54 protein-coding genes (1 of these 54 cut by a window edge) are annotated in these 56,071 nt (G+C 71.4%); 34 read left to right on the plus strand and 20 right to left on the minus strand.

Going from position 1 to position 56,071, the window contains the following annotated elements:
• Window positions 1–108, minus strand: a 108-nt coding sequence (locus ADL25_RS48395; protein WP_319114327.1) for a CoA-transferase, incomplete at its 3' end; no start/stop codon positions are given.
• Between the two features lie 211 nt (window positions 109–319).
• Here ADL25_RS48395 and ADL25_RS29785 point away from each other — a divergent pair.
• The 3 genes from ADL25_RS29785 (at window position 320) to ADL25_RS29795 (ending at window position 2,076) form a co-directional block, all read left to right on the plus strand.
• Window positions 320–787, plus strand: a complete 468-nt coding sequence (locus ADL25_RS29785; RefSeq protein WP_059130968.1) for a MarR family winged helix-turn-helix transcriptional regulator — start codon at window positions 320–322, stop codon at window positions 785–787.
• Window positions 788–869: 82 nt separating this feature from the next.
• On the plus strand, window positions 870–1,628 hold the full coding sequence (locus ADL25_RS29790; protein ID WP_059130969.1) for an IclR family transcriptional regulator: 759 nt from the start codon (window positions 870–872) through the stop codon (window positions 1,626–1,628).
• A gap of 85 nt (window positions 1,629–1,713) precedes the next feature.
• Window positions 1,714–2,076 carry a hypothetical protein gene (locus tag ADL25_RS29795; RefSeq protein WP_147318054.1) on the plus strand — a complete coding sequence of 121 codons (363 nt, stop codon included), beginning with the start codon at window positions 1,714–1,716 and terminating at the stop codon, window positions 2,074–2,076.
• A gap of 23 nt (window positions 2,077–2,099) precedes the next feature.
• Here ADL25_RS29795 and ADL25_RS29800 read toward each other — a convergent pair whose 3' ends face one another.
• Entirely contained in the window at window positions 2,100–3,101 is a 1,002-nt protein-coding gene (locus ADL25_RS29800) for a DUF3048 domain-containing protein (protein ID WP_059130971.1), read from the minus strand.
• A gap of 155 nt (window positions 3,102–3,256) precedes the next feature.
• Complete coding sequence (locus tag ADL25_RS29805) at window positions 3,257–4,327, minus strand: ATP-dependent DNA ligase (protein WP_059130972.1); 1,071 nt, start codon at window positions 4,325–4,327, stop codon at window positions 3,257–3,259.
• Between the two features lie 75 nt (window positions 4,328–4,402).
• Here ADL25_RS29805 and ligD point away from each other — a divergent pair, with 75 nt between their 5' ends.
• The 4 genes from ligD (at window position 4,403) to ADL25_RS29825 (ending at window position 8,644) form a co-directional block, all read left to right on the plus strand.
• Window positions 4,403–5,542 carry a non-homologous end-joining DNA ligase gene (gene ligD / locus ADL25_RS29810; RefSeq protein ID WP_079050653.1) on the plus strand — a complete coding sequence of 380 codons (1,140 nt, stop codon included), beginning with the start codon at window positions 4,403–4,405 and terminating at the stop codon, window positions 5,540–5,542.
• Window positions 5,543–5,711: 169 nt separating this feature from the next.
• On the plus strand, window positions 5,712–6,653 hold the full coding sequence (locus tag ADL25_RS29815) for a multicopper oxidase domain-containing protein (RefSeq protein ID WP_059130973.1): 942 nt from the start codon (window positions 5,712–5,714) through the stop codon (window positions 6,651–6,653).
• Window positions 6,654–6,836: 183 nt separating this feature from the next.
• Window positions 6,837–7,451 carry a dihydrofolate reductase family protein gene (locus ADL25_RS29820; RefSeq protein ID WP_059130974.1) on the plus strand — a complete coding sequence of 205 codons (615 nt, stop codon included), beginning with the start codon at window positions 6,837–6,839 and terminating at the stop codon, window positions 7,449–7,451.
• A gap of 149 nt (window positions 7,452–7,600) precedes the next feature.
• A complete protein-coding gene (locus ADL25_RS29825; RefSeq protein ID WP_059130975.1) occupies window positions 7,601–8,644 on the plus strand; it encodes a LacI family DNA-binding transcriptional regulator in 1,044 nt (347 codons plus the stop codon).
• Window positions 8,645–8,660: 16 nt separating this feature from the next.
• Here the strand turns inward: ADL25_RS29825 and ADL25_RS29830 are convergent, their stop codons facing one another.
• Window positions 8,661–9,872, minus strand: a complete 1,212-nt coding sequence (locus tag ADL25_RS29830) for a glycoside hydrolase family 64 protein (protein ID WP_059130976.1) — start codon at window positions 9,870–9,872, stop codon at window positions 8,661–8,663.
• Between the two features lie 254 nt (window positions 9,873–10,126).
• A complete protein-coding gene (locus tag ADL25_RS29835; protein WP_059130977.1) occupies window positions 10,127–10,927 on the minus strand; it encodes a VOC family protein in 801 nt (266 codons plus the stop codon).
• 254 nt (window positions 10,928–11,181) lie between these two features.
• Between ADL25_RS29835 and ADL25_RS29840 the strand changes: the two genes are divergently transcribed.
• Entirely contained in the window at window positions 11,182–11,433 is a 252-nt protein-coding gene (locus ADL25_RS29840; protein WP_059130978.1) for a WhiB family transcriptional regulator, read from the plus strand.
• Window positions 11,434–11,703: 270 nt separating this feature from the next.
• Window positions 11,704–11,835 (plus strand): hypothetical protein, encoded by a 132-nt coding sequence (locus ADL25_RS52280; protein WP_374202911.1) that lies wholly within the window; start codon window positions 11,704–11,706, stop codon window positions 11,833–11,835.
• Window positions 11,836–11,989: 154 nt separating this feature from the next.
• Here ADL25_RS52280 and ADL25_RS29850 read toward each other — a convergent pair whose 3' ends face one another.
• From ADL25_RS29850 to ADL25_RS29865, 4 genes are all read right to left on the minus strand, one after another.
• Window positions 11,990–12,457: a hypothetical protein gene (locus ADL25_RS29850; protein WP_059130980.1), complete on the minus strand. Its 468-nt coding sequence runs from the start codon at window positions 12,455–12,457 to the stop codon at window positions 11,990–11,992.
• A gap of 242 nt (window positions 12,458–12,699) precedes the next feature.
• Window positions 12,700–13,674 carry an acyl-ACP desaturase gene (locus tag ADL25_RS29855; protein ID WP_059130981.1) on the minus strand — a complete coding sequence of 325 codons (975 nt, stop codon included), beginning with the start codon at window positions 13,672–13,674 and terminating at the stop codon, window positions 12,700–12,702.
• A gap of 223 nt (window positions 13,675–13,897) precedes the next feature.
• The gene (gene ddaH, locus ADL25_RS29860; RefSeq protein WP_059131021.1) at window positions 13,898–14,674 is read right to left on the minus strand and encodes a dimethylargininase; all 777 of its coding nucleotides are present in this window, start codon (window positions 14,672–14,674) and stop codon (window positions 13,898–13,900) included.
• Between the two features lie 113 nt (window positions 14,675–14,787).
• Window positions 14,788–16,425: an ABC-F family ATP-binding cassette domain-containing protein gene (locus ADL25_RS29865; RefSeq protein WP_059130982.1), complete on the minus strand. Its 1,638-nt coding sequence runs from the start codon at window positions 16,423–16,425 to the stop codon at window positions 14,788–14,790.
• Between the two features lie 349 nt (window positions 16,426–16,774).
• On the opposite strand from ADL25_RS29865, the gene ADL25_RS29870 reads away from it, so the two are divergent.
• On the plus strand, window positions 16,775–17,428 hold the full coding sequence (locus tag ADL25_RS29870; RefSeq protein ID WP_059130983.1) for a GOLPH3/VPS74 family protein: 654 nt from the start codon (window positions 16,775–16,777) through the stop codon (window positions 17,426–17,428).
• 73 nt (window positions 17,429–17,501) lie between these two features.
• Window positions 17,502–18,335 (plus strand): isocitrate lyase/PEP mutase family protein, encoded by an 834-nt coding sequence (locus ADL25_RS29875; RefSeq protein ID WP_059130984.1) that lies wholly within the window; start codon window positions 17,502–17,504, stop codon window positions 18,333–18,335.
• A gap of 87 nt (window positions 18,336–18,422) precedes the next feature.
• Here the strand turns inward: ADL25_RS29875 and ADL25_RS29880 are convergent, their stop codons facing one another.
• The gene (locus ADL25_RS29880; RefSeq protein WP_059130985.1) at window positions 18,423–18,836 is read right to left on the minus strand and encodes an SsgA family sporulation/cell division regulator; all 414 of its coding nucleotides are present in this window, start codon (window positions 18,834–18,836) and stop codon (window positions 18,423–18,425) included.
• A 301-nt stretch (window positions 18,837–19,137) separates the two neighbouring features.
• Here ADL25_RS29880 and ADL25_RS29885 point away from each other — a divergent pair, with 301 nt between their 5' ends.
• The 3 genes from ADL25_RS29885 (at window position 19,138) to mmpA (ending at window position 21,175) form a co-directional block, all read left to right on the plus strand.
• Window positions 19,138–20,187: a WD40/YVTN/BNR-like repeat-containing protein gene (locus ADL25_RS29885; RefSeq protein ID WP_059131022.1), complete on the plus strand. Its 1,050-nt coding sequence runs from the start codon at window positions 19,138–19,140 to the stop codon at window positions 20,185–20,187.
• Between the two features lie 70 nt (window positions 20,188–20,257).
• Window positions 20,258–20,980: an endonuclease V gene (locus tag ADL25_RS29890; protein ID WP_059131023.1), complete on the plus strand. Its 723-nt coding sequence runs from the start codon at window positions 20,258–20,260 to the stop codon at window positions 20,978–20,980.
• 48 nt (window positions 20,981–21,028) lie between these two features.
• Entirely contained in the window at window positions 21,029–21,175 is a 147-nt protein-coding gene (gene mmpA / locus ADL25_RS29895) for a morphogenic membrane protein MmpA (protein ID WP_181923209.1), read from the plus strand.
• Window positions 21,176–21,246: 71 nt separating this feature from the next.
• Here the strand turns inward: mmpA and ADL25_RS29900 are convergent, their stop codons facing one another.
• Window positions 21,247–22,422, minus strand: a complete 1,176-nt coding sequence (locus tag ADL25_RS29900) for a saccharopine dehydrogenase family protein (RefSeq protein ID WP_059130987.1) — start codon at window positions 22,420–22,422, stop codon at window positions 21,247–21,249.
• Between the two features lie 204 nt (window positions 22,423–22,626).
• Here ADL25_RS29900 and ADL25_RS29905 point away from each other — a divergent pair, with 204 nt between their 5' ends.
• The 4 genes from ADL25_RS29905 to ADL25_RS29920 all read left to right on the plus strand — a co-directional run bounded on the left by ADL25_RS29905 (window position 22,627) and on the right by ADL25_RS29920 (window position 28,619).
• Window positions 22,627–23,763 (plus strand): CaiB/BaiF CoA transferase family protein, encoded by a 1,137-nt coding sequence (locus tag ADL25_RS29905; RefSeq protein ID WP_059130988.1) that lies wholly within the window; start codon window positions 22,627–22,629, stop codon window positions 23,761–23,763.
• 259 nt (window positions 23,764–24,022) lie between these two features.
• A complete protein-coding gene (locus tag ADL25_RS29910; RefSeq protein ID WP_059130989.1) occupies window positions 24,023–25,165 on the plus strand; it encodes an acyl-CoA dehydrogenase family protein in 1,143 nt (380 codons plus the stop codon).
• 21 nt (window positions 25,166–25,186) lie between these two features.
• The gene (locus tag ADL25_RS29915; RefSeq protein WP_059130990.1) at window positions 25,187–26,401 is read left to right on the plus strand and encodes an acetyl-CoA C-acetyltransferase; all 1,215 of its coding nucleotides are present in this window, start codon (window positions 25,187–25,189) and stop codon (window positions 26,399–26,401) included.
• A gap of 31 nt (window positions 26,402–26,432) precedes the next feature.
• Window positions 26,433–28,619, plus strand: coding sequence for a 3-hydroxyacyl-CoA dehydrogenase NAD-binding domain-containing protein (locus ADL25_RS29920; RefSeq protein ID WP_059130991.1), 2,187 nt, complete (start codon window positions 26,433–26,435; stop codon window positions 28,617–28,619).
• Between the two features lie 21 nt (window positions 28,620–28,640).
• On the opposite strand, the gene ADL25_RS29925 is transcribed toward ADL25_RS29920, so the two are convergent.
• Window positions 28,641–29,354 (minus strand): MerR family transcriptional regulator, encoded by a 714-nt coding sequence (locus ADL25_RS29925; protein WP_234381089.1) that lies wholly within the window; start codon window positions 29,352–29,354, stop codon window positions 28,641–28,643.
• Between the two features lie 253 nt (window positions 29,355–29,607).
• Between ADL25_RS29925 and ADL25_RS29930 the strand changes: the two genes are divergently transcribed.
• From ADL25_RS29930 to ADL25_RS29940, 3 genes are read left to right on the plus strand one after another with little or no spacing between them, the layout of a single operon-like run.
• Window positions 29,608–31,074: an amino acid permease gene (locus ADL25_RS29930; protein WP_059130993.1), complete on the plus strand. Its 1,467-nt coding sequence runs from the start codon at window positions 29,608–29,610 to the stop codon at window positions 31,072–31,074.
• 43 nt (window positions 31,075–31,117) lie between these two features.
• On the plus strand, window positions 31,118–31,609 hold the full coding sequence (locus tag ADL25_RS29935; RefSeq protein ID WP_059130994.1) for a macro domain-containing protein: 492 nt from the start codon (window positions 31,118–31,120) through the stop codon (window positions 31,607–31,609).
• Window positions 31,606–32,523 carry an adenosine kinase gene (locus ADL25_RS29940; protein WP_059130995.1) on the plus strand — a complete coding sequence of 306 codons (918 nt, stop codon included), beginning with the start codon at window positions 31,606–31,608 and terminating at the stop codon, window positions 32,521–32,523. The genes ADL25_RS29935 and ADL25_RS29940 overlap by 4 nt, the downstream gene beginning before the upstream one ends.
• A 39-nt stretch (window positions 32,524–32,562) precedes the next feature.
• On the opposite strand, the gene ADL25_RS29945 is transcribed toward ADL25_RS29940, so the two are convergent.
• The gene (locus ADL25_RS29945) at window positions 32,563–34,056 is read right to left on the minus strand and encodes a M1 family metallopeptidase (protein ID WP_059130996.1); all 1,494 of its coding nucleotides are present in this window, start codon (window positions 34,054–34,056) and stop codon (window positions 32,563–32,565) included.
• 218 nt (window positions 34,057–34,274) lie between these two features.
• Between ADL25_RS29945 and ADL25_RS29950 the strand changes: the two genes are divergently transcribed.
• Window positions 34,275–36,230 carry a Xaa-Pro dipeptidyl-peptidase gene (locus ADL25_RS29950; RefSeq protein WP_059130997.1) on the plus strand — a complete coding sequence of 652 codons (1,956 nt, stop codon included), beginning with the start codon at window positions 34,275–34,277 and terminating at the stop codon, window positions 36,228–36,230.
• Window positions 36,231–36,269: 39 nt separating this feature from the next.
• On the opposite strand, the gene ADL25_RS29955 is transcribed toward ADL25_RS29950, so the two are convergent.
• Window positions 36,270–37,232: an FAD-dependent oxidoreductase gene (locus tag ADL25_RS29955; RefSeq protein WP_107116738.1), complete on the minus strand. Its 963-nt coding sequence runs from the start codon at window positions 37,230–37,232 to the stop codon at window positions 36,270–36,272.
• 66 nt (window positions 37,233–37,298) lie between these two features.
• Between ADL25_RS29955 and ADL25_RS29960 the strand changes: the two genes are divergently transcribed.
• The 3 genes from ADL25_RS29960 (at window position 37,299) to ADL25_RS29970 (ending at window position 41,062) form a co-directional block, all read left to right on the plus strand.
• Window positions 37,299–38,318 (plus strand): hypothetical protein, encoded by a 1,020-nt coding sequence (locus ADL25_RS29960; RefSeq protein WP_059130999.1) that lies wholly within the window; start codon window positions 37,299–37,301, stop codon window positions 38,316–38,318.
• Window positions 38,319–38,403: 85 nt separating this feature from the next.
• Window positions 38,404–40,047 (plus strand): ABC-F family ATP-binding cassette domain-containing protein, encoded by a 1,644-nt coding sequence (locus ADL25_RS29965; protein WP_059131000.1) that lies wholly within the window; start codon window positions 38,404–38,406, stop codon window positions 40,045–40,047.
• Between the two features lie 169 nt (window positions 40,048–40,216).
• Entirely contained in the window at window positions 40,217–41,062 is an 846-nt protein-coding gene (locus tag ADL25_RS29970; RefSeq protein ID WP_059131001.1) for an LLM class flavin-dependent oxidoreductase, read from the plus strand.
• 386 nt (window positions 41,063–41,448) lie between these two features.
• On the opposite strand, the gene ADL25_RS29975 is transcribed toward ADL25_RS29970, so the two are convergent.
• From ADL25_RS29975 to ADL25_RS29985, 3 genes are all read right to left on the minus strand, one after another.
• A complete protein-coding gene (locus tag ADL25_RS29975; RefSeq protein ID WP_059131002.1) occupies window positions 41,449–43,824 on the minus strand; it encodes a Tex family protein in 2,376 nt (791 codons plus the stop codon).
• Window positions 43,825–43,967: 143 nt separating this feature from the next.
• Window positions 43,968–44,105 (minus strand): LPFR motif small protein, encoded by a 138-nt coding sequence (locus tag ADL25_RS49925; RefSeq protein ID WP_199839224.1) that lies wholly within the window; start codon window positions 44,103–44,105, stop codon window positions 43,968–43,970.
• Window positions 44,106–44,158: 53 nt separating this feature from the next.
• On the minus strand, window positions 44,159–45,025 hold the full coding sequence (locus ADL25_RS29985; protein ID WP_059131004.1) for an SCO6745 family protein: 867 nt from the start codon (window positions 45,023–45,025) through the stop codon (window positions 44,159–44,161).
• Window positions 45,026–45,138: 113 nt separating this feature from the next.
• Here ADL25_RS29985 and ADL25_RS29990 point away from each other — a divergent pair, with 113 nt between their 5' ends.
• Window positions 45,139–46,092 (plus strand): GlxA family transcriptional regulator, encoded by a 954-nt coding sequence (locus ADL25_RS29990; protein WP_059131005.1) that lies wholly within the window; start codon window positions 45,139–45,141, stop codon window positions 46,090–46,092.
• A gap of 45 nt (window positions 46,093–46,137) precedes the next feature.
• The gene (locus tag ADL25_RS29995) at window positions 46,138–46,773 is read left to right on the plus strand and encodes a DJ-1/PfpI family protein (protein WP_059131006.1); all 636 of its coding nucleotides are present in this window, start codon (window positions 46,138–46,140) and stop codon (window positions 46,771–46,773) included.
• On the opposite strand, the gene ADL25_RS30000 is transcribed toward ADL25_RS29995, so the two are convergent.
• Complete coding sequence (locus ADL25_RS30000; protein WP_059131007.1) at window positions 46,760–47,509, minus strand: enoyl-CoA hydratase/isomerase family protein; 750 nt, start codon at window positions 47,507–47,509, stop codon at window positions 46,760–46,762. The genes ADL25_RS29995 and ADL25_RS30000 overlap by 14 nt on opposite strands.
• A 267-nt stretch (window positions 47,510–47,776) precedes the next feature.
• On the opposite strand from ADL25_RS30000, the gene ADL25_RS30005 reads away from it, so the two are divergent.
• Complete coding sequence (locus ADL25_RS30005; RefSeq protein WP_063805770.1) at window positions 47,777–48,286, plus strand: ATP-binding protein; 510 nt, start codon at window positions 47,777–47,779, stop codon at window positions 48,284–48,286.
• Between the two features lie 69 nt (window positions 48,287–48,355).
• Here the strand turns inward: ADL25_RS30005 and idi are convergent, their stop codons facing one another.
• Both idi and galE read right to left on the minus strand, forming a co-directional pair.
• Window positions 48,356–48,949, minus strand: coding sequence for an isopentenyl-diphosphate Delta-isomerase (idi, locus tag ADL25_RS30010; RefSeq protein WP_059131025.1), 594 nt, complete (start codon window positions 48,947–48,949; stop codon window positions 48,356–48,358).
• A gap of 291 nt (window positions 48,950–49,240) precedes the next feature.
• The gene (gene galE / locus ADL25_RS30015) at window positions 49,241–50,221 is read right to left on the minus strand and encodes a UDP-glucose 4-epimerase GalE (RefSeq protein WP_059131008.1); all 981 of its coding nucleotides are present in this window, start codon (window positions 50,219–50,221) and stop codon (window positions 49,241–49,243) included.
• 386 nt (window positions 50,222–50,607) lie between these two features.
• On the opposite strand from galE, the gene ADL25_RS30020 reads away from it, so the two are divergent.
• From ADL25_RS30020 to ADL25_RS30045, 6 genes are all read left to right on the plus strand, one after another.
• On the plus strand, window positions 50,608–52,458 hold the full coding sequence (locus ADL25_RS30020) for a DUF5941 domain-containing protein (protein WP_059131009.1): 1,851 nt from the start codon (window positions 50,608–50,610) through the stop codon (window positions 52,456–52,458).
• Window positions 52,455–53,207, plus strand: a complete 753-nt coding sequence (locus ADL25_RS30025) for a sugar phosphate nucleotidyltransferase (RefSeq protein WP_059131010.1) — start codon at window positions 52,455–52,457, stop codon at window positions 53,205–53,207. Before ADL25_RS30020 ends, ADL25_RS30025 begins: the two co-directional genes overlap by 4 nt.
• Window positions 53,195–54,256 carry an iron-containing alcohol dehydrogenase family protein gene (locus ADL25_RS30030; protein WP_059131011.1) on the plus strand — a complete coding sequence of 354 codons (1,062 nt, stop codon included), beginning with the start codon at window positions 53,195–53,197 and terminating at the stop codon, window positions 54,254–54,256. Before ADL25_RS30025 ends, ADL25_RS30030 begins: the two co-directional genes overlap by 13 nt.
• Window positions 54,234–55,013 (plus strand): CDP-alcohol phosphatidyltransferase family protein, encoded by a 780-nt coding sequence (locus tag ADL25_RS30035; RefSeq protein ID WP_079050657.1) that lies wholly within the window; start codon window positions 54,234–54,236, stop codon window positions 55,011–55,013. The genes ADL25_RS30030 and ADL25_RS30035 overlap by 23 nt, the downstream gene beginning before the upstream one ends.
• 8 nt (window positions 55,014–55,021) lie before the next feature.
• The gene (locus tag ADL25_RS30040; RefSeq protein ID WP_059131026.1) at window positions 55,022–55,894 is read left to right on the plus strand and encodes a glycosyltransferase family 2 protein; all 873 of its coding nucleotides are present in this window, start codon (window positions 55,022–55,024) and stop codon (window positions 55,892–55,894) included.
• Between the two features lie 99 nt (window positions 55,895–55,993).
• Window positions 55,994–56,071, plus strand: partial view of an ABC transporter permease gene (locus tag ADL25_RS30045; protein ID WP_059131013.1) — the start only. The gene runs 852 nt beyond the window's last position; the window shows 78 of its 930 coding nt (coding positions 1–78); the start codon lies at window positions 55,994–55,996; its stop codon lies off the right edge, out of view.

The following is a 56,071-nucleotide window of genomic DNA, read 5'->3' on the forward strand; positions in this document are numbered from 1 at the left end:
GATCAGCACGTTCGGAACACCGCTCAACCCGAACCCGCCGACCGCCAGCGACGCACCGTCCGGCACATCGGCCACCGCCTCCAAGGCCGTGGCGACCACCTTGTCCATCCGCGAAGCCTCATCTCTTCCTGGCGTTCCGACCCGCAATTAATCAGCACACGGAGCATTTCTGCGAGATGGCTCTCACGCTGCCACCGTCGGCAGAGAGGCGTCAAGGCCCTTGATGAGACACAAGGTACTGCGCCACCCCGAGATGGGACCACCGTCGAATCACCGGCTATCGTTCAGTGCACGAATCAAAACGACCAGGGGAGCGCACATGGCCGCGGTGGATCTCTCCACCCATCCGGGGCACCTGGCCCGGCGGTTGCAGCAGGCGCACTACCTGCTGTGGAACACGATGGTCTCCGAGGAGATCACCTCGCCGCAGTTCGCGGTCCTCAACGCGCTCGTCGCCGAGCCCGGCCTCGATCAGCGCACCGTGGGGGAGCGCGTGGGTCTGGACCGGTCGACCGTCGCCGAGGTGATCAGCCGGCTGAGCCGCCGGGACCTCCTGGACAAGGTCCGCGACCCGCAGGACGGCCGTCGTTTCCTGTTGCGGCTCACGGACGAGGGGGTGCGGACGCACCGCCGGCTGATCGTGCGCACGGCACGGATGAACCAGGTCTTCCTCGCCCCTCTCTCCGCCGACGAGCAGTCCGTGTTCTTCGATCTCATCCGGCGCGTCTCGGAGGCCGCCGAGGGGCTGCGCAACCCTGCGACACCCCTCACGGCGGCGGAAGCCTGACGAAGTCCGCCGGGCAGTACCGTGCAGGTGCAAGGGGGTCCAGCCGGGCCGTGGCGCGGTTCCCGGATCGAGAGGATCAGCGATGGCGGTCGAGTCGGAACGCGTCGGGATGAGAAGCGTGCAGCGGGCGATCGACATCCTCCAGCTCTTCGACGAAGGCCGTCCCGCCCTGTCGATCCGTGAGATCGCCACCGAGTCGGGGCTGCCCAAGACCACCGTGCTCCGCCTGCTGGGGACGCTTCGGCTCAACGGGCTGCTCTGGCTCGACGAACACGGCCGCCATCTGGCGGGCCCCGCTCTGCTGCGCTGGTCGCGGCTGGCCGAGCAGGCCTGGCGGCTCCCGCCCGCGGCCGGGGTGATCCTGCGGGAGCTGGCCGCCGAGCACGGCGAGACGGTGCACCTGCACGTGCGCCGCGACATCCGCCGCATCTGCATCGCCCAGGAGGAGGGGCCGCAGTCGCTGCGCCAGGTCGTCCGGATCGGGGACGAACTTCCGCTGTGGGCGGGCGGCGTCTCCAGGGCGCTGCTGCTGGACGCCCCGGAGGCCCTGCTGTGCCGTGTCGCCGGGACCTCACCGTACGGGGCGGCCCATCTGGAGACGCTGCGCGCCCGGATCGAGGAGGCACGGGCCCTCGGCTACGCCACGAGCCACGGCGAGTACGAAGAGGGCCTCTCAGCGGTGGCCGTGCCGGTGCGCGGCCGCGACGGGGCGCCGGACGCGGCTCTTTCCTTCGGGGGCCCCAGCACCCGTTTCACCGACGAGCGTGTACGGCGCTTCGCGGACGGACTCCGGGTGGCGGCGCGTGAGCTGTCACTGGTGGGGCTGCCGTTCGAGGAGTGAGCCCGCGGAGGTGGTCCGTTCAGCGGACCGGGAGCGCCGCAGTCCGGAACGTCGGATTAGACTGCACCTGTCCGCAGCGCCCTGTATGCGTACCCGTAAGGAAGGCGGCACCACCGTGGACCGCACCGTCGTCACCCCAGCCTCGCGCACCTCCGCCGACTGGTGGGTCACCGCCGACCAGGCGCGGCACGTGGCGCAGAGCGGACTCGCGGGGGCCGCGACGGCACCGGAACTGCTCCGCACGCTCACCGAACTGGACCGGGCCCGCCGGGCGGCGGTGGTCGCCGTCGGTGCCGCCGTGGAGGCGCTGCTCGAAGGAGGCGTCGCCTGGGAGGCGATCGCGGCGGCCCTGGGATTCGAGTCCGTCGAGGAGGGCCGCCGGGCGCTGGCCCCCGCACGCGAGGACGCGGCCGCCGCGATCGAGCGACGGCTCGGCCGCCGGGCGTAGGGCGCCGGCCTCGTGCGGCCGGGTCAGGCCGTCGCGAGCACGACCCACACCTGCCCCTTCGCGAAGTTCAAGGGCGCGCCGTCGGCCGTCGTGAACCGGGTGCCCCCCGTCGCGGACGACCGCTGCCAGCGGGCGTCGAATGCCTTTCCGTCGCGCAGCACTTGGGCCCTGCCGGAACCGACGCTCTCCGAGTAGGGCGAGTTGTTGCCGAGGACGTCGTGGAAGCGTGAGGCGCGCACCCGTACGTACTGCACCACCACGGTGGCCGGGGCCACCCGCGTGCCGTCCGCCGTCACGGTCGCCGTGCCGTCCATCGACACGAGCCAGCGGTGCCGTTGTGCGGACCAGTTGAACGTGAAGCGGGCCGAGGGGAAGCGGACCGTGCGTGTGTTCTCGGGAGTACCGCCGGACGGCGCGGAACCGAACCGGAACCCGGTCGTCAGAGCCGCGGTTCCGGGCGCGGACCGGAGCAGCCGCCGCGGCCGCAGAAAGAGGTTGTGCGGCGCGACCTTGCCGTCGCCGCGGAAGTAGGCGCCCGAGTTCTTCTCGGGCGGCACCGGGGTGAGCGGCGCCTTGTTGATGAGGGGTAGCAGTTTGTGCTGGGCGCCGGAGAACGCGAGCGTCGGATCGTGGAACTGGCGCAGCAGTTCCAGATCCGACTCGCGGGCACTGCGCACCGGTCCCACCACGGGCGGCAGCTTGGTCGCGAACACCGCCATCAGCCGGCTCAGACCGCCCTCGACCTGCTCCGCGTAGACGATGTCGGCCTGGTCCAGGCCCGTCTGGGGGCGGGCCGCCGACACGTTGTCGATCTTCACGGCGAGCAGCGGGCCGGCAGGTGCGGCGGACGTGGCCGAGGCGGCGGGGGCCTTGGTGCTGTTCTGCGGGGGCTGCCCCGACCGCCCGCCCCGGGCGTCGGACCTGTCGGCCTGCGATGTGCAGCCCGCCAGCAGGGAGCCCGTCAGGGCGACGGTCAGAAGCACCGCCGTCGCCGCAGCCCGCCGCATTCGCGCAATCTGTCCCATGCCCACCGTTCCATCACGCCTGTGCCATCGATTGTGCACTTATAAGTTCATCGATGCCCATACCCGTTCTCTTCCGTTCGCGTGCCTTGTGGGGACGATCGTTTTGAGAAGGGGCAAGGATGGGGGGGCGTTGGCAGGCTCGGCGTCGGTGCGGGTCAGTCCGTGGTGCCGAGGATCTCCGCGAGGTCGTAGCGCACCGGTTCCTCCAACTGCGCGTATGTGCAGCTCTCGGGGGTGCGGTCCGGGCGCCAGCGACGAAAGCGCGCGGTGTGCCGGAAGCGCGCTCCGTTCTCCATGTGGTCGTAGGCCACCTCGGCCACCCGTTCGGGGCGCAGCGGCACCCAGGACAGGTCCTTCTTGCCCGACCAGCGGCTCGGCGCGCCGGGCAGCCTCGCCGTCTCGTGCGCCACCTCGTCCGACCACGCGGCCCATGGATGCCCCGCGACCTCGTCCATCCGCAACGGCTCCAGCTCCTGCACCAGCTCGGCGCGCCGCTTCATCGTGAACGCGGCGGCCACCCCCACGTGCTGGAGGGCGCCCCGGTCGTCGTACAGCCCGAGCAGCAGCGAGCCCACGACCGGACCGCTCTTGTGGAAGCGGTACCCGGCCACCACGACGTCCGCGGTGCGCTCGTGCTTGACCTTGAACATCACACGTTCGTCCGGCCGGTAGGGAAGCGTGAGGGGCTTGGCGATCACTCCGTCCAGGCCCGCGCCCTCGTACTGCCGGAACCACTGCTCCGCCACGGCCCGGTCCGTCGTCGCCGGCGCGAGGTGCACGGGCGGCGTCAGCCCGGACATCGCCCTCTCCAGCAGGGCGCGCCGGTCGCTCAGCGGAACCTCGAGCAGGGAGGAGTCGTCCAGCGCCAGCAGATCGAACGCCACGAACGAGGCCGGGGTCTTCTGCGCGAGCATCCGCACCCGGGAGTCGGCCGGATGGATCCGCTCCGTCAGCGCGTCGAAGTCGAGATGCCCCTCCCGGGCGATCACGATCTCGCCGTCCAGTACGCACCGCTCGGGCAGCCGCTCCCGCAGTGCCTCGACCAGTTCGGGAAAGTACCTGGTCAGAGGCTTTCCCGTGCGGCTGCCCAGTTCGACCTCGGCGCCGTCGCGGAAGACGATCGCCCGGAACCCGTCCCACTTGGCCTCGTACTGCATGCCCGGCGGAATCACGGCCACGGCCTTGGCGAGCATCGGCTTCACGGGCGGCATCACCGGCAGATCCATGTCTTCGATTCTCCTGCCATGTGATGCGGTTCGCCCGGTGTGCGGGGGCCGGTCCCCGGGCCTACCGTGGCACGCATGGGCAATGCGGTGGAGTTGGAGGTGGCAGGCAGGACGGTACGGCTGTCCAGCCCGGACAAGGTCTTCTTCCCGGAACGCGGCTTCACCAAGCTCGACCTCGCGCAGTACTACATGGCCGTGGGTCCGGGGATCCTGCGGGCCCTGCGCAACCGGCCCACCACACTCGAGCGCTACCCGGACGGCGTGTCGGGCGAGTCCTTCTTCCAGAAGAGGGCGCCCAAGAACATGCCCGACTGGATCCCCACCGCCCACATCACCTTTCCCAGCGGCCGCTCGGCCGACGAGATGTGCCCCACCGAGGCGGCCGCCGTCGTCTGGGCCGCGCAGTACGGGACGCTGACCTTCCACCCGTGGCCGGTGCGCCGCGACGACGTCGACCACCCCGACGAACTGCGCATCGACCTCGACCCGCAGCCCGGCACCGACTTCACGGACGCGGTGCGGGCCGCCCACGAACTGCGTGCCGTCCTGGACGAGTTCGGCGGGCTGCGAGGCTGGCCCAAGACCTCCGGCGGCCGGGGACTGCATGTGTTCGTACCCATCGAACCGCGCTGGACCTTCACCCAGGTGCGCCGCGCAGCCATCGCCGTCGGGCGCGAGCTCGAACGGCGGATGCCGGAGCGTGTGACCATCGCCTGGTGGAAGGAGGAGCGGGGCGAGAGGATCTTCGTCGACTACAACCAGACCGCCCGCGACCGCACCGTCGCCTCGGCCTACTCGGTGCGACCGAGCCCCGGCGCCCCGGTGTCCGCGCCGCTGCGCTGGGAGGAGGTCGACGACGTGGCGCCCCGCGACTTCGACCTGGAGACCATGCCCCGGCGGTTCGCCGAACTCGGCGACGTCCACGCCGACATGGACGACCACGCCTACTCCCTCGAGGCGCTCCTGGAACTCGCCCGCCGTGACGAGCACGACCACGGCCTGGGCGACCTGCCCTATCCGCCCGAGTATCCGAAGATGCCGGGTGAGCCCAAACGGGTGCAGCCGAGCCGCGCGCGGCGGGAGGGAAAGCCGGTGAGCACCGAGGGTCGGGGCGGACCGGGGAAGAAGCCCGGGAAGTCCGACGCGCCGGCCGGCCCAGGCGGGTCCGACGGACCGGGGGACGCGGCGCCTCCCGAGGGCTCCGCCTCCCCCTGAGCGGCGGACTGCTCCGCAACGGGACTCGCCACGACTCGGCCAGAGGTATGACCGAAATACTACGAATTTGGCCAGTCGTGAGCATAAAATCACGCTGTGCCGCTACTGTCGCTTTTTCTATCCGGCGGCCCGTCTCCGTGAATTCCCGTACAGGATGGGGGAACCCGCCATGGACAGACGCAGCTTCCACCGGAGCATGCTGCTGGGCGGTACAGCCGTCGCGACATCGATGACACTGGGCCCGGAGTCCGTCGGTGTCGACAAGCGCGTGCGAACAGCGCCCGCAGGCGGCCAGGTCAGACGCATCACGATGTACGCCGAGAAGCTGAGAGACGGGCGGATGGGCTACGGCTTCGCCCGGGGCAAGGCGACCGTCCCCGGCCCGTTGATCGAGATCAACGAAGGCGACACGCTGCACATCGAGTTCGTGAACACCATGGACGTCGCGGCCAGTCTCCATGTGCACGGACTCGACTACGCGATCAACGACGACGGCACGAAGACGTCCCGGAGCAGTGTGGCGCCTGGTGGCAGACGCGTCTACACCTGGCGCACGCACACCCCCGGACGCCGCGAGGACGGGACCTGGCGTGAGGGCAGCGCGGGCTACTGGCACTACCACGACCATGTCGTGGGCACGGAACACGGCACGGGCGGCATCCACAAGGGCTTGTACGGGCCGGTGATCGTGCGCCGCGCGGGCGATCTGCTCCCCGACAGGACCTTCACGATCGTCTTCAACGAGACGATGATCAACCAGCAGAAGCACGAAGGCCCCGAACTGCCGGCGATCGTCGGGGAGCGGGTCGAGTTCGTGATGATCACGCACGGCGACCTGTACCACACGTTCCATCTGCACGGTCATCGCTGGGCCCACAACCGTACGGGGCTGCTCACCGGGCCCGACGACCCGAGCCAGATCATCGACAACAGGATCGTGGGTCCCGGGGACTCCTTCGGCTTCCAGGTGCTCGCGGGCGAGCACGTCGGACCCGGAGCCTGGATGTACCACTGCCATGTGCAACACCACGCCGACCACGGGATGGTGGGCCTCTTCATCGTGAAGAGGGCGGACGGGACGATTCCCACGTACGTGGCGCACGAGCACTAGCGTCTGTCGTTCGCGCTCGAGAAGGCCCGTTGTGTCGGCGAATCCTCACCGGTCCCGAGTCCGGGCATCCTCAGGTCCGTCCAGCCCGATCGTGTGACGCCGCCGAGCCGTGCCGGACGCGATGAGTTTCGAGGAGAAGCCGGGTCTACGAGGCGAGGGAGAAGCCCGACGAGAGGATCGACCATGGACGCCTCGAGGACCCCGCGGCGCACCGGCCCTGCGGTGCGCCGCTCGCCTGCGGACACGGAACGGCAGACCGCCGGAGCGAAGGTGCTGTGGCATTTCACCATGTCGCTGGACGGGTTCGTGGCGGGGCCGAATCACTCGATGGACTGGATGACGGGCTTCTCGGTCCGGCCCGGTCTCGTCGAGGAGTACACCGGGACGACCGGTGCCGTCCTCGGCGGCCGGAACGGTTGGGACGCCCGCCCCGACGCCGCCGCCGTCTACGGTGGCGCGTGGAAGGGGCCGCTCTTCGTCCTGACGCACCATCCCGAGGACGCGCGGCCCGTCGACGGTGTGACGTTCCTGAACTGCGATGTGGCGGAGGCGGTCCGGATCGGGCTGGAGGCCGCCGGCGGGAAGAACCTCGAGGTCTTCTCGCCCACGATCGGCCGTCAGCTTCTCGAGCGCGGACTGATCGACGAGGTCGACCTGCACATCGTGCCGGTACTGCTCGGCGAGGGGATCCGGCTGTTCGACAACCCCGGCGGCGTCCCGGTCCGGCTCGAACTGCTCAACGGCGAGGACCGCTCCGCGGCCGTGAACCTGCGCTACCACCCGGTGGCGATCGGCTGAAGTCGCCTGCTCCGCGGGCGCTGCCGCACCCGTCACCCATCGGCGTGCGACGGCGGAGGCGTGATCGGGCGCCCGCGCCGGAAAGCGCTCTCAGCGCCATGGGCCTTGCGGGCTATCCTGATCGGCAGCCGCCGAGGAGGAGTCCCGCAGTGACCGAGACCGCGCCCCGCCCCACGCTCGAGGCCGTGGCCGCGCGTGCCGGTGTCTCGCGGGCCACCGTGTCCCGGGTCGTGAACGGTGGTGAGGGGGTGCGCGAGCCGCTCGTCGAGCGGGTCCGCCGCGCCGTCGAGGAACTCGGTTATGTGCCGAACCAGGCGGCCCGCAGCCTGGTGACCAAACGGCACGACGCGGTCGCCGTGGTGATCGCCGAACCGGAGACCCGGGTCTTCGCCGACCCGTTCTTCGCCCTGCAACTGCGCGGGATCAGCAAGGAACTGACCGCGCACGACTCCCAGTTGGTGCTGCTGCTCACGGAGGGCCGCGCCGACCACGCAAGGGTCGGCCGCTATCTCGCGGGCGGTCATGTCGACGGCGCCCTCGTCTTCTCACTGCACCTGGACGACCCCCTGCCGGAGCTGGTGCAGCGCGCCGGGGTGCCGACGGTGTTCGGCGGGCGGCCCGACTGGGGCGAGGGCAACCGCAGTGTGTACGTGGACAGCGACAACCGGGGCGGGGCCCGCGAGGCCGTGCGGCATCTCGTGGGACTCGGCCGCCGCCGCGTCGCGCACATCACGGGCGCTCTGGACCAGACCTCCGCGGTGGACCGGCTCGACGGCTTCCGGGACGTCGTGGTCGACGCCGATCCGCGTCTGATCGCCGAAGGGGACTTCACCCCGGCCGGCGGCGAACGCGCCATGCGGCTGCTGCTGGAGCGCTGCCCGGATCTCGACGCCGTCTTCGCCGCCAACGACCTGGCCGCCTCCGGCGCCCTGCGCGTACTGCGTGCGCAGGGACGCCGGGTGCCCGAGGACGTCGCCGTCGTCGGCTTCGACGACATGCTTCCGGTCGCCGAGCAGACAGACCCGCCCCTGACGACGATCCGTCAGGACATCGAGGAAATGGGCCGGTTGATGGCCGGACTGCTGTTGCGCGCCCTCGACCGACGCGGTACGCCCCTGGACGACGGGCCGGGTGCGGACGGTGGGTCCGGCGTCGTGCTGCCGACGACGCTGGTGCGGCGGGCGTCCGCCTGAACCACCGGTCGGTGCGTCATGAGCCGACGGTCACCGTGAAGCGCCGCGGGTTCCCGTCGTTCGCGGTGCCCGACACGTCCGGCTGACCGTCAGGGCGGACGTCGTCGTAGGGGAACGCATAACCGATCGGTGAGTTGGCGTGCACCACCCGCGCCCACTGGTTGGTCACCGAGCCCTGGTAGTAGTCGGCGCTGCCGGCACCGTTCGGCTGGTCGGGGTGGGTGAGCATCAGTGAGCGGTTGAAACCGGCGGCGAGTCGGGCGAGGAGGCCCTTCTTGTCGTCGGGGTCACCCGGGTTGTTGGCGAACGGGCCGTGGTTGCAGGTGAAGACGTCCTTCGAGGTGGGCTTGGCGAAGGAGTGCCCCCCGGTGAAGGTGAGCGTGTCACCGCTGACCCGGCCGGTGAACACACCGCGTCCGCCCTGCAGATCGATCCTGAGGTCGGCCGCACGGTACTTCTGCCAGACCTCGTCGATGTAGGAGCTCCACAGGTCGCGGAACGGCATCCTGTCGGGCTGGTCGAAGTAGGGCGCCATGAGGTTCTGCGGAGAGATGACGCGCAGGACCTCTCCGCCCGTGCCGCGGACCACGAGCCGGTCCCACGGCTGCCCGTCCCGCGCGGCCTGCGCCGTGAGGTCGGCGGCGATCCTGCCCACCGCGCCGTCGGGCAGGGGAGCGACGGTGTGCGTGGCGTCGCCTTCCAGGGTGAGCCCGATCGGGAGCGCGGTCACCAGGTCGACATAGCTGATGTTCGCGTACAGCTGGGCGGAGTTGAAGGTGAACTCACAGAACGACCAGGTCTTGCCGTAGTTGGCGTCGGCGGGTGTCGCGAAGGCCGGCTCGACCAGGGCGGGGCCCGGGTTGAGGAAGAAGGCGAGGGTGTCGTCGCGCACGAAGTAGATCCGGGCGCCGTACATCTGAGGAAGAGTCAGCACCGTGGCCGGGGAACCCGCCGGTCCGAGCGGGATGGAGCAGTCGACGGGCAGCGGGGTCTGCGGGGCGGGCGGGGAGGTCGGCCGGTAGACGCTGCCGTCGGCCCGCAGCAGCATCCAGGCGCCGGTCGACTGCTCGTGCCCGGTGACGTACGCCCGGACCGTGCCCGGTAACGAGGCGTTGTGCAGGGCGAGTTGGCAGGTCGCGGGAGCCGCTTGGGCGATGCCGGAGGCGAGTGCGCCGATCCCCGTCGAGGCGGCGGCGGCTCCGGTCAGAAACACACGACGCGATATCACGAGGCGTCTCCTGGGGGTGTGGGGGGAGCGCAGGGGCGGCCGTGGGGGGCGTGTCCCTGCGGAGCTCCACTGTTCCCAGGGGCGGTTGAGGCGTCAAGAGTTATGACTGAGAGCGCTCTCGAAAATTGTCCGCCTTCAAGAACCGACGGTGCTCGCCGATGGGCGCGGGCGGCAGGACGGCGTCGAATGCCGAACGGGCAGAGATGCGCGAGGCGGGGGTTCCCGGCCTGCGCACCTGGACGACCGGGACTTCGTCAGCCCTGGCCGGGCTCCTGCGGTGCGCTCGTGATGACCGCGAACCGAGCTCCGTACGGATCGGAGAGTCGCGCGATGCGGCCCACTCCCTGCACATCCGTCGGGGGCATCAGGACGGTGCCGCCGCGCTCCTGAGTCGCGCGTGCGACGGCGTCGGTGTCGGTGGCCTCGAAGTACGGCAGCAGGTATGCGCCCGACTCCGGATCCACGGGATCGTCGGCCTGCGGTACGAGTCCGCCGAACCCGGTCTCCGGGCTGCCGCCGTCCGGGTTGATGCAGGTGTACGTACCGCCGGGGAAGGGCACGCCCTCGGTCTCCCAGCCCAGCACCTTCCGGTAGAACGCGGCGGCGCGGGCGATGTCCGGTGTGAACAGCTCGATCCAGCACAGTGAGCCCGGCTCCCCGGCCACGTCGACCCCCTGGGTCCGCCCCGGCTGCCAGATGCCGAAGGGCACACCGGCGGTGTCGGCGAGGATGGCCATGCGGCCCTCGCCCAACACGTCCATGGGCCGGAGCAGCACGCTGCCGCCCGCCTGCTCGGCGGCCTTGGCGGTGGCCTCGGCGTCGGTGCTCCGGAAGTAGACGGTCCAGGACGGCGCGCCCTGTTCGGAGGTGGTCTGCATACCGCCGGCGACGGTCCTTCCGTCGAGCTGGAAGAAGCCGTAGCCCCCGGAGCCGGGTCCCGCCGACCGGAACTGCCAGCCGAAGAGATCACGGTAGAAGGAGATGGCCCCGTCGATGTCGGAGGTGCCGACATCCAGCCAGTTCGGGGCGCCGTTGACAAAACGGGTCGTGAGCATGACTGCATCCTTCGAGGTTCCCGTTGCCTGCACTGCCGAGTCTTGCACTGCGCACCGGCGTGCGCTGCCGGGACGGCGCGAAAGTCCACGTACGCGGGGGCCGACGCACGCCGCCGGTGTCCGGCGAAGTTTCTCCGCGCGCCGCCGTGCGCGGGCCGGCCGGCACGGGACATCATCGGGTGCTGCGGGAACCCCGGACGGGCCGTTGATCACGCGTTGATCGAACGTTTGTCGCCGAGCGACACGATTTCGCCATGCACATCGAAGCGATCACCGCGTCCGACATCGCCTGGCAGGAGCAGGCGCTGTGCGCGCAGACGGGGGCAGACTTCTTCTTCCCCGAGCCCGGCAGCTCGGTGCGGGAGGCGAAGCGCATCTGCGCGCTGTGCGACAGCCGCTCCGCGTGCCTGGAGTACGCGCTCGCCAACGACGAACGGTTCGGGGTCTGGGGCGGGCTGTCCGAGAAGGAGCGGCTGCGTCTGCGGCGGTCGGAGGAGAACGGATGAGATCCACCGGTCCGGCGATGGGTACGGGGGTGCCGTCGAGGGTCGGTGAGCGCGGCGGCGAGGCCCGCGCGGGCCTCGCCGCCGGACCCGGCGGGCGTCCCTGAAGACCGCCGGGTACGAAGCCGGGTCGTGGCCCGCGCCGTCCGTCCGGATGCGCAGCGGGGCGCCCGGGACGATCCTGGAGGTATGTCCGGAAGGGCCCCTGTCATCGTTCATCCGCCGTCCGGCACCGGTGGCCGTCGGGTGACCACGCGCGGGGAGAGCCTGGGGATGGCCTTCTCCGACGAGGACCTGATCGAGTTCCTCGGCCGCGCCGGGCTGCCCGATGCCGAGGACGTGCTCGACGATCCGTCGTGGGTCAAGTGGCGCGGCGCGGACGCACACCACTACGAGGCGGCGTAGCGGCCGACCGCAATGAGGCGGCCGCAGGAGACGCGCATCGTCGGGGCGCGCCGTGGTGACGGCGTGCGCCGGCCGACCCGCGTGCGCAGGAGCGTGCCCGGGGGTGCGCCGCCCCCGCGTCGGCGCGGATCGGGCCGACCGGGGACCTTTGCGCTCAGTCCGTGCTGACGGGGGCCAGTACGGCGAGCGTCTCATTGGCCTGGCGCAGCGCGAGCTCCAGGGTGAGAGGCGGATGCAGGGTGCCGCTTCCGTCGGGCGGCACGATCCACTCCACCGAGCCCGCCGACCGGTACGGCGGGGGCGTCGCGACCCATGAACCCTTGCTCGCGTGGCGGACGTCGGCCCCGGTCCAGTGGCCGGCGGGGTCCGGCGGCACGAAGAAGCCCACCCGGTGCGCCGCCGAGTCCACCAGGGTCGGTCCGGGGGTCTGCAACGGGGCGTACCACAGGATGTCCAGCGCGAGCAGACCCAGTTGCCGGGGGACGCTCACCACGTCCCAGTGGCGCCCGGCCTCCAGGAGCACGGTGCCCTCACCGCGTTCCCACTCCCGCTTGCACGCCTGCGGGTCCGGCGCGGCGGCGGCCAGCCACTCCACGCCCTGCATCCACATCGCATTCCTCATGACCCGCTCCAGGGGCGCCACCCGGCGACCAGGCGTCCGACAGGGACAGCGCCGGTCGCGGGTCCGGGAGGGGACGCGCAACCGGCATATTCATGCTGATAGATAATTCCACCCCGAGGAAAGGGTGGCGCGGCCTGGCGATTAGTGCTGAAACGTTCTGCCTCTGCATTGACGTTCCTGCCGTCGGCCACCAACCGTGCCGGGGCCGACGGCACTTGCGCGGCGCTGCGCCGCGCACGGGGTCACGCCCGGCCCCGCCCCGCCATCCGTGCCTTGCGGGCCGCGAGCTTCTCGTCGAACTTCGCCGCCTCGGCGTCCAGTCCGCCCATGAACATGCCCAGTTCCTCCTGGGCGCGGCACCCCTCGGGGCCGAGGCCGTCGATCTCCATGACCTTCAGGAAGCGCAGTACGGGCTGGAGCACGTCGTCGTGGTGGATGCGCAGGTTGTAGACCTCGCCGATCGCCATCTGCGCCGCGGCGCGCTCGAAGCCGGGAATGCCGTGGCCCGGCATCCGGAAGTTCACGACGACGTCCCGGACCGCCTCCATGGTCATGTCGGGGGCGATCTCGAACGCGGCCTTGAGGAGATTCCGGTAGAAGACCATGTGGAGGTTCTCGTCGGTCGCGATACGGGCCAGCATCCGGTCGCAGACCGGGTCGCCGGACTGGTGGCCGGTGTTGCGGTGCGAGATGCGGGTCGCCAGCTCCTGGAACGCGACATACGCGACGGAGTGCAGCATCGAGTGACGGTTGTCCGACTCGAAGCCCTCGCTCATGTGCGACATGCGGAACTGTTCCAGCTTGTCGGGGTCGACCGCGCGGGACGCGAGCAGGTAGTCGCGCATGACGATGCCGTGCCGCCCTTCCTCGGCGGTCCAGCGGTGCACCCAGGTGCCCCAGGCGCCGTCGCGGCCGAAGAGCGTGGCGATCTCGTGGTGGTAGCTGGGGAGGTTGTCCTCCGTCAGAAGGTTCACCACCAGGGCGATCCGGCCGATTTCGGTCACCTTGGACTGGTCCTTCTCCCAGGCCGCGCCGTCCTCGAAGAAGCCGGGGAAGTTGCGGCCGTCGGTCCAGGGCACGTACTCGTGCGGCATCCAGTCCTTGGCCGCCTTCAGATGGCGGTTCAGTTCCCTTTCGACCACTTCCTCCAGTGCGTACAGCAGCCGGGCGTCGGTCCAGACGGAGGCGCTGTCGAGGCGGGAAGAAGTGATCGTCATAGGAACTCCAGGGGGACACTGAGGTAAACCGGCGTACCGGAACCTACGGGATCGTAGGCTACGAAGCCGTAGGTTACGAACCCGTAGGTTAAGCGCGCTGTAAGGCCAGTTGCTCCACCGGTGCCCGTGCGGGTCTCCGCCACCGGTTCCGGCCCCGTTTTCGGGCATGGCGAACTCCCGTGCGGCGTAGGCCCCACGGGTGTGACGGACGCGGAGACAGCGGTCAGACGTACAGCTCCCGCATGCGCACCGAGAGGCATGTCACGCAGCCCTCGAGCTTCTCGAACTCGCTGATGTCCACGACCACCGGCTCGTGGCCGAGGTCGGCGAGCAGTTCCGCCGTCTTGGGGGCGCTGGCCGCCATCAGCAGTCTGCCCCCGCCGAGGACCACGACGTGCGAACCGGACTCCTCCGGGACCGGCAGGAAACGCGGGAAGAGCGCGGGTTTGTCCACCAGCGGCACATGACCGATGACGGTGCCGTCGGGCAGCGCGGTGACCGCCGACTTCAGATGCAGCACCCGGGTGACCGGTACCGAGACGACCCGGGCGCCCAGTGGTTCGAACACGGCGCGCACCTGCTGGACGGCGGCCGCGTTGGTGCGTTCGCTGCGGCCGACGTAGAGGGTGTCGTCGACCTTCAGCACGTCACCGCCGTCGAGAGTGCCCGGCTCCCAGATCCAGTTCACCGAGCAGCCGAGGCGGGCCACCGCCTCCTCGACCCCGTCGGTCTCGTCGCGTCGTGACTCAGCCCCGGGCCGGGCGATCAGGGCGACGTTCCTGTACATCACGACCGTGTCCTCGACGAACACCGAGTCGGGGCAGTCGTCGGCGGGATCCACCTCGATCGTCTCCCAGCCGTGCGTACGCAGCGCCTCGCCGTACGCCTCCCACTGCTCGAGCGCGAGATCGGGATCGACCTTCTCCCGCTCGATGTGGGTCACCAGTCCATCGGCGAGGCGTGGGCTGGGTCGGCGGATGAGGGCCTTCTTGCTGGGCACGTGGGACTCCGTCTCGGCTGAAAGTTTGCCCGCCATCATGCAGGCCGGGAACCCGGGGACAAAGCCCCGGGTTCCGGCTGTCGCCTGCCCGATACACGGGCCGCCAATCGTGTTCACGGGCGACGGTCGGGATCTCCGAGTGCCTCGGGAGAGGTCTCCTTGAGCTCTCCGTCGAGCAGCACCATACGGGTGATCCCGATCGACTCCAGGAACGGGATGTCGTGGCCGGCCACGATCAGCGCTCCCTCGTAGGACTCCAGGGCCGTGGTGAGCTGCCGCACGCTCGCCATGTCGAGGTTGTTCGTCGGTTCGTCGAGGATCAGCAGTTGCGGCGCGGGCTCGGCGAGCATCAGTGCGGCCAGGGCGGCGCGGAAGCGCTCGCCGCCCGAGAGCGTCCCGGCCGGCTGGTCGGCCCGCGCGCCACGGAACAGGAAGCGGGCCAGCCGGGCCCGGATCCGGTTGTTGGTGGCCCCCGGGGCGAACCGCGCCACGTTCTGCGCCACCGTCAGCGTGTCGTCGAGGACGTCCAGCCGTTGCGGCAGCAGACGCATCGGGACGTGCGCGGTGGCCTCGCCCGCAAGCGGTGCCAGCTCGCCCGCGATCGTGCGCAGCAGGGTGGTCTTGCCCGCCCCGTTGCGCCCCACCAGACCGATCCGCTCGGGACCTCGCAGCTCGAAGGTGCCCTCCACGCGCGCTCCGTAGGTCAGCTCCAGATCCCTGAGCGTCAGCACGGACCGCCCCAAGGGCACCGCCGTGTACGGCAGATCGATCCGGATCTCGTCGTCGTCCCGTACCGCCTCGACGGCTTCGTCGAGGCGTTCCCTGGCGTCGGCGAGCCTCTCCTCGTGCATGATGCGGTGCTTGCCGGCGGATTCCTGCGCCGCCCGCTTGCGCGCCCCCATGACGATCTTCGGTTCACGCTTCTGGTCCCACATCTTCTGGCCGTACTTCTTGCGGCGGGCCAGCTTGACCTGGGCGTCGACCAGTTCGCGCTTCTGCTTGCGGAAGTCGGCCTCGGCCGCGCGCACCGTGCGCTCCGCCGCCTCCTGCTCCACGGCCAGCGCCTGTTCGTACGCCGAGAAGTTGCCGCCGAACCAGGTGACCTCCCCGGAGCGCAGATCCGCGATCTGGTCGACCCGGTCCAGAAGCTCCCGGTCGTGACTGACCACGACCATGACCCCCGACCACGCCTCGACCGCCGCGTACAGACGCCGGCGCGCGTACAGATCGAGGTTGTTGGTGGGCTCGTCCAGCAGCAGCACGTCGGGCCGTCGCAGCAGCAGAGCGGCCAGCCGCAACAGGACGGACTCGCCCCCGGAGACCTCGCCGATGGTGCGGTCGAGACCGATGTGGCCGAGGCCGAGTTCGCCGAGCGTCGCCTCGGCGCGCTCCTCCACGTCCCAGTCGTCGCCGATGGCGGTGAAGTGCTCCTCGGACACGTCGCCCGCCTCGACGGCGTGCAGTGCCCGGCGTGTCGCGGCGATGCCGAGCGCCTCGTCGACCCTCAGGGAGGTGTCGAGGGTGACGTTCTGCGGGAGAAGGCCGACGTCGCCGGTGACGCGCACCGCTCCGGCGGACGGCACGAGTTCGCCGGCGATCAGTTTCAGCAGGGTGGACTTGCCCGATCCGTTGACGCCGACGAGTCCCGTCCTGCCGCCGTTGAACGCGATCTGGAGGTCGTCGAAGACGGACGTCCCGTCGGGCCAGGAGAAGGACAGGGACGTGCAGGTGAGTGAGGGGGTCTGTGACATACGGGCCTCGCGGTTGCTGGGAGTGGACAAAGGCAACGCGTGTGAGACACCGCAAAGGGGCGACGGTCCGGGAACGGGAAACGGCCCCGAACCGGAGGACGGACGGCTCGAACGCCGAGGTCGCACACGACGCACACAGGCGCGGACAGCGCTGTGTGACGCGGTGTCTCATGACCTCAGACGAGCAACGTCCTTCTCCTATCGACGGCAACAGGACCGCTGAACACCGTAGGAACGGGTACGAGGAGTGTCAACGGATTAAAACCCGCATCACGACCCCTGTCCGGCCCCGCGGCCACTGTGTGCGCGGACCGGACGGCTCCCCCCGAACCGTGCGCCAGGAGGCCTCGTGTCCCACGGCTCCACCTCGCTGCCCGCCCAGCTGTATCTGCTGGCCTGGGACATCTCCGGGCCCTGCCTCACCGGTGCGGCCGGTATCGGAAACCTCGTCCGGGCAGGTGCCCTCACCGAACTGGCGCAGCGGGGTCTGCTGGTCGACGTGGAGGGCGTCGCCACCCCCGCCGACCTCGACGCCGAGACGGGCGACCCCGTCCTCGACGGGCTCCTCGAACTCGTCGAGGAGTCGATGCCCCGTCTCTGGAGCACCTGGGTGACCCTGCACACCGGGATCACCCTGGACGCCGTGCGCGCGGGGCTCGTCACGCAAGGCCTGCTGCGCGCCGGGAAGAAGAGGGCGCTCGGGCTGCTGCCGCCCGCGGACCACGAACTGCGGGACGTGCGGGCCGTGGAAGCACTGCAGCAGGAGGCGCGCCGGGTGCTCGCGGGCGGGGCACCCGTCACGGAGGTCTCCGACCGTGACGCCGCCCTCGTGCCGCTGGCCGCCGCGGCCGGACTGCGCACGGTGGCGACCGAGGCGGAGCGGGAACGCCACCGGGAGCGCATCGAGGCGCTGGCGGACCGCGCCGGTGCCGCCTCGCCCGCGTTGCACAGGGTCGTCCACGAGGTGCGTTCGGCCCTGGTCGCGGCGGGTGCGGCGGGCTGATCCCCCTCGCGGCGGCACGTACCTGTCGGAAACCTGCCGGACTCCGACCGGTGGTCCTGGTTGGCTCGTCCCCATGACCTCCGAGACTCTTCCCGGCGGGCAGGCTCTCGCCTTCCGTGCCCTCCATGTGCCCGGCCGTCCGCTCGTCCTGCCCAACGCCTGGGACACGGCCAGCGCGCGGCTCGTCGAGGAGGCCGGCGCGGCGGCCGTCGCCACCACCAGTGCCGGTGTCGCCTGGGAGCTCGGCGCCGCCGACGGCGACCGGCTGACCCGGGCCGACGCCCTCGCCGCGGTCGCCCGCATCGCGGACACGGTGGCCGTGCCCGTCACCGCGGACATCGAGACCGGGTACGCGAACGACCCCGCGGGCGTCGGGGACACGATCAGGGAGGTGCTCGCGGCGGGCGCCGTCGGTGTGAACATCGAGGACGGCCTGTACGGCCCGGGCGCGCCGCTGCGCCCGGTGGACGAGCAGGTCGAACGCATCGCCGCGGCGCGTGCGGCCGCCGACGCGGCGGGGGTACCGCTGTTCGTCAACGCCCGCGTCGACACGTATCTGCGCGGTGCCGGGGGACTGGGCGACACCCTCGAGCGAGCGGCCGCCTTCCTCGCGGCCGGGGCGGACGGCGTCTTCGTGCCGGGGACCGTCGACCCGGTGACCGTGAAGGCGCTCGCCGAGGGCATCGAGGGTCCGCTGAACGTGCTGGTCGGCGCCAGCACGCCCCCCGTCGCCGAACTGGCGGCCCTCGGCGTCGCCCGGATCAGCGCCGGATCGGCCCTCGCCGAGGCGGTCCACGGTCTGGTCCTGCGCGCCGCACGGGAGCTGCTCGGCGCGGGGACGTACGGGGCCCTCGCGGGCGGAGCCGACTACACGAGCCTCAACGGGCTGCTGGGCGGCGGTCGTTAGCCCTCCAGGACGCTGTCCGGCCGTGCGCGCCCTGCCCCAAGGGGGGTGCGGCCGCCCGACGGCCGGACCCTCCGGAGGCGGCCCCGATCAGGCGTCCCGCATCAGCTCCGCCAGGTCGTGGTCCAGGTCCATCTGCAGATGCTCCAGGCCCGTCGGCACCAGTTCCGCGGTCCGCTGCAGGAATTGCCGGACGTCGGCCGAGTGGATGTGCACCACGGCGGTGCCCTCCGGGGCGTGGAACTCCACCACGGTGCGGTCGTAGCCGTACGGCCGCACCCGGACGTCTCCGTGGCCCTCGGATCCCTCCAGACCCGCGCGCAGTAGTTCACGTGCGAAGGTCCAGCAGACCTCCACACCCTCAAGGGTGGCCGGGGCGGGGAAGGTCATGCGGACGGCGAAGGGGTCGCGCCGGTCGTAGTGGAGCGTGGCAGGAATGCTCTGCATGCGCGGCGCAGCGGCGACGAGCCGGGCCTCCACTGGCTGCTCGATCAGGGTGGACAACGCCTTGCTCCCTTGTGACGGCTGAACGGACTTCGGGCGGATGTGACACGGCACTTGAAGAGACGATGGAAGCGGCGATTCCGTGCACATGAACGGCGAGTGACCTCTGTCACCGAGTCCATGCCAGTGAGGTGATCCACAGGAGCTCGACGGCTTCGGCCCGTGGTTCGCGGGTCACTCAGGAGGACTCCGTGCGCATCGGTGCGGTTCCCGGGTACGGCCATCTGGACGGGGCCGTGGCGGTGGGCTAGCTTCGCGCGCCATGACGGGCATGGGGAACACGAAGCGTTCGGGCCGGATGATGGCCGTGGGAGTGTGTGCCGCCGCGCTGGCCGCGCTGTCGGTCGCACCGGCGCAGGCGCACGGGGCGTCGCGGCCGGCGCCGCACTGGGAGCTCAAGGACAGCGGCACCGCGGCGCGTTTTCGCGGGCTGGCCGCGGTCGATCGGGACACCGCGTGGCTGGCCGGGTCCGGAGGCACCGTGCTGCGCACCGCCGACGGCGGCGCGCACTGGCGGAACGTCTCCCCGCCGGGCGCCGGGGACCTGGAGTTCCGCGACGTCCAGGCGTTCGACGCGCGGCGCGCGGTGGTCCTCGCCATCGGCGAGGGCGAGGCCTCCCGGGTCCTGCGCACCGAGGACGGGGGCGCGACCTGGACCGAGACCTTCCGCAACACCGACACCAAGGCCTTCTACGACTGCCTCGCCTTCTTCGACCGGCGTCACGGCCTGGCCATGAGCGATCCCGTCGACGGAAGGTTCCGCATCCTGTCCACCAGCGACGGCGGCCGTTCCTGGAAGGTCCTGCCGAGCGCCGGGATGCCCGATGCCCAGGAGGGGGAGGCCGGGTTCGCGGCCGGCGGCCAGTGCCTGGTCACCTCGGGGCCGCGCGACGTGTGGATCGCCACGGGCGGCGGTGCACATGCGCGCGTACTGCACTCCGCCGACCGCGGGCTGACCTGGAAGGCCGCCGGCACACCCGTCCCTGCGGGCGATCCCGCCCGCGGCGTGTTCGCACTCGCCTTCCGCGACCGCACCCACGGCATCGCGGTCGGCGGAGACTACCGCGCGGACCAGGCCTCGCCGATGGCGGCGGCGGTGAGCGGGGACGGCGGCCGCACCTGGACGCCGGCGGCCCAGCCGCCGCCCGCCTACCGTTCCGGCGTCACCTGGCTCCCGCACAGCCGCACCACGGCGCTCGCCGTGGGCCCGACCGGTACCGATCTCACCACGGACGGCGGGCGCACCTGGCGAACCGTCGACCCGGGCTCCTTCGACACCGTCGACTGCGCCGCCGATCTGGGCTGCTGGGCCTCCGGCGAGCAGGGTCGGGTGGCCCGGCTGGAGCCCTGACGCCGGCCTCGGCGGAACTCTGGGCGACGCGTGACGGCGGAGCGGGGGGATGCGTACGCTCGACACCATCATGACGACCGTACGCATCCCCGAGGACTGGCCCACTACAGAAGCGCAAGCACGCGCCGTACAGGACGAGTTGCGCGACCGGGTCGTCCTCGACGAGCCGGGGCCGCCGCCCGGGACCGGCCGGGTGACGGGGGTCGACGTGGCCTACGACGACGAGCGGGGCGCGGTCGCGGCGGCGGCCGTGGTCCTGGACGCGGCCACGCTCGCCGTGGTCGCGCAGGCCACCGCCGTCGGCAGGGTCTCCTTCCCGTACGTCCCCGGACTGCTGGCGTTCCGTGAGATCCCCACGGTCCTGGCGGCGCTTGAGGCTCTGCACCAGGACCCCGGGTTGGTCGTCTGCGACGGCTACGGCCTCGCTCATCCGCGCCGCTTCGGCCTGGCCAGCCACCTCGGTGTGCTCACCGGGCTGCCCACTGTCGGCGTGGCCAAGAACCCGTTCACCTTCGCCTACGTGGAGCCGGCCGCCCCGCGCGGCAGCACGGCCCCTCTGCTCGCGGGTGCCGACGAGGTCGGCCGGGCGGTGCGCACCCAGGCGGGCGTCAAGCCGGTGTTCGTCTCCGTGGGACACCGGGTGAGCCTCGACACCGCCTGCGCCCACACCCTCGCGCTCGCGCCGAAGTACCGCGTACCCGAATCGACCCGACGTGCCGACGCCCTGTGCCGGGAGGCGCTCAAGGAGGCGGTCGCCCGGCCCGGCGGCCGGTCGCCCGAGTACGGGAACTGAGTATCCGTACGGATGCGGCCGGGTCGTCCCGGCCCGGAGGCTGGGCGCATGACGACACATCGCGCCCCCGAGAGCACGAACGAACCCGCCGCGCCCGTCGAGCGCGGCGTGCGGGTCGCGTTGCTCCTCGCCGTCTTCACCGGGCTCGCCTGGACGGGCGGGATGATCTACACCGTCCTCACCTGGCCTCTGTAGGGCACCGGGGCCTGTCGTTCGGATCACGCCGGCGTCGCGGGGCGTGGCACACGCGTCCGCCACGACGGGTCCTAGCGGCGGTCCGCCGTTCGGAAGGTGATGCCCGCCGCGCAGAGCCGGTCGATCAGCGCTTCACCCATCGCCTGGGCGGTCGTGACCTGGCCGGACGTGGACGGCAGGTCGTCCAGGGCCAGAGACAGAGCCGACTCGGCGAACATCTTGGCCGTCTCGTCGTACCCCGGGTCGCCGCCCGCGACCTCCGTGAACACGCGCCGCCCGCCGCCCTCACCCACGAACCGCACCGAGAACCAGCTCCTGGCCCGCCGCTCGGTACTCGGGCCGTCTCCGGGGCGCAGCCGCCCGGACAGCCAACGCCGGGCGGGCGGCAGCTGGGCGGCCGCGAACAGGGCGCCCGCGGTCCCGACGCCGCCCAGCGCATAGGGCAGGGTCTCGACGGCCGCGTAGTGCCGGTAGCGGAAGTCGGGCCCGTACTGCTCGAGCGCCCGTGCCGACCGGCGCACCACCTGGGCGTCGATGGTGGGCAGCGGCAGCGCCCACGCCCCGACCTCCTTGGCGAAGCGCGGTGCGCCGAGCGGCGCCTGCGCCCGGCGGCCCAGCAGGCGCGGCTCGTGGCGTCCGCGATCCCGGGCCGCGGCCAGCATCTGCGGTCCCCGCGCGAGCTGGCCGAGCGCGGAGGCGAAGGTGCCGCCCGAGAACATGGCCTGCGCCCGGACGTACCCGTCGACCGTCAGCGGCACCCCTTCGGGGAGCTGCCGCACGGTGAAGTACGCCCCGAGGTCGTGCGGGACGGAGTCGAACCCGCAGGAGTGCACGATCCGAGCCCCGGTCTCCCGCGCGCGTGCGTCGTGCCGCACGTACATGAGGTCGACGAATTCCGCCTCACCGGACAGGTCCAGATAGTCGGTGCCCGCGTCGGCGCAGGCGGCCACGAGTTCCTCGCCGTACTCCAGATAGGGGCCGACGGTGGTGGCCAGCACCCGCGCGCGGCGGGCGAGAGCGCGCAGCGATTCCGGATCGGAGACATCCGCCTGGAGTACACCCGGGTCACTGCCGCCGGGCAGCCGTTCCCGCAGCCGCTCGAGCTTCTCGGCGCTGCGGCCCGCGATCGCCCAGCGCACTCCCTCGGGGGTGTGCGCGGCAAGATACTCCGCGGTCAGCGCGCCGACGAAGCCCGTGGCTCCGAACAGCACGATGTCGTACGCGCGATCCGTTTTCAGCCTGCTCATGACACCTCTCCGCCCGCGCCGTTGTCGGTGGCCGAGGCTAGCGTGAGCGGTGAGCGGTCGGACGAGGAGGTGGGTGCGCGGGCGAGCCGGCGGTCTCTGTGACGCACTTGACTAAGCGCTTGCTCGTGAGGGTATTGCCCCTCCCGCCGCCCGTTCATAACATCATCGATGTCACATCAGTTGTGTCACGTACCTGGGGGCCAGATGGCAGTGACAGGGACGCCGGGGCACGGCCCCCTCGCCGGCGTGCGCGTCGTGGAGCTCGCGGGCATCGGGCCCGGCCCGTTCGCGGCCATGCTCCTGGCCGACCTCGGCGCCGACGTCGTCCGTGTGGACCGTCCGAACGGAACAGGGCTCGCGATCGATCCCGCGTACGACGTCACCAACCGGAACAAGCGGTCCGTGATCGTCGACCTGAAGACCGCGGACGGCGCGGCCACGGTGCTCGAGCTGGTGGAACGCGCCGACATCGTCATCGAGGGCTACCGGCCCGGCGTGGCCGAACGCCTCGGTGTCGGCCCCGGGACCTGCCACGCCCGCAACCCACGCCTCGTCTACGGCCGTATGACCGGCTGGGGTCAGGAAGGGCCGCTCGCCCCGCGCGCCGGACACGACATCGCCTACATCGCCCTCACCGGCACCCTCGGCATGATCGGGGACCCCGACGCGCCACCCGCAGTCCCCGCGAACCTCGTCGGCGACTACGCGGGCGGTTCCCTCTATCTGGTCGTCGGCCTGCTCGCCGCGCTCCACCACGCGCGTGCGACGGGCACCGGCCAGGTCGTGGACGCGGCCATCGTCGACGGCACGGCACATCTGTCCTCGATGATCCACGGAATGCTCGCCGCCGGCGGCTGGCAGGACCGTCGCCGCGCCAACCTGCTGGACGGCGGCTGCCCGTTCTACGGCACCTACGAGACGGCCGACGGGCAGTACATGGCGGTCGGTGCCCTGGAGCGGCAGTTCTACGAGGAGTTCGTCGCCCTGCTCGGCATCGGGGACAGGGCTCCGGACCGCGAGGACGTCACCCGCTGGGACGAGTTGCGGGAGCAGGTCGCGGCATGTTTCAAGACCCGCACCCGCGACGAGTGGACGGCGGTCTTCGAAGGCTCCGACGCATGCGTGGCCCCCGTCCTTTCGCTGCGCGAAGCCCCCGGGCATCCCCATCTCGCCGCCCGCGGCACCTTCACCGAGCACGGCGGAATCACCCAGCCGGCCCCCGCACCGCGCTTCTCCGCCACCCCCGCGTCGGTGCGCAGCGGACCCGCGCGGCCCGGAGCCGGCACCGCGGACGTGGCGCGCGAGTGGGACGTGCCCAGACTGCTCCGGGACGGCGGCTGATGGCGTCCACGACCCTTCTCGGCCGCACGGCGGCCCCTCGGCAGTCCGTCGACAAGGTCCGCCGGCTCGAAGAGACCGTGCGAACCGGCCTCGCCGTCCCTGCCGACCTCCTCCGCGAGCCGGGAAGCTGTGTCCAGGCGCGTGTCGAGGGCCCTGCGCGCCACCGGGATCGAGATGCTGAACATCGCGCCGCCGGGCCGGGATCCGGCCCGGCCGGCCGAAACCGCCGGGAACCGGCTGCGAGGAGGACGTGCACCCCATGAAGCGGCAGATCTACACCGCGGAGCACGAGGCGTTCCGCGAGACCGTGCGCGTGTTCCTCGCCAAGGAGGTGCTGCCGCACTACGAGCGGTGGGAGAGGGACGGCGTCGTCTCCCGCGCCGTCTGGCGGGCGGCCGGGAAGCAGGGGCTGCTCGGACTCGCCGTACCGGAGGAGTACGGAGGCGGCGGCACCCCGGACTTCCGCTACAGCGCCGTCCTGGTGGAGGAGTTCACGCGCGCCGGCGCCTCGGGGCTCGCGATCGGGCTGCACAACGACATCATCGGCCCGTATCTGACGGGCCTGGCCACCGAGGAGCAGAAGCGCCGCTGGCTGCCCGGCTTCTGCGACGGCTCGATCATCACGGCAATCGCCATGACCGAGCCAGGGGCCGGTTCCGACCTCCAGGGCATAAGGACCCGGGCCGAGGACAAGGGCGACCACTGGCTGCTCAACGGCTCCAAGACCTTCATCTCCAACGGGATCCTCGCCGACCTGGTGATCGTCGTGGCGAAGACGACTCCCGAGGGCGGGGCGCACGGGCTGTCGCTGCTCGTCGTCGAGCGTGGGGCGGAGGGCTTCGAACGCGGCCGCAACCTCGACAAGATCGGCCAGAAGGCGCAGGACACGGCCGAGTTGTTCTTCCACGACGTGCGGGTGCCCAAGGACAACCTGCTCGGCGACCTGCACGGCGCCTTCAGGCACCTGATGACGAACCTGGCGCAGGAGCGGCTGAACATCGCCGTCGCCGGTATCGCCGCTGCCGAGCACCTGCTGGAGATCACCACCGAGTACGTGAAGGAACGCGAGGCCTTCGGGCGGCCGCTCGCCAGACTTCAGCACATCCGCTTCGAGGTGGCGGAGATGGCGACCGAGTGCGCCGTCACCCGCGCCTTCCTCGATCGCTGCATCGCCGACCACGCGGACGGCGGACTCGACGCCGTGCACGCCTCCATGGCCAAGTGGTGGGCGACCGAACTGCAGAAGCGGGTCGCGGACCGCTGTCTCCAGCTGCACGGCGGCTACGGCTACATGACGGAGCACCGCGTGGCCAGGGCCTTCACCGACGGCCGCATCCAGACCATCTACGGCGGGACCACCGAGATCATGAAGGAGATCATCGGACGTTCCCTGCTCGGCTGACCCTCCCCGAAAGGCTTACCAGTGAGCACCGAAGCGTATGTGTACGACGCGATCCGCACCCCGCGCGGTCGCGGCAAGGCCAACGGCGCCCTGCACGGCACCAAGCCCATCGACCTGGTGACCGGACTCATCCACGAGGTCCGGCGGCGGTTCCCCGACCTCGATCCGGCCGCCGTCGACGACATCGTGCTCGGTGTCGTGGGCCCGGTCGGCGACCAGGGCTCCGACATCGCCCGTATCGCAGCCATCGCCGCCGGACTGCCCGACTCCGTGGCGGGCGTCCAGGAGAACCGCTTCTGTGCGTCCGGTCTCGAGGCCGTCAACATGGCCGCCGCCAAGATCCGCTCGGGCTGGGAGGACCTCGTCCTGGCGGGCGGCGTGGAGTCGATGTCACGGGTGCCCATGGCCTCCGACGGCGGCGCCTGGTTCGCCGACCCGATGACCAACATGGCCACCAACTTCGTGCCGCAGGGCATCGGCGCCGACCTCATCGCCACCATCGAGGGCTTCTCCCGGCGGGACGTCGACGAGTACGCGGCCCTGTCACAGGAGCGTGCCGCGGCCGCCTGGAAGGACGGCCGCTTCGAGAAGTCCGTGGTACCGGTCACGGACCGCAGCGGCCTTGTCGTCCTCGACCACGACGAGCACATGCGGCCGGGTACGACGGCCGACTCCCTGGCCAAGCTGAAGCCGTCCTTCGCGGACATCGGCGAACTCGGCGGATTCGACGCCGTGGCGCTCCAGAAGTACCACTGGGTCGAGCAGATCGACCACGTCCACCACGCGGGCAACTCCTCGGGCATCGTGGACGGCGCGGCACTGGTCGCCATCGGTTCCAAGGAGGTCGGCGAGCGGTACGGGCTGCGGCCGCGGGCACGGATCGTCTCCGCCGCGGTGTCCGGCTCCGAGCCGACGATCATGCTGACCGGCCCCGCGCCCGCCACCCGTAAGGCGCTCGCCAAGGCGGGGCTGACGATCGACGACATCGACCTCGTCGAGATCAACGAGGCGTTCGCCGCGGTCGTGCTGCGCTTCGTCAAGGACATGGGGATCTCGCTGGACAAGGTCAACGTCAACGGCGGTGCCATCGCCCTCGGCCACCCGCTCGGTGCGACCGGCGCCATGATCCTCGGCACGCTGGTGGACGAACTGGAGCGGCAGGACAAGCGGTACGGCCTCGCCACGCTGTGCGTGGGTGGCGGGATGGGCATCGCCACCGTCGTCGAACGCGTCTGACTTTCCCCAACGGATCCTACGGAGCACCCTGATGAGCACTGAGTCCACCACCATCCGCTGGGAGCAGGACGACAGCGGGATCGTCACCCTCGTCCTGGACGACCCCAACCAGTCCGCGAACACCATGAACCAGGCGTTCAAGGACTCGATCGCGGCGATCGCCGAGCGTGCCGAGGCCGAGAAGGACTCCATCCGCGGCATCATCTACACCTCCGCCAAGAAGACCTTCTTCGCGGGCGGCGACCTGAAGGACATGATGAAGGTCGGGCCGGCCGAGGCCCGGCAGGCGTTCGACACCGGCACCGCGATCAAGAGTTCCCTGCGACGCATCGAGACCCTCGGCAAGCCGGTCGTCGCGGCCATCAACGGCGCGGCCCTCGGCGGCGGTTACGAGATCGCCCTCGCCTCCCACCACCGCATCGCCCTGGACGCTCCCGGCTCCAAGATCGGCCTGCCCGAGGTCACCCTCGGTCTGCTGCCGGCCGGCGGCGGTGTCACCCGCACCGTACGCCTCATGGGCATCGCCGACGCCCTGTTGAAGGTGCTCCTCCAGGGCACCCAGTACGCGCCGCGGCGCGCCCTGGAGAACGGCCTGGTGCACGAGGTGGCCACCACCGTCGAGGAGATGCTCGAGAGGGCCCGCGCCTTCATCGACGCCCACCCCGAGTCCCGGCAGCCCTGGGATCAGCCGGGCTACAAGATCCCGGGCGGTACGCCGTCCAACCCGAAGTTCGCGGCCAACCTGCCCGCGTTCCCGGCCAATCTGAAGAAGCAGCTGAACGGCGCTCCCTACCCCGCCCCGCGCAACATCCTCGCGGCCGCGGTGGAGGGCTCCCAGGTCGACTTCGAGACCGCCCTGACCATCGAGGCGCGCTACTTCACCGAGCTGGTCACCGGGCAGACCGCGAAGAACATGATCCAGGCGTTCTTCTTCGACCTCCAGGCAGTCAACTCCGGCGCCAACCGGCCGAAGGGCGTCGAGCCCCGGCAGGTCCGCAAGGTCGCCGTGCTGGGCGCCGGGATGATGGGCGCGGGCATCGCCTACTCGTGCGCCCGCGCGGGCATCGAGGTCGTCCTGAAGGACGTGTCGCTGGAAGCGGCCGTCAAGGGCAAGGAGTACTCCGAGAAGCTGTGCGCCAAGGCGGTCGGCAGGGGGCGTACGACCCAGGAGAAGGCGAACGCCCTGCTCGCCCGCATCACGCCCACCGCCGAGGCGGCCGACCTCGCGGGCTGTGACGCCGTCATCGAGGCGGTGTTCGAGGACTCTACGCTCAAGCACAAGGTGTTCCAGGAGATCGAGAACGTCGTCGAGCCGGACGCGCTGCTGTGCTCCAACACTTCGACGCTGCCGATCACCGCGCTGGCCGAGGGTGTGCAGCGGCAGTCCGACTTCATCGGGCTGCACTTCTTCTCGCCCGTCGACAAGATGCCGCTCGTCGAGATCATCAAGGGGAAGCGGACCGGCGAGGAGGCACTGGCCCGTGCCTTCGACCTGGTCCGCCAGATCAACAAGACGCCGATCGTCGTCAACGACTCGCGCGGCTTCTTCACCTCCCGGGTGATCGGGCACTTCATCAACGAGGGCGTCGCCATGGTCGGAGAGGGCATCGAGCCCGCGTCCGTCGAGCAGGCGGCGGCCCAGGCCGGCTACCCGGCCAAGGTCCTCTCCCTGATGGACGAGCTGACGCTGACCCTGCCGCGGAAGATCCGCAACGAGTCCAGGCGGGCCGTCGAGGAGTCGGGCGGCACCTGGACCCCGCACCCGGCCGAGGCCGTCATCGACCGCATGGTCGACGAGTTCGGCCGGCCCGGCCGCAGCGGGGGCGCCGGCTTCTACGAGTACGGCGAGGACGGCAAGCGCGGGCGGCTGTGGCCGGGCCTGCGGGAGCACTTCACCGAGCCGGGCCGCACGATCCCGTTCGAGGACATGCAGGAGCGCATGCTGTTCTCCGAGGCGCTGGACACCGTCCGGCTCCTGGAGGAGGGCGTGCTGACGTCCGTCGCCGACGCCAACATCGGCTCGATCTTCGGCATCGGCTTCCCCGGCTGGACCGGTGGTGTCCTGCAGTACATCAACGGCTACGCCGACGGCGCCGGTCTCCCCGCCTTCGTGGCCCGTGCCCGGGAGCTCGCCGAGCGGTACGGCGAGCGGTTCACCCCGCCCGCGCTGCTGGTGGAGAAGGCGGACAAGGGCGAGCGGTTCACCGACGCGGGCTGACACGGGCCGGGGCGCACGGGGTCACAGGTCCCCGTGCGGTCCCGTCTCCGGGAGCCATTTGCGCAGCTCCTCCCTCAGGGAGCGCTGGAAGGTGGTGAGCAGGGCCTGCACCACCAGCGGATGCATATGGGCGGACAGTGACTTCACGGCCGTGGAGTCACTGTCCGCGACCGCGTCGCGGAACAGGCACGACAGCTCGTGCGCCGCCGCCCGCGAATGTTCGATGAGCACGCCGCGGGCCGCGAGGATCGTCTCGAGGCCGAAGGGCACGTCGAGGAGCTGGACGCCGAGCCGGAGGAGCCCCGGGTCCACGAGGTACGCGCCGTCGCGCGGCACGGCCACGTTCATCGCCGTGAGCCGCTCCAGTTCCTCCTCGCCGAGCGGCCGTCCCGCCCGGCGTTCGAGCTCCTCGCGGGTCATCGTCTCCGTCGCGTCCGGCGCCCAGGACGCGACGACGGCGCGGTGGATGGCCAGGTCCCTGGGGGACAGGTCTCCCGGAAGCTGCTGCATATAGCGCTCGATGGCCGCCAGCGTCATGCCCTGGCGCTGCAACTCCTCGATGAGCGCAAGCCGGGCCAGGTGCCCGGAACCGTAGTGCCCCACCCGCCGCGGGCCGATCACGGGCGGCGGCAGCAGGCCCTTGGCGCTGTAGAAGCGAACGGTGCGGACCGTGACCCCGGCCCGTGCGGCCAGCTCGTCGACGGTGAGTGCCGGCTCCTCGGTCTCGGTCGTCATGTGCAGCAGTATCGCTGTCCCACCACTGCTGTGACACCTGAGCGGGTGCTGCATGGCAACGTGACCGCCAGGTGACGCCAAGATGGACTTCGTGTGAGAAGTGCCCCCATGTGACGTGCACCATCGCATGCCCGGCGATCTTCGGGGGAAGGTGGCGCCTTGGTCTGCGCCACGTCAGGGGTGGCCCGGGCCGAGCCCCATCCGGACACCCGCAGCAGCTGAGCGACGGGCGCACCAGAGAGTAGATCCACTCGTGAGCAAGGACGCCGTGAACACGGCCGCGGTCCCATCCCAGCGCGATGCGGCCCGGACGCCCGCGGACGCCGGCGACGCCGGTTACAGCAAGGACCTCAAGGCCCGCCACGTCAACATGATCGCGATCGGCGGCGCCATCGGGACCGGACTCTTCCTTGGCGCCGGCGGACGACTGCACAGCGCGGGTCCGGCCCTCGCCCTGGCCTATCTGGTCTGCGGTGTCTTCGCCTTCTTCGTGGTCCGCGCCCTCGGTGAGCTGGTCCTGTACCGGCCGTCGTCCGGGTCCTTCGTGTCGTACGCCCGCGAGTTCCTCGGCGAGAAGGGCGCGTACGTCGCCGGCTGGATGTACTTCCTCAACTGGTCGACGACCGGCATCGCGGACATCACCGCCATCGCGCTCTACACGCACTACTGGAGCTTCTTCACCTCCGTCCCGCAGTGGGTGCTCGCCCTCATCGCGCTCGCGGTGGTGCTGGCGGTGAACCTGATCTCGGTGAAGATCTTCGGTGAGATGGAGTTCTGGTTCGCGATCATCAAGGTCGCCACGCTGGTGTGCTTCATGTTCGTCGGCATCTTCCTGCTGTCCACGCAGCACGACGTGGACGGCACCAAGCCGGGTCTGAGCGTGATCACCGGCCACGGCGGGATCCTTCCGCACGGGGTCATGCCCGTCGTCATCGTCATGCAGGGCGTGATCTTCGCCTACGCGGCCCTGGAACTGGTCGGCGTCGCCGCCGGCGAGACCGACCGGCCGGAGAAGGTCGTACCGCGCGCCGTGAACTCGATCATGTGGCGCGTGGGCCTCTTCTACGTCGGCTCGGTGGTGCTGCTCGCGCTGCTGCTGCCCGGCTCGGTGTACTCGGCGGACCAGAGCCCGTTCGTCACCGTGCTGTCGAAGATCGGCGTCCAGGGCGCGGGAGACGTGATGAACCTGGTCGTGCTGACCGCCGCGATGTCCTCGCTGAACTCGGGCCTGTACTCCACCGGCCGCATCCTGCGCTCCATGGCCGTGGCGGGCTCGGCGCCGAGGTTCACGGCACGGATGAACCGCAGCCAGGTGCCCTACGGCGGCATCCTGCTCACCTGCGCGGTGTGCGTCCTCGGCGTCGCCCTGAACTACTTCGTGCCGAGCCGGGCCTTCGAGATCGTGCTGAACGTGGCCTCGCTCGGTGTCATCAGCACCTGGGTGATCATCATGGTCTGCCACCTGGCCTTCGTGCGCCGCGCCCGGGAGGGCCGGCTCACCCGGCCGTCCTTCCGGCTGCCCGGCAGCCCGGTCACCGAGATCGTCACCATCGCCTTCCTGCTGGCCGTGCTCGGCCTGATGTGGAACGACCCCGACGTCGGCCGCAAGACGCTGATGCTCGTCCCCGTGATCGCCGTCATGCTCGTCGGCGGCTGGTTCGCACTGCGCCGGCGCATCGCGAAGGCGGCGGACAGGGAGCTGACCGGGTTCACGCAGTAGCAGCTCACCGGCCGCTGTCAGTGGTGGTCCCTACGGTGGCGTCATGTCGGAGATCCTGTATGTCCGGGGTGACGCCACCATGCCGTCGGGCGAGGGCGCGAAGGTGGTCGCCCATGTGTGCAACGACGTCGGGCGCTGGGGGCGCGGCTTCGTGACGGCGGTCTCGGAGCGCTGGCCGGAGCCGGAAGCGGCGTACCGCGCCTGGTACCGGGCCCGGGAGACGAACGACTTCGGTCTGGGCGCCGTCCAGGTCGTCCGGGTCGAGACCGACGTGTGGGTGGCCAATCTGATCGGGCAGCGGGGGATACGCAGGCGCGGCCGCGGGACCGTACCCGTGCGGTACGAGGCGATCGACACGGCACTGGCGGCGCTGGCCCCTCGGGCGCTGGACCTCGGCGCCCGCGTCCATATGCCGCGCATAGGGTGTGGGCTCGCCGGGGGCACATGGTCCCGCGTGGAGCCGTTGATCAGCCAGCGGCTCCTGAAGCGTGGCGTGCACGTGACCGTGTACGACCCGGGGGAGGAGCCGGAGTGAGCCGGGACACCGATGTGCTCGTCGTGGGCGGGGCCGGGGTGGACACCATCGTGTACGTGCCGGAACTGCCGCTCCCGTATGCGGACAGTTACATGATCCGGTCCGGGATCGAGACCAGGGCCGGGCAGACCGGGGACTTCGTGGCGCTGGGGCTGAGCGCCCTCGGGCTTCGCACCCATCACCTCGACATGCTCGGCGACGACCCCGAGGGCGAACTGGTCCGTGCCCTGCACCGCGACCGGGGCGTCGGGCTCACCGTGATACCCCAGCCCGCCGGCACGAAGCGCGCCGTCAACCTCGTCGGCCCGGACGGGCGGCGGCTGTCCCTGTACGACGCGAGCCGTTCGCACGGAGAGGACCGGTTCCCCGAGCCGGTGCTCCGGGCGCTGGCGGACGGCAGCCGGCACGTCCATGTCGCGATCACCCATCCGGCCGCCCACGCATTGCCCGTGCTCCGGGAGGCGGGGGTGACCCTGTCCACCGATCTGCACGACTGGGACGGCGAGGATGCGTATCACGAGCCATTCGCCCGCGCCGCGGACGTCGTCTTCGTGTCCACCGCCCGTCTCACCGATCCGGAGCGGACCATGCGGCACCTCGTGGAGCGCGGCCGGGCGCGGATCGTCGTCGCCACGGCCGGAGCCGAGGGGGCGTACCTCCTGGCCGACGACGAGGTGACCCATGTCCCTGCCGTGGCCCCGCCCGCCCCGGTGGTGGACTCCAACGGCGCGGGCGACTCCTTCGCGGCCGGCTTCCTCTTCGGCCTTCTCAGCGGGGAGCCGCCCCGGCGGTGCGCGCTCTACGGCGCGGTGGCCGGGGCTCACGCCTGTACGGTGCCGGCGACGCGGACGGCGGCGGCGGGCCGGGAAGAACTGCTGACCCGGGCGGCGGAGGCGGAGTCGGCCCTGCGGTGAGGCGGCGCGGGCGCCCGGCCCACGCCGCCCGGGTCGGCATCAGCCTCCGTGCACGTCGTTCGTCGCCTCGATCCTCTTCCACGACTTCGGCGGTATGGGGGCGGTGGCGCGCTGCGCGACTGCCGCGCCCTGTGCCGCGGGTGCGGCGGGCTTCGTCGGCTGGAACAGCCAGGTGTCGAAGAGTTCGCCCAACGGCTTCCCCGACACCTTCTGCGCGTACGCCCGGAAGTCCGCGACCGAGGCGTTGCCGTACGCGTGCTTCTTCGGCCAGCCCTTCAGGACGGCGAAGAACGCGTCGTCCCCGATCTCGTTCCGCAGTGCCTGCACGGCGAGCGCGCCCCGGTCGTACACCGCGATGTCGAACTGGTTGTCCGGCCCCGGGTCACCCGGCGCGACGGTCCAGAAGGCGTCGTCGGCCGGATGCGAGGCGTACACGTAGTCCGCCAGCTCCTGCGCGGTGCCCTCGCCCTCGTGCTCGGACCACAGCCACTGGGCGTAGCGTGCGAACCCCTCGTTGATCCAGATGTCCTTCCAGCCCTTCAGCGACACGTCGTCGCCGAACCACTGGTGCGCCAGTTCGTGCACGACCACGGACGTGTTCGAGCCGCCTGCGAACTGCCGGGGGCTGTAGTACACACGGGTCTGTGTCTCCAGCGCGTATCCGGTGGTCGTGTCGGGGACGTACCCGCCGACCGAGTTGAAGGGATACGGCCCGAAGTAGCCGGTCAGCCAGTCGACGATCTCGCCGGTCCGCTCCACGCTCGCCCGGGCGGCGCCGTCGTCGGCACCGAGGTCCTTGCTGTAGGCGTTGACGACCGGGACGCCGTTGGACGTCTTCCCCGTCGTGATGTCGAACCTGCCGATCGCCAGCGTGGTGAGATAGGTCGCCTGCGGCTTGTCGGAGCGCCAGTTGTACCGGGTCGTACCGGGCCCGGAGACGGTCGACTGCAGCGTGCCGTTCGAGATCGCCTGTGTGCCCTGCGGCACCGCCACCGACACGTCGTAGGTCGCCTTGTCGAGCGGATGATCGTTGCTGGGGAACCACCACCACGCGGACTCGGGCTCGTCGGCCGCGACCGCGCCGTCCGGGGTGCGGTGCCAGGTGGAGAAGCCGTACGCGCTCTTCGTGGACGGCACCCCGCTGTACCGCACCACGACGGTGATCGCGGTGCCCTTCGGCAGTGCACGGGCCGGGGTGATCTCCAGTTCGTGCTGTCCGGACGTGGTGAACGCCGCCTTCGCGCCGTTCACCCGGACCTCGCTCACATCGAGCAGGAAGTCCAGGTCGAACCGGGACAGGTTCTGCGTGGTGGTGGCGAGGAGGGTCGTCGTGCCCTCCAGTTCGTCCGTCTGCGGCCGATAGGTGAGCCGGATGTCGTAGTGGGAGACGTCGTAGCCGCCGTTGCCGTAGTACGGGTAGTAGGAGTCGCCGATACCCGGTGCGCCGGGCCGGTCGTCGGCGGCCGATGCCGGGATCGCCAGCAACAAGGAAGCCGCCGCGAGCGCGCCCGGGGCGATGAGTCTGCGGTGCACGAGAGCTCCAAGTCATAGGGGCACGAGATCGGTTCGGACCCTATTCAGTCCCCGCCCGCCTGAGCATGTCCATGGCGCCCCCTGTCACACGATCGCCATTCGGCCGTCATGGGCCACGGCGTCCCTCGGGACTCTCCCGGCCGTTGCAGCCGCTGCCGTCCGGCAGGTCGTCAGTTGCCCTCTTCTGCACGGGAGTTGACCCATGTACCGTCCCGCGCATGCCGAAACGTACGCGCTTCACGATCTGGAGACCACTCGCGACGGCGGCCACGGCCGCCCTGCTGGCCGCCTTCCTCACGCCGTCGGCCGCCCACGGCGCGCCACGGGAGAGCCGGCCCGTGTACTCGTACGAGAACGCCATCCGTGAGTCCGTCTGGGTGGACACCGGCCTGGACGGCGACGGCGACGGCCGGACCGACCGGGTCGCCGTCGACATCGTCCGGCCGCGCGAACCCGCAGCCCAGGGGCGCCGAATCCCCGTGATCATGGATGCCAGCCCGTACTACTCCTGCTGCGGGCGCGGCAACGAGAGCCAGACGAAGACCTACGACGCCGCGGGCCATGTCGTCCAGATGCCGCTCTTCTACGACAACTACTTCGTGCCGCGCGGCTACGCCTTCGTCGGGGTCGACCTGGCCGGAACCAACCGCTCCGACGGCTGTGTCGACGTCGGCGGCCGCTCCGACATCCAGTCCGCCAAGGCGGTCGTCGACTGGCTGAACGGCCGCGCCAAGGGTTACACCACCCGCACCGGTGCGACCACGGCGAAGGCGACCTGGACCGACGGCAGCACCGGCATGATCGGCAAGAGCTGGGACGGCACCATCGCCAACGGCGTCGCGGCCACCGGCGTCAAGGGCCTGAAGACCATCGTGCCGATCAGCGCCATCTCCTCCTGGTACGACTACTACTTCGCCAAGGGCGCACCCCTGTACGACTCAGGCCCCGACTGGCTCGCCGACTACGTCGACAGCCCCGACGCCCGCGCCCGGTGCGCCGCCGTGCAGCAGAAGCTCGTCGAGGGAGCACCGCGCACCGGTGACTGGACGCCGCAGTGGACCGAGCGCGACTACGTGAAGGACGCCGCCAAGGTCCGGGCCAGCGTCTTCCTCGTGCACGGCATGCAGGACCTCAACGTCCGCACCAAGCACCTCGGTCAGTGGTGGAACGCGCTGGCGAAGAACGGCGTCGAGCGCAAGATCTGGCTCTCCCAGACCGGGCACGTCGACCCCTTCGACTACCGGCGCACGGAGTGGGTGGACACCCTGCACCGCTGGTTCGACCACGAGCTCCTCGGCTACGACAACGGCATCGACCGCGAGCCCATGGCCGACATCGAACGCCACCCCGACCAGTGGTCCACCTCGGCCGTCTGGCCGCCGCGGGACACGGCGACCACCACCCTGCGGCCGGGCCGGGGCACCACGGCGGGCGTCGGCACCCTCGGGCTGCGGACCGGCAAGGGCACCGAGACGTTCACCGACGATCCGAAGCTGAGCGAGACCGACTGGGCCGCACACATCGACGAGTCCACCCCGGGCAAGGCCGGCTTCCTCACCGCGCCCCTGTCGAGGGACCTGCGGGTCTCCGGCTCCTCCACGGTCACCGTCACCGTGACACCGACCACCCCCACCGCCCATCTCTCCGCGGTGCTGGTCGATCTCGGGCCCGACACCATCCGGGACTACGCCGACTCCGGCGAGGGCATCACAACGCTCACCGACCGCACCTGCTGGGGTGCGAGCACGACGGGCGACAGCGCCTGTTTCAGGGCCACCCAGGCCAAGAGGACCGACGTGGGCTCCACGGTGTTCAGCCGCGGCTGGGCCGACCTCGGCAACTACGCCTCGGACCGCAAGGGCGTCCCGCTCACCCCGGGCAGGGCGTACACGATCACACTCGACCTGGCCGCAACCGACCACGTCGTCCCGAAGGGCCACCGGCTCGCGCTGATCGTCGCGGGCACCGACCGGGATCTCATCGACCCACCGGCCGACACCCCCACCCTGACCGTGGACCTGTCCCGTACGAGCGCCCGTGTTCCGCTGGTCGGTGGGGCGGCGGCCTTCGACCGCGCCGCCTCGGGCTCCCCCGCGTCCGCGCCCGGGTCCGCCGCCCGGGACGGTGTACGGACCCCGCACACCGCCCACCGGGTTCCGGGGGACGTCCGGTGACCATGCCGCGCACGCCGGCGATGCACCGCTGACGGTACGTCAGGCGGCCGGGCCCGCCAGCCCGGCCGCCCGACGCGCACACCCCCACGCCACCGTGACGCCCGCACCCCCGTGCCCGTAGTTGTGCACCACCGTCCCGCCGCCGGGCAGCACCTCGCGTTCCAGCCGGACGGTGTCGCGGGCCGGTCGCAGCCCCACCCGGTGCTGGAGGACGCGGGCTCCCGCGATCTCGGGCCGTACCGCCGAGCACCGCGCCACGATCTCCGCTGCCGTACGCGGATCGGGTGTCAGCGACCAGTCGTCCTCCTCGGCGGTGCCGCCCAGGATCAGCCCGCCCGGCTGGGGGAGGATGTACGTGCTGGCCTTAGCCGAGTGGTCCACCGAGGTGAGCCAGGTCGTGATCCCGGGGTTCTCCACCACGACGAGCTGCCCGCGTACCGGATGCACCAGGGGATCCCCGGCCAGCTCGCGAGCCCCCAGGCCGGTGCAGTTGACCACGACCGGTGCCTCGGCGGCCGGCTCCGCCAGATCCGTGACGGCCCGTTCCTCGGCCCTACCGCCGGCCCGCAGCAACTGCTCACGCAACCAGGGAAGATGAGTCGACATGTCGATCAGGGGGAGCTGTCCCCACAGCCCGGTTCCCGGGTACTCGGCGTCCGTGGCGGCCCGCAGACCGTCGATGCCCGCGGCCCACGCCCCGAGCCCGTCCAGGCGTGTCTCACCGTGTACGCCCTCGACCAGGCGTACGCCCGTCTCCTCGGGCCGCTCCGCCAGTTCCCGGTACACGGCGAGTGATTCCAGAGCCCAGTCGCCGACGAGGGACTCGGGCCGGATCCGGTAGGGCCACCACAGTGCTCCGGCGACCGCCGAGGTGGCCCGCTCGGCGGGTTCCCTCGCCCACACCCGTACCCGCCGGCCGCTCCTGGCCAGGACGATCGCCGTCGTCAAACCGATGACGCCGCCGCCGACCACGATCACATCACCGCTCTGGTCTCTCGTCACGCGGGGACGCTAGCCGAATGTGCGCTGCCGCGCTCACTGCACCGCGAGTGCGGGGATACTCACCACATGTCTGCCGAGTACGCGACCTTCGGCCTGGCGCCGGCGATGCGCGCCGGTGGCGTCCTCGCCAACGGTGACCGTCAAGTGCACCGGGACTTCATGGACTTCGTCGTGGACGGACGTCCGCTGCTGTTCCGGCTCCCCGACCTGGACGCCGTCTCCCCGCTCGCCTCCGACCTACCGCCCGCCGTCCTCACCGCCCAGGTGCGCGCCCTGCTGCTGGAGACCGGCGCACCTCTCGCCGGCGGTCGCCACATCATCTACGGCTGCCCGGAGTGCGCGGAGCTGGCCTGCGGCGCCGTCACCGCGGTGATCGAGAACGACGGTGACGACGTCGTCTGGCGGGACTTCGTCCGGCAGAGCGACGAGCGGGTGGACCTGGAGCTGAACGGCTACCCGGGAACAGGGCCGTTCCGCTTCCACGGCGAGGAGTACCGCCGTGCCCTGCGTGCCCTGCTCGACGGCGGTGCGGCCGAACGGAGCCGGGTGCTGCTGATCGGCCCGCGCGTCGCCGGCCCGGCCCGGCTCGCCGCCGCGCTGCGGACCATCGGCATCGGTGCGGACATCACGCAGGACGCCACGGACGTGCCCGCCGAGGAACTCCGCGGGTACGACGCGGTCGTCTTCGGGGACGCGGTCGGCGAACGGGAACGCGCCGGCGTCCGGGACTCGTTCGAGCGCGCAGGGGTCGAGGTGGCGTACGTCGACGGACCGGCCCCCGTCGTTCCGCTCCTCGTCGCCCAGGTCGAGCAGGCGCTGGACCGCAACCCGCCGCAGCGGCGCCGGCTCGTCCGCCTGACGGCCGCCGACGGCACGGCGGACCTCGAGGTCGGTGCCACCTGCCGGGTCGGCCTCACCACGTACCGCCAGGACCGACTGCACCGCGTCCACATCCGTGAGGTCTTCGACGGAATGCTGGCGACGGGCCGCCATCGCATCGCCCTCGGCCCGAGGGCCACCAAGGGGGAGGCCTACGTGGTGGCCAGGACGTCCGCCGGAGTGCTGGTGGCGGCGGTGGCGAGCTGAGCGGCCCGGAGCGGCGCCCTGCGGTCCGGCCCGAGGCTCCTGCCGTTGGGACCGCCGTCCCGCGCTCGTTAGGATCGGCGGTCTGATGACTGCCACTCTTGTCGCCAAGGACCTCACCGCCGGGCACGGTGATCGTTCGCTCTTCTCCGGGCTCGACCTCGTCGTCGCGCCCGGGGACGTGATCGGGCTCGTCGGTGCCAACGGGGCCGGCAAGTCCACCCTGCTGCGGATGCTCGCCGGAGTGCTCGCCCCGGAGCGGGGGGAACTGCGCCTGTCCCCGCCGACCGCGACGGTCGGCCACCTCCCGCAGGAGCCGGACCGCAGGCCGGGCGAGACGGTACGCGCGTTTCTGGCGCGCCGCACCGGTGTGGCCGAGGCGCAGCGTCTGATGGACGAGGCGACACAGGGGCTCGTCGACGGGACGCCCGGGGCCGACGACGCGTACGCCGAGAACCTGGAGCGCTGGCTCGGCCTCGGCGGTGCGGACCTGGACGAACGTGCCGAGGAGGTCGCAGACTCCCTCGGCCTGGGCGTCGGTCTCGACCAGCGGATGACCGCCCTGTCCGGCGGCCAGGCGGCCCGTGCCGGCCTCGCCTCGCTGCTGCTGTCCCGCTACGACGTGTTCCTGCTGGACGAGCCCACGAACGACCTCGATCTCGACGGTCTGGAGCGCCTGGAGCACTTCGTCGCGGGGCTGCGGGCCGGCACGGTGGTCGTCAGCCACGACCGCGAGTTCCTCACCCGCACGGCCACCAAGGTCCTCGAGCTGGACCTCGCGCAGCGGCAGATCAATCTGTACGGCGGTGGCTACGAGGCCTACCTGGAGGAGCGGGAGACGGCGCGCAGGCACGCGCGCGAGGACTACGAGGAGTACGCCGACAAGAAGTCCGCCCTCCAGGACCGGGCCCAGATGCAGCGGTCCTGGATGGACAAGGGGGTCAGGAACGCGCGGCGCAAGTCGGGCAACGACAACGACAAGATCGGCCGCAAGTTCCGCAGCGAGGCCAGCGAGAAGCAGGCCGCGAAAGCCCGGCAGACGCAGCGCATGATCGAGCGCCTCGAAGTCGTCGAGGAACCCCGCAAGGAGTGGGAGCTGCGCATGGAGATCGCGGCGGCTCCCCGTTCGGGTTCCGTCGTGGCCACGCTGCGGGACGCGCAGGTGCGGCACGGCGACTTCACGTTCGGTCCGGTGTCGCTGCAGCTCGACTGGGCGGACCGGGTGGCGGTGACCGGTGCCAACGGCTCGGGCAAGTCGACGCTGCTCGGCGCGCTGCTCGGCCGTGTCCCGCTGGACTCGGGCCATGCCGCCCTCGGTTCGGGGGTCCTGGTCGGCGAGGTCGACCAGGCGCGCGGGCTCTTCCACGGCCCCGAGACCCTGCTGGACGCGTTCAGTGCCGCCGTCCCCGACACGGAGCCGGTCGAGGTGCGTACGCTGCTCGCCAAGTTCGGCCTGAAGACGGAACACGTCCTGCGCCCGGCCTCGACCCTTTCCCCGGGCGAGCGCACGCGGGCCGCACTGGCCCTTCTCCAGGGCAGGGGCGTGAACCTCCTCGTCCTCGACGAGCCGACGAACCACCTCGATCTCCCGGCCATCGAGCAGCTGGAATCGGCCCTGGACTCCTACGGGGGCACTCTGCTCCTGGTCACCCACGACCGCCGGATGCTGGATGCCGTCCAGGTGAACCGCCGCCTGGAGGTGGCGGACGGCAAGGTGACGGAACACCGGTGACCGCGCGGCCGTAATCGGCTTGTTCCGCCGGAGGCGTGCGCCCTACGGTGAGTCCACTTCGACGAGACGCTCCCCCGGAGTACGCCGCAGAGCGGGAACGTCCCACCTCGGTGAGGTGCCGGAGGGGCGGCAGCAGTCTTTGCCGACCCTTCCTCCCGGAGGTCTCCTCATGCACATCGGTATCGGCCTGCCCATCGGCGACCCGACCGCATTGATCGACTGGGCGCGGCGCGCCGACGCAGGGCCCTTCAGCACCCTCGGCCTGCTCGACCGGCTCGTCTACGACAACCCCGAACCGCTGGTGGCGCTCGCCGTACTCGCCGGAGCCACCTCGCGCATCCGGGTGCAGACCGAGGTACTGCTCGCTCCGCTGCGCGACACCGCCCTGCTCGCCAAGCAGGCCGCCACCGTGGACCGGATGACCGATGGCCGTCTGGTTCTCGGTCTCGGCATCGGCGGCCGGCACGACGACCACAGGGCCACGGGCGTCGACATCCGGACCCGGGGCCGGCGCCTCGACGAACAGATGAGGGTGCTGCGCCGGCTGTGGGCCGGCGAGCCGCACGGCCAGGGCGTCGGCCCCATCGGTCCCCTGCCGGCCCGTCCCGGTGGACCGGAGGTGCTCTTCGGCGGCTTCAAGCCCGTCGCGCTCGAACGCGTCGCGCGGTGGGGCGACGGGTTCCTCGCCGCCGCTCCGCCCTCCTGGGCGGGCGGCCTGTTCGACACGGTCCGCCGCTTCTGGCACGAGTACGGCCGTGAGGGGGAGCCCCGCATCGTCGCGCAGATCAACGTCGCCCTCGGACCGGAAGAGCTGATCGACGAGGCCCGGGCGGCGATGCGGGCCTATTACGCCTTCACCGGCATGGCCGACCGGATGGCCGCCGGCATGCTCACCACACGGGTGGAGATCCGCGACGCGATCACCGGATTCGCCGACCTCGGCGCCGACGAGGTCATGCTCTACTGCTACGGCCTCGACCCGGCCCAGGTGGACCGGCTCGCCGACGTCCTGTGAGGCCCCCTGACACACCGACGGACGCCGCGCGCGGACAGCTCCGGGCCCGCCCTGTCACCGGGGGCGCGGACCTCGGTGCCGCCGCGTTCGTCGAGCCGCTCCGCCCGGCTTCCGCCGCCGCGCGCCCGGGCCGGTTTCGACCGTCCTCCCACCGCGTCGCGCCGCCCGGGAACAGGCAGTCGCCGGCGACCCGCAGTCCGGTGGTCCGGCCGACGAGTACCCGGGCGGTGACGACGTGTCCAGTGTGCAGGCGGCGTCCGTGTGATCCGGCCCGGTCATGGGTCGGGCCGTGACGAACGCGCCGACGGCACGCACGTCTTCGACCGTGCGAAGGCGCAACGAGGGCCCCGCCCCCCGCGGTTCGCGGGAGGTCGGGGCCCAGTGCCTCAGCGGCGGCCGTTCTTCGGGTCGAGGAGACCCGCGCGACGCAAGGCGTCGGCCATCGCACTGTTGGCCGGCGGGGGCGCCTGCCGGGAACCGCCGCCCTGGCGGGAACCACCGCCCTGGCGGGGCTGCCGCTGCTGCGGCGCCCGCCCGCCGCGCTGCTGGCGACCGCCGCCACCGCCGTTCTGCTGCGGGACGGCCTCGTCGTCCAGACGCAGCGTCAGCGAGATCCGCTTCCGCGGGATGTCGACGTCCAGGACCTTCACCTTGACGATGTCGCCCGGCTTCACCACGTCCCGCGGGTCCTTGACGAACGTCTTCGACATCGCCGAGACGTGCACGAGGCCGTCCTGGTGAACGCCGATGTCCACGAAGGCGCCGAAGGCCGCGACATTCGTGACGACACCCTCCAGGACCATCCCGGAGGACAGGTCGGAGATCTTCTCGACGCCGTCCTTGAAGGTGGCCGTCTTGAAGGCGGGCCGCGGGTCGCGTCCCGGCTTCTCCAACTCCTTGAGGATGTCGGTGACGGTGGGCAGACCGAACGTCTCGTCCACGAACTCGGACGGCTTCAGCGAGCGCAGCACACCCGTGTTGCCGATCAGCGAGGCCACTTCCCGGCCCGCCGTCTTCACCATGCGGCGGACGACCGGATAGGCCTCCGGGTGCACGCTGGAGGCGTCCAGCGGATCGTCACCGCCGCGGATCCGCAGGAAGCCCGCGCACTGCTCGTACGCCTTGGGGCCGAGCCGCGCCACGCCCTTCAGCTGCGAGCGCGAGCTGAACGGCCCGTTGGAGTCGCGGTGGGCCACGATGTTCTCCGCGAGTCCGGAGGAGATGCCGGACACCCGGGCGAGCAGGGGAGCCGAGGCCGTGTTGACGTCCACGCCCACGCCGTTCACACAGTCCTCGACCACCGCGTCCAGCGAACGCGACAGCTTCACCTCGGACAGGTCGTGCTGGTACTGGCCGACGCCGATGGACTTCGGGTCGATCTTCACCAGTTCGGCCAGCGGGTCCTGGAGGCGGCGGGCGATGGAGACCGCACCGCGCAGCGACACGTCCATGTCCGGCAGTTCCTGGGAGGCGAAGGCGGAGGCCGAGTACACCGACGCGCCCGCCTCGGACACCATGACCTTGGTGAGCTTCAGCTCCGTGTGCTTGGCGATGAGTTCGCCGGCGAGCTTGTCCGTCTCACGGGACGCGGTGCCGTTGCCGATCGCGACCAGTTCGACCGCGTGCTCCTTGGCCAGGCGTGCCAGCTTGGCGATCGCCTCGTCCCACTTGTTGGCCGGTACGTGCGGGTAGATGACGTCCGTCGCGACGACCTTGCCCGTCGCGTCCACCACGGCCACCTTCACACCCGTACGGAATCCGGGGTCCAGGCCCAGCGTCGCGCGCGTGCCGGCCGGGGCGGCGAGCAGCAGATCGCGCAGGTTCGCTGCGAAGACCGCCACCGCCTCGTCCTCGGCGGCCGTGCGCAGCCTGAGGCGCAGGTCGATGCCCAGGTGCACGAGGACACGGGTGCGCCAGGCCCAGCGGACGGTGTCCGTCAGCCACTTGTCGGCGGGCCGGCCGCGGTCGGCGATCCCGAACCGGTTCGCCATGATCCCCTCGTACGAGGACGGCCCCTCCGTCGCCTCCTCCGGCTCCAGGACGAGGTCGAGGACTTCCTCCTTCTCGCCGCGGAGCATCGCGAGGATGCGGTGCGAGGGCAGCTCGGTGAACGGCTCCGCGAAGTCGAAGTAGTCGGCGAACTTGGCGCCCGCCTCCTCCTTGCCCTCCCGTACCTTGGCGGCCAGGCGCCCGCGTACCCACATCCGCTCGCGCAGTTCGCCGATCAGGTCGGCGTCCTCGGAGAACCGCTCGGTGAGGATCGCCCGCGCGCCGTCGAGCGCGGCCTGGGCATCGGCCACTCCCTTGTCGGCGTCGACGAAGGCGGCGGCCGCGGCGAACGGCTCGACCGCCGGGTCGCCCAGCAGCCCCTCGGCCAGCGGTTCCAGGCCCGCCTCACGCGCGATCTGCGCCTTGGTGCGCCGCTTCGGCTTGAACGGCAGGTAGATGTCCTCCAAGCGCGCCTTCGTCTCGGCGCCCCGGATCTGGGCCTCCAGCTCTTCGGTGAGCTTGCCCTGCTCGCGCACCGACTCCAGGATCGCCGTGCGCCGCTCCTCCAGCTCCCGCAGATAGCGCAGCCGCTCCTCGAGCGTGCGCAGCTGCGCGTCGTCGAGCATCTCGGTCGCTTCCTTGCGGTAGCGGGCGATGAAGGGCACCGTCGAGCCGCCGTCGAGCAGCTCGACCGCGGCCTTCACCTGCCGCTCCCGTACGCCGAGCTCCTCGGCGATCCTGCCTTCGATGGACCCTACGAGGGGTGTCGTCACGATCCCGTACCGCCTTCTCCACTGAGGTTGCGCGGCAATTGTGGCAGGTCGCACGGGCAACAGGGGATCAGGGCGGGGGCCCTGGCGGTTCCGGGTCGCGCAAGGCGGCCGCCGTGGCCCCGCCGCCGCGTGCGACCGGCCGCTCAGGCCCGGCGGGCGCCGCCTCCCCCCGAGCCCGACGCCGCGCCGAAGAGCCTGGCCAGAGCCCTGAAGGGCAGGGCCACCAGAGTGCCGACCGCGCCGCCGATCCGGCGCAGTGCTTCCGCGATCGCATGGAACACGTCGTTCCCCTTTCCTCGTCCCGGCGTGTCCGCCGGGACGAGGTCCGGGTACCTCATCCCTTGCCGATCATGTCCGGGGGAAAGGCTCCGGCCGCGAACGCCCTGGCGAGGAAATCCCCGGCCAGCCCCGTGAGGCGTTCGACGCCCGCGGCGCCGAGGTGCTCGTAGGGACCGCGGTCCAGACGGTCGGTCTCCACCTCGATCTCCTTGCGCAGCGCGGTGCCCTTCGCGGTCAACCCGCCGTCCGCGTCGAGCAGCCCGCGCTCGCGCAGCCGGCCGGCTGCGGCAGCCCAGTCCTCCCTGCTCCAGCCCCGAGTGGCCAGCGCCCACTTCGGCGCCATGCCCTTGCCCGTGGCGGTGTGCGTCACCAACGCCTCAAGCGGGCCGAGTCCGGCGTCCAGCAGTACCGCGAGATGACCGTCGCCACGGTGTTCGCGCAGCAGTGTGGCCGCGTGCCAGAAAGCCAGATGGGGTGCGTCGGGCACGGGAAGTGCGGCGTGCGCGGCGTACAGCGGGCGTGCCTGCGGGGTGCACGCCTGTGCCGCGCGCAGCGCGAGCTCCGCGGCCTCGGCCATCTCCTCGGAGGCGACGGCCTCCTCGCCGAGCAGCCGCCGCAGCGTCGTGTCGACGGCACGCGTGCGTGCCGCGAGGACCACAGGGGCGGGCGCGGTCTCCCAGACGGCGGGCACATGCCGTGCCACCGTCTCGGGCCGGAAGTTGTAGAACGTCGCCGTCACCACGCCCGCGCCGACCGGTCCCATCGCGGCGGCCCGCACCGCGAAGTAGGCGGCCCTGCGGTCCTCGATCCCCACTGCGGTCAGTTCGCGTTCCAGATCCGGTGAGAAGTAGTGCGTCGAGTGCAGCGGATTGATCAGGTTGTGGCAGCGCCGCCCAGCGCGCTCGGGCAGGGGAATCGTCATGGCCCGTACGTTACCGACTGGTCGGTACGCAAGGAACGGCCGCGCAGACGATGGCAGGAAAGGTGGGTTGCTCGTCGTTGCGGCCATCCCGCCGTCCGCCAAGAATCGATGCCATGCGCACCCTGCTTGTCGTCCTCTTCGACGAGGTGCAGAGCCTCGACGTCACCGGGCCGGTGGAGGTCTTCGCGGGAGCAGAGGCCTGCTGCCCCGGGACCTACCGCCTGGTCACCGCCTCCCTGGACGGTGCCCCCGTCCGTTCCTCCAGCGGCCTGACGCTCGTTCCCGACCTCGCACTCGCCGACGCGCCCGCTCTGGACATCCTGCTCGTCCCCGGCGGCCGGGGCACCCGGAGCCCCGACTCGCGCCTGGTGGACTGGCTGGGCCGGCACGGCCGGGTCGTCGGCCGCCTGGTCTCCGTCTGCACCGGGGCGATCCTCCTCGCCCGCGCGGGCCTTCTGGACGGCCGCCGTGCGACCACCCACTGGGCGTACTGCGACACCCTGGCGCGCCATCACCCGGAGATCGACATCGACCCCGACCCCATCTATGTGCGCGACGGGCATGTGGCAACCTCGGCCGGCGTCACGTCGGGCATCGACCTCGCTCTCGCGCTCGTCGAGGAGGACCTGGGGCGCGAGACCGCACTGAACATCGCCCGCCACCTCGTCGTCTTCCTGCGCCGCCCCGGAAACCAGTCGCAGTTCAGCGCCCAGCTCGCCGCCCAGACCGCCCGGCGCGAACCGCTGCGCGAGGTCCAGCAGTGGATCACCGAGCACCCGGGGGACGACCTCTGCGTCGAGTCGCTCGCCGCCCGCGCCCGGCTCTCGCCCCGCCACTTCGCTCGTGCCTTCCGGGCCGAGACCGGTACGACACCGGGCCGCTTCGTCGACCGGGTCCGCCTGGAGCACGCCCGACGGCTCCTGGAGGACACCGCGGACGGCGTCGAGGAGATCTCCCGGGCCAGCGGCTACGGCACCCCCGAGGCCATGCGCCGTGCCTTTGTGAAGGCTCTCGGCTCCGCCCCGGCGGAGTACCGGCGCCGCTTCCGTCCGGCGCCGGCCCTCTGACCGCCGCCGACCGCACGACCACCCATCGAGACCGAATGGATGCACATGCAGATCGCCATCGTCCTTTACGACCGGTTCACCGCCCTCGACGCCGTGGGCCCGTACGAGACCCTCGGCAGGCTCCCCGACGCGGAGACCGTCTTCGTCGCCGAGCGGACCGGGCCCGTGCGCAGCGACACCGGAGCGCTCGCTCTCACCGCCGACAGGACCCTGGAGGAGGTGCCCGCCCCGGACGTCGTGGTCGTCCCGGGCGGACCCGGCCAGACCGCGCAGATGGAGAACGAGGCACTGCTCGACTGGTTGCGCTCCGCCGATGCCACCAGCACCTGGACGACGTCCGTGTGCACCGGCTCGCTGCTGCTCGCCGCCGCCGGGCTCCTCCAAGGGCGCCGCGCCACCTCTCACTGGCTGGCCCTGGACGCCCTCGGGGGGCTCGGTGCACAGCCCACGGGGGAGCGTGTCGTGTTCGACGGCAAGTACGTCACTGCCGCCGGCGTCTCCTCCGGCATCGACATGGGGCTCACCCTGCTCGGCCGTATCGCGGGTGACGAGCACGCCCAGGCCGTGCAGCTGCTGACCGAGTACGACCCGCAGCCGCCCTACGACGCGGGGTCCCCGCACAAGGCGCCCGCGCACCTCGTCGAGAAGTTCCGCGCGGAGAGCCGCTTCATCCTGACGTAGTCCAGGTGAACCGCGGCACTCTGCGCTCCAGGAACGCGGCGACGCCCTCCGCGGTGTCGCCGCTGCCGCGTGCCTGGTCGGCCCAGTGGGCGTCCCGGTCCGTGCGGCCGTTCGCGAACTCCTTGGCCGCGGCCTGCGTCAACTGCGAGCGGGACGCCAGCACCCGGGCGAACTCGGCGACGCGCTTGCCGAGTTCGCCCTCGGCCTGCACCTCGTCCAGCAGGCCCGTGCGCAACGCCCGCGCCGCGTCGATCAACTCGCCGGAGAACAGGAGGTACTTGGCCGTGCCGGGTCCGACCAGCGACACCAGCCGGCGGGTGGAGGAGGCCGGATAGACGATCCCCAGCTTCGCCGGCGTCACACCGAACAGCGCGCCCTCCTCGGCGAACCGCAGATCGCAGGCCGCCGCGAGCTGCGACCCGCCGCCCACGCAGTGCCCGCGGATCGCCGCGAGGGTCGGCTTCGGGAACGCGGCCAGCGACTCCTCGGCCAGCACGGCCAGCGTCTGCGCCTGCTGCGGCGAGCCCCGCAGCGTCGAGATGTCGGCGCCGGCGCAAAACGTCCCGCCCTCGCCGGTGAGCACCAGCACCCGGACGGCCGGATCGGCGGCCATCGCGTCGAGGAGCGGTGGCAGCGCCTCCCACATACCGGCCGTCATGGCGTTCCGCTTGGCCGGGTGATGGATGACGACGGTCGCGACCCCGTCGCTGACGCGGTGCAGCAGCTGCGGCTCCATACGCCGGATGCTATCCGCAGCTGCCCGACGCGCGATCAGGAAGGCCTCGCACACCGACGGGAGGGCGGCGTGGAACCCGTACAACCCGAAGAGTTCGGAAGTCGGCGGCAACCAGGACAGGATCGGTCACTCGGTCGACCGTGTCATACGGCAACGGTCATATGTCGTCGATAACCGCTGACTTCTGTTCAGTCATTCGGGACGGACCAGCGCATTCCCAACACTCGACGTGTGGTGACAATCGAGCGCAAGGGTGGCGACCGGACGATGGAGAACCGAGGGCGAGGGTCTGGCCCGCGCCCTGAAGGCGGGGGAATTGCGCCGGACGGTCGCGCAGCACCGGGACCGCTGCCGTACGAGGGGGTGTGGCGGTTCACCGCAGCCGCGGTGGACGCCTCGGTGCCGCAGGCGCGGCACGCCGTTCGAGATCTGCTCGCCCGTCAGGGAGTGCCCGCGTCGGACGACACGGTGCAGGCGTTGTTGTTGATCGTGTCCGAACTGGTCACCAACGCGGTACGGCATGCGGCGCTGCTGTCGCCGACGCTCGCCGTGGAGGTCGCCGTCGGCCCCGAGTGGGTGCGGGTGTCGGTGGAGGACGAGCATCCCTACCGGCCGAGTGCCCTGGAGGCCGATCACGGCCGTACGGGCGGCCGGGGGTTGCTCCTGGTCCGGGAGATCACCAGGGAGTCGGGCGGGGTGTGCGACGTCGAGCACACGGCGAGCGGCGGCAAGGTGATCTGGGCCGCCCTGCCGCTCAAGCACCCGGGATTCGTGTGAGGACGCGCCGCAGGGCGCGGACCGGATGAGTCCGTCCGGCGACCGGCGCTGCCGGACGGACCGGTGCGGTCACCAGCCGGCGGACGGCTGCGTCAGCTCCCTGATCGCCGGACGCGCCGCATCCAGGACCGTCATGAACCACGACGAGAACGTGTCTTTGGCGTGCCGCTCCGCCAGTTCCCCGGCGGTGACGAACGCCGTCGCCCCCACCTCTTCCGGGTCCGGGTCCAGGGGGGACTGCACCAGACCGACGAACAGGTGGTTGTATTCCTGCTCCACCAGGCCCGAGTCCGGGTCCGGGTGGTTGTAGCGGACCGTGCCCGCCTGCGCCATCAGGGACGGGGAGACGCCGAGCTCCTCGAAGGTCCGCCGGGCGGCTGCCGCGAAAGGCGCCTCGCCGGGGTAGGGGTGACCGCAGCAGGTGTTCGACCAGACACCGGGGGAGTGGTACTTGCCCAGCGCCCGCTGCTGGAGCAGCAGCCGCCCCTGCTCGTCGAAGAGGAACACCGAGAAGGCCCGGTGGAGCCGACCCGGCGGTTGGTGGGCGGCGAGCTTCTCCGCCGTGCCGATCGTGGTGCCGTTCTCGTCGACGAGCTCCAGCAAGATGGCCTCGGCGGTGCCGTTCGAGGAACGGTGCGTCGCGCTGGCAGGTGTGATCGGCATACCCATCCTTCGCATTCGTTGTCCAGCCCCAAGTCTGCCGTACGAATCCGGCACTCCCGGCACTTTGTGACCCCCCGCATGTCCCGCCGCAGCCGTCCGCACGGGGCCGTATGACGCCCCTCGGAACGGACGCCGTGAGCGGCAGGACACCTGATCGTGTCCGCTCCCCGGACGGACACCGTCCGGATGCGGGCGTGCTCGGGCCCGCCCCCCGCATCACCCGCACGGGTCGTGCCGCGCCCCCGCGGACGGGAGCGCACCGGCACGGCGCGCACTGTGCGTGTGCCCCGCTCAGTCGCGGCGCGCCTCCGGGTGGTGCAGCCGCCAGCCGCGCCACGCCGACTCCACCATCTCGCGCACCCCGCGCCGGGCGGTCCAGCCCAGCTCCCGCTCGGCCAGCGCGGCCGAGGCGACCGCACGGGGGGCGTCACCGGGACGGCGCTGCTCGACGACCGCGGGCGTCAGGTCCCCGGTCACCTCGCCGATGACGTCCACGAGTTCACGCACCGACACGCCCTCGCCGCGCCCGATGTTCACGGTCAGATCACCGGTCGCACCGGCGGCGAGCCGCTTGGCCGCGGTGAGGTGCGCGTCGGCGAGGTCCGCGACGTGGATGTAGTCGCGTACACACGTGCCGTCAGGCGTCGGGTAGTCGTCGCCGAAGATCCGCGGGGCCTCGCCCCGGGTGAGCCGGTCGAAGACCATCGGCACCACGTTGAAGACACCGGTGTCGGCCAGTTCGGGGTCGGCGGCGCCCGCCACGTTGAAGTACCGCAGGCACACGGTCGCGATGCCGTGCGCCCGGCCCGCGGCCCGCACCAGCCACTCGCCGGCGAGCTTCGTCTCGCCGTACGGGCTCATCGGGGCACAGGGGGTGTCCTCCGAGATGAGGTTCACATCGGGGTTGCCGTAGACGGCGGCGGACGAGGAGAACAGGAACCGCTCGATCCCCGCCCCGGCCACCGCGCCCAGCAGCGTCGCCAGACCGCCCACGTTCTCCTGGTAGTAGCGGACCGGGTCGGCCACGGACTCGCCGACCTGCTTGTGCGCGGCGAGATGGACCACACCGGTCACCGCGTGCTCGGCGAGGACGCGCTTCAGCAGCTCACCGTCCAGCGCGGAGCCCTGGACCAGGGGAATGTCCTCCGGGAGACGCGCCGGCACGCCAGCCGAGAGGTCGTCCAGGACGAGCACACGCTCACCGTCCGCGGCCATCGCCCGTGCCACATGCGCCCCGATGTATCCGGCCCCGCCGGTGATCAGCCATGTCATGGCCCCTCACCCTATGCCCGTCGGACGAACGGGCTCCCGGTAGGGACCGCGGTGGAGGGCTTCTCTCCAGTGGAGGGCTTCTCTCCAGAGGAGTGGAAGCTCCCGTTTCGTGTGCAATGGGGCGAATATCGCAGGGCCCGGCGAGCGGGATGCCGGGATTGCGTGGTTCTGGGGTCATGGTTTGTGACGCGTGCGCCCGATCCCTGATGATGATCGCGGTGGTGGCGATGCAGACCGGGTTGATCGGCCCATGAACGGCCGGTGAACACCGGCTTCCAGGCATCCGATAGCCTCTGCCGACATGCCGCCCGGCCTCTGCCCCGGGTGTCCCACACCACACACATATCCGACGCCCGCGGGTGCCGGACCCCAGGGAGTGAGTTCGTCTGTCGACCGCCATCCTCACCGGTCAGCCGGTCCCCGGATCGTCGCTCGAGGGCGATCTGCGGTCCCTCGGCTTCGACGTGCGGGTCGCCGCCGACGCCGGTGACGCCGAGACACTCCTCGCCGCCGTACCGGCGAACCAGCGGGTCGCCATCGTCGACGCCCGGTTCGTGGGCCATGTGCACGCGCTGCGCCTCGGACTCACCGACCCCCGCTTCCCGGCCGCCGCGGTGCCCGGCGCGGTCACGGTCCAGCCCGCCGCCCGCCAGGCGCTGACGCGCGCCCTGGCCCGAGAGAACTCCGCCGAGATAGGCAGGGTGTCCGCCCGGCCGCCGGCCGCGTCCGAACGGGCGGATGTCCCGACCCTCACCGGCAGCCTCGCGGAGCACATCACCTCGGCCCTCGGCGCCGACGACGTCACCGTCCACCGCCCCGAGCTCGGCACGCTGGTCGCCGCGGTCCCGGCCGACCCCCAGTCCCGCAACGAGGCCCGCCAGGCGGTCGCCGCGGTCGACGACGAGGCCGTACGCCTGCGCAGCGCCGTCAAGGCCCGCGACGGCTTCTTCACCACGCACTTCATCAGCCCGTACTCGCGTTACATCGCCCGCTGGTGCGCCCAGCGCGGTCTCACCCCGAACCAGGTCACGACCGCCTCCCTGCTGACCGCTCTGATCGCGGCGGGCTGCGCGGCCACCGGGACGCGCGGCGGTTTCGTCGCCGCGGGCGTCCTGCTGATCTTCTCCTTCGTGCTCGACTGCACCGACGGCCAGCTCGCCCGCTACTCGCTGCAGTACTCCACGCTCGGCGCCTGGCTGGACGCCACCTTCGACCGTGCGAAGGAGTACGCCTACTACGCGGGACTCGCCCTCGGTGCCGCCCGTGGCGGCGACGACGTCTGGGCGCTCGCCCTCGGGGCGATGATCCTGCAGACGTGCCGGCACGTCGTCGACTTCGCGTTCAACGAGGCCAACCACGACGCGACCGCCAACACGAGCCCCACCGCGGCCCTCTCCGACCGGCTCGACAGCGTCGGCTGGACCGTCTGGGTGCGCCGGATGATCGTCCTGCCGATCGGTGAACGCTGGGCCATGATCGCCGTCCTCACGGCCGCGACCACGCCCCGCATCACGTTCTACGCCCTGCTCGTCGGCTGCGCCTTCGCCGCCACCTACACCACGGCGGGCCGTGTGCTGCGCTCCCTGACGCGCAGGGCCCGGCGCACCGACCGGGCGGCACGGGCGCTCGCCGACCTGGCGGACAACGGTCCGCTCGCCGGGGCCGTGGCCGGGTGGCGCGACAGGAACCCGCGGATCCGCCTCGGTCCGCCCGTGCTGCTCGCCGCGATCGGGCTCGTGGCCCTCGCGGCGGCCCTCCTCACGGGCAACCACTGGGCCGCCGTCGCCGGGGCCGTCGTCTACGCCGCGACCTCCGGTCCGGCCCTGTCCAAGCCGCTCAAGGGCGCCCTGGACTGGCTGATCCCGCCCCTCTTCCGCGCCGCCGAATACATCACCGTGCTGGTGCTGGCCGCCGAATCCAAGGTGAACGGAGCGCTTCCGGCAGCTTTCGGACTGGTGGCGGCGGTCGCCTACCATCACTACGACACGGTGTACCGCATCCGCGGCGACGCCGGCGCGCCGCCGCACTGGTTGGTGCGCGCGATCGGGGGGCACGAAGGGCGGACGCTGCTGGTCACGGTCCTGGCCGCGGTACTCGCCGCGGACGGGTTCACGCTCGCGCTCACGGCTCTCGCCGGCTACGTGGCCCTGCTGGTGCTCGTCGAGAGCATCCGCTTCTGGGTGTCCGCTCACAAGGGCGGCGCGCCCGCCGTACACGATGAAGGAGAACCCGCATGATCGGCCTCGTGCTGGCGGCCGGCGCCGGACGGCGTCTGCGCCCCTACACCGACAGCCTGCCCAAGGCTCTGGTGCCGGTGGGGCCCGCGGGCATAGAGGACGGACCCACGGTCCTCGACCTCACCCTCGCCAACTTCGCCGAGATCGGTCTGACCGAGGCCGCGATCATCGTCGGGTACCGCAAGGAGGCCGTGTACGAGCGCAAGGAGGCCCTCGAGCGCCGTTACGGCCTCAAGCTCACCCTCATCGACAACGACCGGGCCGAGGACTGGAACAACGCCTACTCCCTGTGGTGCGGCCGTGACGCCCTCCGGGACGGCGTGATCCTCGCCAACGGCGACACCGTGCACCCGGTCTCCGTCGAGCGTACGCTGCTGGCCGCCCGCGGGGACGGCAAGAAGATCATCCTCGCCGTCGACACGGTGAAGAAGCTCGCCGACGAGGAGATGAAGGTCGTCGTGGACCCCGGCAAGGGCGTCCAGAAGATCACCAAGCTCATGGAGCCCGCCGAGGCGACCGGCGAGTACATCGGTGTCACGCTCATCGAGGGCGAGGCCGCCCCGGAGCTGGCCGACGCGCTGAGGACGGTGTGGGAGAGCGATCCCCAGCAGTTCTACGAGCACGGCTACCAGGAGCTCGTGAACCGCGGCTTCCGGATCGACGTCGCGCCGATCGGGGACGTGCCGTGGGTCGAGATCGACAACCACGACGACCTGGCCAGGGGACGGGAGATCGCGTGCCGGTACTGACGAGGCTCATTCCCTCGCCGGTCGTCGTCGACATCCGCCCCGGTGCCCTGGACGACCTGGCGAACGTGCTCGCGGACGAGCGCATCTCACACTCGGGCAAGCTGGCCGTGGCGGTGAGCGACGGCTCGGGCGCGCGGCTGCGCGAGAGGCTGGCCCCCAGCCTGCCCGGTGCCACCTGGTACGAGGTCGACGGCGGCACGCTCGACGACGCCGTCAGGCTGGCCGGCGACATGAAGGCCGGCCACTACGACGCGCTGGTGGGCCTGGGCGGCGGCAAGATCATCGACTGCGCCAAGTTCGCCGCCGCGCGGGTCGGCCTGCCGCTGGTCGCCGTCCCCACGAACCTCGCACACGACGGACTGTGCTCCCCGGTGGCGACCCTCGACAACGACGCGGGCCGCGGCTCGTACGGCGTGCCGAACCCGATCGCCGTCGTCATCGACCTGGACGTCATCCGCGAGGCCCCGGCGCGCTTCGTGCGCGCGGGCATCGGCGACGCCGTGTCCAACATCTCGGCGATCGCGGACTGGGAGCTGGCCAACCGCGTCAACGGCGAGAAGATCGACGGCCTGGCCGCGGCGATGGCCCGGCAGGCCGGTGAGGCGGTGCTGCGCCATCCGGGCGGCATCGGCGACAACGACTTCCTGCAGGTGCTGGCCGAGGCGCTGGTCCTCAGCGGTATCGCCATGTCCGTCTCCGGCGACTCCCGGCCGTCCTCCGGCGCGTGCCACGAGATCAACCACGCATTCGACCTGCTGTTCCCCAAGCGCGCGGCCGCGCACGGCGAGCAGTGCGGGCTGGGCGCCGCCTTCGCGATGTACCTGCGCGGAGCCCACGAGCAATCGGCCTATATGGCCCGGGTGCTCCGCCGGCACGGTCTGCCCGTGCTGCCGGAGGAGATCGGCTTCACGGTGGACGAGTTCGTCCAGGCCGTGGAGTTCGCCCCGCAGACCAGGCCCGGCCGCTACACGATCCTCGAACACCTCGACCTGAAGACCGACCAGATCAAGGACACCTACGCCGACTATGTCAAGGCCATCGGTAGCTGAACTCCGCCCCGTCGTCCACCCGGCTGGGGTGAAGGACCGGCGCAGCGGTGAGCACTGGGCGGGACGCCTCTACATGCGGGAGATCTCGCTGCGCGTCGACCGCTACCTGGTGAACACCAGGGTCACGCCCAACCAGCTGACGTACCTGATGACGGTCTTCGGCGTCCTCGCCGCCCCGGCCCTGCTGGTGCCGGGCGTGGCGGGGGCGGTGCTCGGTGTGGTGATGGTCCAGCTCTACCTGCTCCTCGACTGCGTCGACGGTGAGATCGCGCGCTGGAAGAAGCAGTTCTCGCTCGGCGGGGTGTACCTGGACCGGGTCGGTGCGTATCTGTGCGACGCCGCCGTGCTGGTCGGTTTCGGCCTGCGCGCCGCCGATCTGTTCGGCTCCGGCCGGATCGACTGGCTGTGGGCCTTCCTGGGAACGCTCGCCGCGCTCGGCGCCGTCCTGATCAAGGCCGAGACCGACCTGGTCGGGGTCGCCCGGCACCAGGGCGGTCTGCCGCCGGTCAAGGAGGCGGCGTCCGAGCTCCGCTCGTCCGGCATGGCGCTGGCCCGCAGGGCGGCCGGGGCGCTGAAGTTCCACCGCCTGGTCCTCGGCATCGAGGCGTCCTTGCTGATCCTGGTCCTGGCCGTGGTGGACGAGGTCAGGGGCGACCTGTTCTTCTCCCGGCTCGGCGTGGCGGTGCTGGCGGGCATCGCGCTGCTGCAGACGGTCCTGCACCTGGTGTCCATCCTCGCCTCCAGCAGGCTGAAGTGAGCGGCGCCATAAGGGTCGGGGCCGTCATCATCACGATGGGCAACCGGCCGGCCGAGCTCCGGGCCCTCCTGGACTCGGTGGCCAAACAGGACGGCGACCCCGTCGAGGTCGTCGTGGTCGGCAACGGCTCGCCCGTGCCGGACGTCCCCGACGGCGTCCGCACGGTGGAGCTGCCCGAGAACCTCGGCATCCCCGGCGGCCGCAACGTGGGCATCGAGGCCTTCGGGCCCGGCGGCAGCGACGTGGACGTGCTGCTCTTCCTGGACGACGACGGCCTGCTCGCCTCGAACGACACCGCCGAGCTGTGCCGGCTGGCCTTCGCGGCGGACCCCCGGCTCGGGATCGTCAGCTTCCGCATCGCCGACCCCGACACCGGCGAGACCCAGCGGCGGCACGTACCGCGACTGCGTGCCTCGGACCCGATGCGCTCCTCCCGGGTCACCACCTTCCTGGGCGGGGCCAACGCCGTCCGTACGAAGGTGTTCACCGAGGTGGGCGGTCTGCCGGACGCGTTCTTCTACGCCCACGAGGAGACGGACCTGGCCTGGCGGGCCCTGGACGCGGGCTGGATGATCGACTACCGGTCGGACATGGTGCTGTACCACCCCACGACCGCCCCCTCCCGGCACGCGATCTACCACCGCATGGTCGCCCGCAACCGGGTCTGGCTGGCCCGTCGCAATCTGCCCGTCGTCCTCATCCCCGCCTATCTGGGCGTCTGGTTGCTCCTGACGCTGCTGCGGCGCCCCTCGCGGGCGGCCCTCCAGGCCTGGTTCGGCGGGTTCAGGGAGGGCTGGACGACTCCGTGCGGTCCCCGGCGGCGCATCAAGTGGCGCACCGTGTGGCTCCTCACACGACTGGGCCGGCCCCCGGTGATCTGACAAGCTCGAGGGAAGGAATGCAGCGGGCGGGTACCTGACCCCGGTTCCCACCCGTGCGCGGCACGGCCGCGCATCCCTCGAACGAGAGTTTGCCGATCTGTGAGTGAGACAACGCGTGACGGCGACGTGGCGGTGGGTGCCCACCAGTCGTCCGACGACGGGCTGACCGCGACCGAG

This window comes from Streptomyces sp. NRRL F-5122 (genome assembly GCF_001507435.1).
GTDB classification, from domain to species: Bacteria; Actinomycetota; Actinomycetes; order Streptomycetales; family Streptomycetaceae; genus Streptomyces; species Streptomyces lannensis.

Excerpts from the sequence above, each read along its gene's own strand:
- ADL25_RS29785 (WP_059130968.1), top strand. The coding sequence starts at position 320 with ATGGCCGCGGTGGATCTCTCCACCCATCCGGGGCACCTGGCCCGGCGG.
- ADL25_RS29790 (WP_059130969.1), top strand. The coding sequence starts at position 870 with ATGGCGGTCGAGTCGGAACGCGTCGGGATGAGAAGCGTGCAGCGGGCG.
- ADL25_RS29795 (WP_147318054.1), top strand. The coding sequence starts at position 1,714 with ATGCGTACCCGTAAGGAAGGCGGCACCACCGTGGACCGCACCGTCGTC.
- ADL25_RS29800 (WP_059130971.1), bottom strand. The coding sequence starts at position 3,101 with ATGGGACAGATTGCGCGAATGCGGCGGGCTGCGGCGACGGCGGTGCTT.
- ADL25_RS29805 (WP_059130972.1), bottom strand. The coding sequence starts at position 4,327 with ATGGATCTGCCGGTGATGCCGCCCGTGAAGCCGATGCTCGCCAAGGCC.
- ligD (WP_079050653.1), top strand. The coding sequence starts at position 4,403 with ATGGGCAATGCGGTGGAGTTGGAGGTGGCAGGCAGGACGGTACGGCTG.
- ADL25_RS29815 (WP_059130973.1), top strand. The coding sequence starts at position 5,712 with ATGGACAGACGCAGCTTCCACCGGAGCATGCTGCTGGGCGGTACAGCC.
- ADL25_RS29820 (WP_059130974.1), top strand. The coding sequence starts at position 6,837 with ATGGACGCCTCGAGGACCCCGCGGCGCACCGGCCCTGCGGTGCGCCGC.
- ADL25_RS29835 (WP_059130977.1), bottom strand. The coding sequence starts at position 10,927 with ATGCTCACGACCCGTTTTGTCAACGGCGCCCCGAACTGGCTGGATGTC.
- ADL25_RS29840 (WP_059130978.1), top strand. The coding sequence starts at position 11,182 with ATGCACATCGAAGCGATCACCGCGTCCGACATCGCCTGGCAGGAGCAG.
- ADL25_RS52280 (WP_374202911.1), top strand. The coding sequence starts at position 11,704 with ATGGCCTTCTCCGACGAGGACCTGATCGAGTTCCTCGGCCGCGCCGGG.
- ADL25_RS29850 (WP_059130980.1), bottom strand. The coding sequence starts at position 12,457 with ATGAGGAATGCGATGTGGATGCAGGGCGTGGAGTGGCTGGCCGCCGCC.
- ADL25_RS29855 (WP_059130981.1), bottom strand. The coding sequence starts at position 13,674 with ATGACGATCACTTCTTCCCGCCTCGACAGCGCCTCCGTCTGGACCGAC.
- ADL25_RS29865 (WP_059130982.1), bottom strand. The coding sequence starts at position 16,425 with ATGTCACAGACCCCCTCACTCACCTGCACGTCCCTGTCCTTCTCCTGG.
- ADL25_RS29875 (WP_059130984.1), top strand. The coding sequence starts at position 17,502 with ATGACCTCCGAGACTCTTCCCGGCGGGCAGGCTCTCGCCTTCCGTGCC.
- ADL25_RS29885 (WP_059131022.1), top strand. The coding sequence starts at position 19,138 with ATGGCCGTGGGAGTGTGTGCCGCCGCGCTGGCCGCGCTGTCGGTCGCA.
- ADL25_RS29890 (WP_059131023.1), top strand. The coding sequence starts at position 20,258 with ATGACGACCGTACGCATCCCCGAGGACTGGCCCACTACAGAAGCGCAA.
- mmpA (WP_181923209.1), top strand. The coding sequence starts at position 21,029 with ATGACGACACATCGCGCCCCCGAGAGCACGAACGAACCCGCCGCGCCC.
- ADL25_RS29900 (WP_059130987.1), bottom strand. The coding sequence starts at position 22,422 with ATGAGCAGGCTGAAAACGGATCGCGCGTACGACATCGTGCTGTTCGGA.
- ADL25_RS29905 (WP_059130988.1), top strand. The coding sequence starts at position 22,627 with ATGGCAGTGACAGGGACGCCGGGGCACGGCCCCCTCGCCGGCGTGCGC.
- ADL25_RS29910 (WP_059130989.1), top strand. The coding sequence starts at position 24,023 with ATGAAGCGGCAGATCTACACCGCGGAGCACGAGGCGTTCCGCGAGACC.
- ADL25_RS29920 (WP_059130991.1), top strand. The coding sequence starts at position 26,433 with ATGAGCACTGAGTCCACCACCATCCGCTGGGAGCAGGACGACAGCGGG.
- ADL25_RS29925 (WP_234381089.1), bottom strand. The coding sequence starts at position 29,354 with ATGACGACCGAGACCGAGGAGCCGGCACTCACCGTCGACGAGCTGGCC.
- ADL25_RS29935 (WP_059130994.1), top strand. The coding sequence starts at position 31,118 with ATGTCGGAGATCCTGTATGTCCGGGGTGACGCCACCATGCCGTCGGGC.
- ADL25_RS29950 (WP_059130997.1), top strand. The coding sequence starts at position 34,275 with ATGCCGAAACGTACGCGCTTCACGATCTGGAGACCACTCGCGACGGCG.
- ADL25_RS29960 (WP_059130999.1), top strand. The coding sequence starts at position 37,299 with ATGTCTGCCGAGTACGCGACCTTCGGCCTGGCGCCGGCGATGCGCGCC.
- ADL25_RS29965 (WP_059131000.1), top strand. The coding sequence starts at position 38,404 with ATGACTGCCACTCTTGTCGCCAAGGACCTCACCGCCGGGCACGGTGAT.
- ADL25_RS29970 (WP_059131001.1), top strand. The coding sequence starts at position 40,217 with ATGCACATCGGTATCGGCCTGCCCATCGGCGACCCGACCGCATTGATC.
- ADL25_RS29985 (WP_059131004.1), bottom strand. The coding sequence starts at position 45,025 with ATGACGATTCCCCTGCCCGAGCGCGCTGGGCGGCGCTGCCACAACCTG.
- ADL25_RS29990 (WP_059131005.1), top strand. The coding sequence starts at position 45,139 with ATGCGCACCCTGCTTGTCGTCCTCTTCGACGAGGTGCAGAGCCTCGAC.
- ADL25_RS29995 (WP_059131006.1), top strand. The coding sequence starts at position 46,138 with ATGCAGATCGCCATCGTCCTTTACGACCGGTTCACCGCCCTCGACGCC.
- ADL25_RS30000 (WP_059131007.1), bottom strand. The coding sequence starts at position 47,509 with ATGGAGCCGCAGCTGCTGCACCGCGTCAGCGACGGGGTCGCGACCGTC.
- ADL25_RS30005 (WP_063805770.1), top strand. The coding sequence starts at position 47,777 with ATGGAGAACCGAGGGCGAGGGTCTGGCCCGCGCCCTGAAGGCGGGGGA.
- idi (WP_059131025.1), bottom strand. The coding sequence starts at position 48,949 with ATGCCGATCACACCTGCCAGCGCGACGCACCGTTCCTCGAACGGCACC.
- galE (WP_059131008.1), bottom strand. The coding sequence starts at position 50,221 with ATGACATGGCTGATCACCGGCGGGGCCGGATACATCGGGGCGCATGTG.
- ADL25_RS30025 (WP_059131010.1), top strand. The coding sequence starts at position 52,455 with ATGATCGGCCTCGTGCTGGCGGCCGGCGCCGGACGGCGTCTGCGCCCC.
- ADL25_RS30035 (WP_079050657.1), top strand. The coding sequence starts at position 54,234 with ATGTCAAGGCCATCGGTAGCTGAACTCCGCCCCGTCGTCCACCCGGCT.